Genomic DNA, 57671 nt, shown 5'->3' on the forward strand with positions numbered 1-57671 from the left:
GATGTCCGGTTTGTCTCGGTTGCGCCGCCTGCCGGTTGACTTGGCGGCGGCCATCCGATTTACACGAGCTGATGCGGCGTCTGCCGAGCGGGAAGCCCTTTCCTGCGCGCGGGCGGCAAGAATGACGAGACAGGATTCCATGCTCGACAAGACATATGATGCCGCGGCTATCGAGCCGCGGATTTCGCAAGACTGGGAAGAGGCCGGCGCCTTCCGTGCCGGCGCGGGCGCCCGGGCAGGTGCCAACCCCTATTGCATCGTCATTCCGCCGCCGAACGTAACCGGCTCGCTGCACATGGGCCACGCGCTCAACAACACGCTTCAGGACATTCTGGTCCGTTTCAACCGCATGTGCGGCAACGACGTGTTGTGGCAGCCGGGCATGGACCATGCCGGTATCGCGACGCAGATGGTCGTTGAGCGTCAGATGGCCGAGCAGCAGCAGCCGGGTCGGCGCGACATCGGGCGCGAGGCCTTTGTCGAGAAGGTCTGGGAGTGGAAAGGGGAGTCCGGAGGCCGGATCCTCAACCAGCTGAAGCGGCTGGGTGCATCCTGCGACTGGTCGCGCGAGCGCTTCACCATGGACGAGGGGCTGTCGGAGGCGGTACGCAAGGTCTTCGTCCAGCTCTATCGCGAAGGCCTGATCTATCGCGGAAAGCGACTGGTCAACTGGGATCCGAAGTTCGAGACCGCGATCTCCGACCTTGAGGTGGAGAACACCGAGGTCGACGGCCACATGTGGCACTTCAAGTACCCGCTGGCCGGCGGTGAGACCTACGAATACGTGGAAAAGGACGAGGACGGAAACGTCACCCTTCGCGAGACGCGCGACTATATTTCCATCGCCACGACGCGCCCGGAGACCATGCTCGGTGACGGTGCGGTTGCCGTTCACCCGTCCGATGAGCGCTACGCGCCGATCGTCGGCAAGCTTTGCGAGATCCCGGTCGGCCCCAAGGAGCATCGCCGGCTGATCCCGATCATCACCGACGAGTATCCCGATCCCGATTTCGGATCCGGTGCCGTGAAGATCACCGGCGCGCACGATTTCAACGACTATCAGGTCGCCAAGCGCAACCGGATTCCGCTTTATCGTCTGATGAACGAGCAGGCGGCGATGCGGTCCGATGGTCCGGCTTATGCCGAATGCGCGGCGATGGCGAAAGCGATCGTGCAGTCGGGCGAGCTGCCGAGCGAGGCCGAGGTCGACGCCATCAACCTTGTGCCGGATGAATACCGCGGCCTCGACCGATACGAGGCGCGCGAGAAGATCGTTGCGGCCATCAATGCCGACGGTCTCGCCGTCACGATCAAGGACGAGGAGGGCAACGACGTGCCCCTCGTCGAGAACAAGAAGATCATGCAGCCGTTCGGCGACCGCTCGCACGTGGTCATCGAGCCGATGCTGACCGATCAGTGGTTTGCGGACGCAAAGACGTTGGCGGCCCCCGCGATCGCCAGCGTGCGCGAGGGCCGCACCAAGTTCGTGCCGAAGAACTGGGAGAAGACCTACTTCGAGTGGATGGAGAACATCGAACCCTGGTGCATCTCGCGCCAGCTCTGGTGGGGCCATCAGATTCCGGCCTGGTACGGACCGGACGGCGAAGTCTTCGTCGCCCATGACGAGGCCGAGGCTGCGGGCCTTGCGGAAAAGCATTATGGCAAGGCCGTAGAGCTGATCCGTGAGGAGGACGTTCTCGACACCTGGTTCTCCTCGGCCCTGTGGCCTTTCTCGACGCTTGGCTGGCCGGACGAGACGGCGGAGCTGAAGCGCTACTATCCGACCTCGGTGCTCGTCACCGGCCTCGACATCATCTTCTTCTGGGTCGCCCGGATGATGATGATGGGCCTGCATTTCATGGAGGAAGAGCCCTTCGCCGACGTCTACATTCACGCCCTCGTCCGCGACGAGAAGGGCGCCAAGATGTCGAAGTCGAAGGGCAACGTCATCGATCCGCTCGATCTCATCGACGAGTACGGGGCGGATGCGCTGCGCTTCACGCTGGCGGCCATGGCAGCACAGGGACGTGACATCAAGCTGGCGACCAGCCGTGTGGCGGGTTACCGCAATTTCGCGACCAAGCTGTGGAACGCCACGCGGTTCCTCCAGATGAACGACTGCGTGCGTGCCGAAGGCTTCGATCCCGCCGGCGTGACCGGTACACTCAACCGGTGGATCGTCACGGAAGCGGCCCGGTGCGTGGACGAGGTGACGGAAGCCATCCGGGCCTATCGGTTCAACGATGGCGCCAACGGCATCTATCGCTTTGTGTGGAACACCTTCTGCGACTGGTATATCGAGCTCGCCAAGCCCGTTCTTTCGGGTGAGGACGCCGCCGCGAAGGCGGAGACGCAGGCGACCGCCGCCTGGGCCGTCGACCAGATCCTCAAGCTGCTGCATCCGTTCATGCCGTTTCTCACCGAGGAATTGTGGGCGCGCACGGGAGAGGAGGGGCCTGCCCGCGAAGGTCTTCTGGCGCTTTCGCCATGGCCCGAGATCGCCCGGCACGAAGACGACAGCGCGCAGGAGATCAACTGGCTGATCGATCTCATCTCACAGATACGCTCGGTTCGCGCGGAAATGAACGTGCCTGCCGGCGCGACTCTGCCGTTGATCGTGGTGGGAGCCGGAGAGGCCACGGCCGCGCGGCTTGCAACGCACGAGGCCGCCATCAAGCGGCTTGCGCGGATCGACACGATCGAACAGGCGGAGACTGCGCCGAAGGGCTCCGCCCAGATCGTGCTCGAAAGCCTCACCCTGTGCCTGCCGCTCGCCGGCGTGATCGACCTCGATGCCGAGAAGGCACGTCTTGCCAAGGAGCGTGGCCGCCTTGATGGCGAGATCGCGCGTATCGACAAGAAGCTCGCCAATCCCAAGTTCGTCGAGAAGGCGCCGGAAGAGGTGGTGGAAGGCGAGAAGGAGAAGCGTGCCGAGTTCGTCGAGCTTCGCGCCAAGGTGGAACAGGCCGAGGCGCGCCTGTCGCAGATGGGCTGATTTCAGGAAGGCAAGGCGACCAATCGCCTTGCCTTTTTCGTGGCCGAACCGGGTGTTAAACCAGAGCCGAATCGCGTTGCGTGCGCCGAGAATCGACGGCTTGCGGGAGAAAGAATGACGATTGGCACGACAGGTCGCCTGGCGGCGGCCCTCATCGCAAGCGCGCTGGCGGGTGCTGCGGGCACCGCCCATGCGGAGCGGATCTCGAACCCGGTGGCGGAATTCGCCGGTCTCGACAAGATCACCGGCCGGATCATCTCCTTCGATGTCTACATCGGAGAGAAGGTGCAGTTCGGCGCGCTCCAGGTGACGCCGCGCGTGTGCTATTCGCGCCCGCCGACCGAGCAGCCGCAGACGGACGCCTTTGTCGAAGTCGATGAAATCACGCTGAACAATGAGGTCAAGCGGATCTTTACCGGCTGGATGTTTGCGGCGAGCCCCGGCCTGCATGCGGTCGAGCATCCCGTCTATGACGTCTGGCTGACTGACTGCAAACAGTCCTCGAACGTGCCGCCTCCCGAGAACTATGACGGTCCGCCGGTGGTTCAGAAGGTGGCTCCGAATGATCCGCTCGGCGATGTGCCGCGCGATCCCGATGCCCCTCCGCCCAACATTCCGCGCGAGAAGCCCGAGCAGCAGCCATAATGCCGTCTGATCGGTAGGTGTGTTCGCAGTCCGGTGGCGTCGCGGTCCCTTTTCCGCCGATCGTTATGATGGTCTTGCGAAACGGGACGGGAGAGCTTGCAGCGTATCTTCGGAGATAAGGGGCCTCACGCGCCGGTGATCCCGATCGCCTTCAAGGCGTCTTCGCCATCGATATGGCTCGGCAGCGCGTGAAAGTTCGCGTCATCATCCATGACCGCCCGATCGAGCAGAACGGCATAATCGTGCTTGGAAATCTCCACAGCGCCGAAAGTCGCCAGATGATCGGTGACGAACTGGGTGTCGAGCAACGAGAAGCCGCCCGCCTTCAGACGTGCGATCAGATGCACGAGAGCCACCTTCGAGGCATCGCGCTCGAAGGAGAACATGCTCTCACCGAAAAATGCCCCGCCGAGTTCGATGCCATAGAGACCGCCGACGAGGCGGCCGTTCAGTCGGCACTCCACGGTATGGCAATGGCCGAGACGGAAGAGCTCGGCGCATAGGTGCCGGATGGGTTCATTGATCCAGGTCTTGCGGCGGCCGGGCGCGGGGGCTGCGCAACCGTCAAGGACGCCATCGAAATCCCGGTCGATCACCACCTCGAAATGATCCGAACGCACCGTTCGTTTCAGCCGGCGTGGGATATGAAAGAGATCCAGCGGAATGATGCCGCGCCAGGTTGGCTCGATCCAATGGAGCTCGGAGCTCTCGGCCGACTCCGCCATCGGAAAGATGCCGCACGCATAGGCCTTCAGGAGGACCTGCGGTGTGATCTGAAGATGGCTGGAGTCGTCGTGCAGTGCCATTGCGTGGCTTCATCGGTTTGCAGGATGGAACAGGTCTTTGAAAACCAGATAGGTCGCCGCCCGGCCGGAGACCAGTCGCTCATGCGGACGAGACACTCTTAACTAATAGCGCGGCGGACGGGTCTCGCAGGATCAGGCGGCGGACCGGAAAGAAAGATCCCGGTCCGCGCGGCGTGTCGGTTGCGGTTCACTCACCTTCCGGTGCGGCCGCCAGATGCTTTTCGAGCCAGTGGATGTCGTACATCCCGTTGGCGATGTCCTGATTGTCGACGAGATCGCGGAAGAGCGGGATCGTCGTCTCGATGCCGTCGATCACGAACTCGTCGAGGCAGCGGCGCAGGCGCATCATGCATTCCACCCGGTTGCGACCGTGCACGATCAGCTTGCCGATCAGGCTGTCGTAATGGGGCGGGATGGAATAGCCGGCATAGACGCCGGAATCGACGCGGACGCCGAGGCCGCCGGGCGGATGGTAGTATGTGATCTTGCCGGGGGAGGGAGCGAAAGTGCGCGGGTGCTCGGCGTTGATGCGGCACTCGATTGCGTGACCGGAGAAATGGATGTCCTCCTGGCGCATGGTCAGGGTACCGCCGGAGGCGATCCGGATCTGCTCGTTGACCAGATCGATGCGGGTGATCATCTCCGTGACCGGATGTTCCACCTGCAGGCGCGTGTTCATCTCGATGAAATAGAACTCACCGTTCTCATAGAGAAACTCGATCGTACCGACCCCTGAGTATTTCAACTCCGCCATCGCCTTCGCGCAGACATTGCCGATACGATTGCGCTGCTCGTCGTTGAGAGCGGGCGAGGGGGCCTCCTCCAGAACCTTCTGGTGGCGGCGCTGCAGCGAACAGTCGCGCTCGCCGAGGTGGATCGCGTTGCCTTTACCGTCGCCGAGCACCTGAATCTCGATGTGCCGCGGTTTCTCCAGGTACTTTTCCATGTAGACGGCATCGTCGCCGAAGGCGTTGCGGGCCTCGGTGCGGGCCGTCTGGAAGGCTTCTTCGAGGTCGTCTTCGCAACGCGCCACCTTCATGCCGCGTCCGCCGCCGCCCGCCGCGGCCTTGATCAGAACGGGATAGCCAATCTCCGCCGCGATGCGCTTGGCGTCTCGCGCATCCGTGACGCCACCGTCGGAGCCCGGCACGACCGGAATGCCCAGACGCTTCACGGTCTGTTTGGCCTCGATCTTGTCACCCATGATGCGGATGTGTTCGGAGCTCGGACCGATAAAGCCGATGTGGTGCGCCTCGAGGATCTCGGCGAAGCGGGCGTTTTCCGAAAGGAACCCGTAGCCGGGGTGAACCGCATCGGCCCCGGTGATCTCACAGGCCGCCATCAGGCTGGGGATGTTGAGATAGCTGTCGCGCGCCGGCGGCGGGCCGATACAGACGCTTTCATCCGCAAGGCGCACATGCATCGCGTTGGCATCGGCCGTGGAGTGAACGGCGACCGTGGCGATGCCCAGTTCCTTTGCCGCGCGCAGGATGCGCAGGGCAATTTCGCCACGGTTGGCGATGAGGATCTTGCTGAACATGGGCGGGCGCCTATTCGATGACCAGAAGAGGCTCGCCGAATTCGACAGGCTGGCCGTCTTCCACAAGGATCTCCTTGACCGTGCCGGCCTTGGGCGCGGCGATCTGGTTCATGGTCTTCATGGCTTCCACGATCATGACGGTCTGCCCGGCACGAACGGTGTCGCCGACATCCACGAAGGGGCGGGCCCCCGGTTCCGGCGCGTGGTAGGCGGTGCCGACCATCGGCGAATTGACGACGCCCGGGCGGTTGGCAGGATCGGCCGGCGCGGCGCCCTGCGGGGCGGCCGGAGCTGCCATCGGGGCGGGGGCTGCGGGCGCCTGCTGCATGACCGGAGCCGTAACCGAAAGCTGCCGCGCGACGCGGATACGCAGGTCGTCCTGCTCCACCTCGATTTCGGTGAGGTTCGTCTCGTCGAGCAGGTTCGCGAGCTGACGGATCAGGTCGTGGTCAATGGATTTGTTCTTGGTTGACATGTTGCTTTTCGTTTCACACCGGAAGCCGTTTCAGGCTCGGATCACTTCAGAGAGGGCCTCGATCGCCAATCGATAGCCGGTGGCGCCGAATCCGCAGATCACACCGTAGGCAACAGGCGATACAAAGGAATGATGGCGAAATGCGTCCCGCGTGAAAATGTTTGTCAGGTGCACTTCGATGGTGGGGATGTCGGCCGTTGTAATCGCATCGCGTATGGCAACGGACGTATGTGTATAGGCGGCCGGATTGATGACCAGCCCTTGCGCGAGATCTCCGGCTTCCTGAATCCAGTCGACGAGCATTCCCTCGAAGTTCGTTTGCCGGAATTCGATTTCGAAGCCGATATCCTCCGCAGTATCCCTGCAGAGCCGTTCGATATCGGCAAGCGACGTGCGCCCGTAGATCTCCGGTTCGCGCGTGCCCAGACGGTTCAGGTTGGGTCCGTTCAAGATGAATATCGGTGACGCCATCCGCTCCCCGCCACAATGACCTTGCCGGCGGCTCATCCGCCTGAAGGCCCGTCCTGGGTTTCCTCATACCGCGCACGCCGGGCTCGTCAGCCCCAGACCGCGCAACGCACGTATGAGCGAGCTCCCCGGGAACTCGCCAGATCTCAAGGTCAGCCCCTTATATTGGGTCCGGGGGGACAGGAAAACCCCCTGCGGGCATTGCGACCGGCGGCAACGGCGCTAAGACGGGGAAAAGACGGCCACGTTTGGCGCGTTCCTATGTGCAAGGCGAAAGACGCCGCGAGCGAAGAAGAGCTCGCGGCAGGAATTCAGCAGGAAGTGGACCCGCACGCCCGCATGTCGTCGATCTTGGCCTTCAGCTCGTCGTAGCCAACGGCGCCGAAGACGACCTCGTCTCCGATCACGTAGGACGGGGTGCCGGTCAGGCCGAGCGTTTTGGCGAGCGCGTAGGTTTCGTCAATCGTCGCCGCGACTTCCGGGTTCTTCAGGGTCTTGGCGAGTTCGTCCTGATCGAGGCCGAGTTCCTTGGTCACCTCGATCGCCTTGGCGCCGTTTGCGCGGCCTTTTGCCATCAGCAGCTTTTCGTGGAAGGTGCCGTACTGGTCGGGAGCCATGATATTGACGGCAGCTGCAACCTGCGCCGCTTCGACGGAACCCTGTCCCAGCACGGGGAATTCCTTCAGCACGACGCGAAGGTTCGAATCTCCCTCGATCAGCCGGTCCATGTCGCCGAGCGCCCGCTTGCAGTAGCCGCAATTGTAGTCGAAGAACTCGACCAGCGTGACGTCACCCTGCGGATTGCCGAGAACGGCCTGTCTGGTCGAATCAAACAGCACCGACTTGTTTTCGGTGATCGTGGCGACGCGCTCCTTCTGTTCCGCCTCCGCCTTGCGCCGTTCCAGTTCGTAGAAGGCGTCCCGGATGACTTCCGGATTTTCCATGAGATAGGTGCGGATGAAATCGCCGCCGACCGGCTGGGACGCGGCCACAGCGGTGCCTCCGGCCGGGGCCGGCTGGGAGCGCAGGGCGTGAATGGCGAGCAGCGAAGGGGCGGCTGCGAAGGCAATGCCCGCGACAAAGGCGACGATGCGGCCGGTGGTGGTCATGGTCGTTGTTCTTTCCTGGTAGACGTCTCGTCCTGTTCCGCTTTTGGCCGGGAACGTCGAAGCTTGTCGGAAGCGCATAGGCCATACACGCTGAAGCCCGCAAAGGGCATGAAATTCGGTGCGAGAAGCCTTGCCGCCTTCTTCCCTCCGGGTCAATCGCGCAGGCGGTCACAATCCCGCGTTTGACATAGCGACCGGTTCGTTACCGCCGAAAATCGGGCGGCTTGTAGGAGATGATATCATCGGCCTGCAACCAGTCTGGCGATCCGCGTTTCAGGTTCTTCTGCGCGCGCGCGGCGAACTTGCGCGCTGCCTGGAACTGGCCGGAGAGCATCATGCTCTTGGCTGTCGCCACGTCGGCGAGGGCCGGATTTCCCCGTCGCGCCTGGGCGATTGCGAGCTGGCTGTAAGCGAGCGGGGAATTCGGCTCTTCGCGCAAGCCGACCTTGAGCAGGCTCACTGCCTTGTCCAGATAGGCATCCTTGCCGGTCGCGACGAGGGCGTAACCGAGCCAGATTTTCATCAGGCCTTCTTTGGGCGCATAGGCGACCGCCTTCTCGAAGGGGGCGACGGCTGCGGCAGGGTTGCCGGATTCAATCAGGCTCTGGCCTTTCAGCTCCCAGAAATAGGGGTTTTGAGGCTGCGTCTGCAGGAGGCCGTCGATGGCACGCTGCGCGTCGCGTGGATTGCCGGACTGCATCGTATAGATCGCCCTGGCGTAGCGGGCGGGCAGGCTGTTGCTATTGCCGTAGGCGCGGGCGACCGCGCCCTGGCTGCCGGCGAAGGCGATGAGCTTGGCGCGGGCCAGATCGTGGCGGGCCTGAAGGGCAGGCGGGTCCTTCTTGTTGTAGTACGGGCTCTGTTTCGCCAATGTCTCCAGCATCGACACGCGATCGCGCGCCATCGGATGGCTTTGCGCATAGGGATCGGCATAGCGCGACGCGAAAAGCTGTTGATCGGCCAGTCGCTTGAAAGTGTCCAGCATGCCCTTGGGCGATTGATGCGTGGCGTTCAGATACTTGATGGCGGAACGGTCGGCGGTCGCTTCCTCGGTGCGCTGGTAGGACAGCAGCGAGCGTTGCGCCAGACCCGCGCCAAGTCCCACGATGGCACCGCCGCCCTGGCCGATTCCGCCAGCACCCGACGCCGCGCCGGCGGCAATCGCGCCTGCGCCCAGCAATGTGCCGAGCACGGCCATGATCTGCGCATTCGCGGCAGCCTCGCGCAGCCGAACAAGGTGGTTCCCGGCGATGTGGCCGACCTCGTGGGCGATGACGCCGATCACTTCATTCGGGGTCTTGGCATCGATGATCACGCCGACATTCATGAACATGCGATGGCTGTCGACCACGAACGCGTTGTAGCTGCGATCGTTGACGAGAATGATCTGCAACGAACCGCCGCCGAGGCCCGCCGCCCGCAGGATGGGTTCGGCGTAGTCGCGAAGGAGTGCTTCCACTTCCGCATCGCGGACGATCGGCAAACGGCGGCCGCGCTGTTGTGCTTCGGCGGTCGTCGGCGCGATCGTCTGAAAGGCAAGGAGCATCGCCACCGCGAACGAGAAAACGCGCTTGAGCAGGCGGGCATGAGCGGGCCGGTGCATCGGCTCGATACCGGTGCCGGGCCGCGATCCCTGCTGGAACAGCGAGCGTTTCTGCGTTAGGGGACGTGAAATCACGCGGTGCATCCTCCATGGCGGGCGATCTTGCGAACCTATGTGAGCCGGTTGACAGTGGTCAACCGGCTCAGCCCGACCGGAGCCGAAAACAGCGACCGATTGCGGCAAATCAACGGCGAATCCAGGTGTGACGCAGCGCTTTCGATAACAGGGAGACATCCTCTTGGCCCTCACAGGTTCCCGGCGTTCCGGAATCGAGCCGTTTCTGGCAATGGACGTATTGGACGAGGCCCGCCGGCGCGAGGCTGCGGGTGAGAAGATCATCCATATGGAACTTGGCCAGCCCGGCGCACGAGCACCATCGACAGTGATCAACGCAGCCCAGGAGGCTTTGGCCGGCGGTTACTTCGGGTACACGGAAGCACGCGGTCGGGCGGCGCTGCGCGACCGCATTTCCCGCCACTATCGCGAAGCCTACGGTTTGGAAGTACCGGAAAGCAGGATCATCGTAACGACGGGCTCCTCGGCCGGCTTCAATCTCGCCTTCCTCGGGGCGTTCGATCCGGGTGATCGCATCGCGTTGACGGCGCCAGGCTATCCCGCCTACCGCAACATCCTCGAGGCCCTGGGGCTCGAGCCGGTGGAGATCGCCGTCGGGCCGGAGACGCGATGGGCCCTGGAGCCTGAGCTTCTGGAGCGTGCGCATGCCGAAAAACCGCTCAAAGGCGTGCTGATTGCGAGCCCCGGCAATCCGACGGGAACGATGATGCGGCCGGCCGCGCTCAAGGCGATCTGCGAGGCGTCGCGGGATCTTGGGCTCACGCTGATATCCGACGAAATCTATCACGGCCTCGTCTACGAGGGAGAGACGGCTTCCGCGCTGCACTATTGCGACGAGGCGGTCGTCATCAATTCGTTCTCCAAATACTATTGCATGACAGGATGGCGCGTCGGCTGGATGATCGTGCCGCAGGCGCTGGTCCGCCCGCTCGAGCGTATCGCCCAAAGCCTCTATATCTGCCCGCCCGACATTTCCCAGAGGGCCGGCATCGCCGCGTTCGACGCAACCGAGGAGCTTGAGCAGGTGAAGGCAGGCTATGCCAAAAGCCGCGCTCTGCTCCTCGACCGTCTGCCCAAGCTCGGCTTCGACGAATTGCTCCCGGTCGACGGTGCGTTCTACGTCTATGCTGGCGTGCGCTCCTTTACGAACGACTCCGTGGACTTCGCACGGCGCATGCTTGCGGAAGCCGGTATCGCGACGACGCCGGGCCCCGATTTCGACCGGGCGCGCGGCAACCGATATCTCCGCTTTTCCTTCGCAGGCGATTACCAGGATATGGTCACGGCGACGGACCGGCTCGCGGCCTGGCTGCGGTAGAGCGCATATTTCCCAGTCCGGAGAAGGTCACGGTATCTGTGGACCGGAGGGCGGCTGATCGGCTTCATGCCTCTCTGTCTGCCGAGGCCGTGCGCCGTGATCGCCATGGACTTTTTCGACAAGGCCTTTGACAGGAAGCCCCAACTTCAACCGATGCATAAGAAAAGGCGGCCAAGAGGCCGCCTTCCTTGGGATTGTCATCTGAAAAGCTCGAGAACCTTTCAGAAGAAAGAGCGTCGCTGCCACCAGCCGGAGCGCTTGCGCGGCTTCTCCTTGCTGTCGCTCTCTTTATCCTCTGCGCTCTCGCCAGAGGAAGCCTGCGGCTCGGAAGGCTTCTCGCCGTCCGTCTCCGCAAGGTCCGCGGTCTTCACCGGCTTCTCGCTCTCAACGGGGCTCTCAAGCGGGGCCGGGGCCTCTGCGACCACCGGTGTTGCCTCAGTCTCGGCAACTTCGGCTTCAGTCTCCACCGCCGGCTCGGCTTCTGCCGTCACCTCTTCCGCGGGCTGGGCCGCCCCAGCGGACGTCTCTTCGGTGTGTTCCTCTGTCTGAGGCTCGGAGCGGTCGTCGGCTTCCGAAGCGGCCGACGCCTTGGCCTCCGGGGCCTCCGGGGCCTCCGACTCGGCCTGCTCTTCAGCAGACGCAACTTCCGAAGCGCTATCTGCGCTTTCGGGTCCGGTTGCTTCGTCCTGCGTTACTTCGGCAGCCGGAGCCTCGGCTTCCTCGCCGTCGGCTGTATCGGACTGTGCGACTGCGACTTCGCCTGCGGAAGTATCTTCGCCGGCCGCATCGCCTTCCTGGCTCGATGCCTGATCGTCGCGATTGCGACGGCCGCGTCGACCGCCCCGGCGTCCCCGACGACGCTTGCGACGACGCTCGTCCTCGCCCTCGTCGCCGCTCTGTTCGGCGGAAACCCCGTCCTCATCCTCATCGGATTCGGCTTGGGCCTGAGCCTCTCCGCCCTCGTTCGGCTCGCTCGCCTCGCGGTTTTCCTGTTCGTCACCGGAATTGCGCCGCCGGCGCCGGCGCCGACGCTTGCCGCGACCGGATTCATCCGAGCGTGCGCTTTCGGTTTCTTCTTCGTCGGCGGTGTCGTCTTCGCTGTCGACGTCGGCTTCTTCCGGCTCCGGCTCTTCCTCGTCCAGGAAGATCGTGTCGGGCTGCACGATCGTGGGAGCGGGCGGGGCGTCCGGATCCCGCACGACCGCTTCGCCGCGCTCCAGCACATAGTACTGGGTGCCGATATCCTCATCCGCCGTAATCGAGATGTTGAGGCCGAAGCGGGCCTCGAGTTCCATCAGGTGATGGCGCTTCTGATTGAGGATGTAGAGGGCGACAGGCGCCTGCGTCTTGACGTTGATGTGGTGTCCGGAGTGGCGAAGCAGGTGGTCTTCGAGCGCGCGTAGGACATGCAGCGCGACAGATTCCACCGATCGGATCATGCCGGAGCCGCGGCAATGCGAGCAGACTTCGGTGGAGCTTTCCAGAACGCCCGTGCGAATCCGCTGGCGCGACATCTCCAAAAGACCGAAATGCGAGATCCGGCCAACCTGGATGCGGGCGCGGTCGGACTTCAGGCAGTCCTTCATGCGCTTTTCGACCGCCCGGTTGTTCCGGTTTTCCTCCATGTCGATGAAGTCGATGACGATCAGGCCTGCCAGGTCGCGCAGCCGCAATTGGCGCGCGACTTCCTCGGCCGCCTCAAGGTTCGTCTGGGTCGCCGTATCCTCGATATTGTGCTCGCGGGTCGACTTGCCGGAGTTCACGTCAATGGCAACCAGCGCCTCGGTCTGATTGATGACGATGTAGCCGCCGGACTTCAGCGTCACCTGGGGCGAGAACATGGCGTCGAGCTGCGGCTCGATGCCGTAGCGCGTGAAAATCGGCGTGGTCGAGCGATAAGGCTGAACATTCTTGGCATGGCTCGGCATGAGCATGCGCATGAAGTCCTTGGCCTCGCGATAGCCTTCCTCGCCGGACACCAGGACCTGGTCGATGTCCTTGTTGTAAAGATCGCGGATCGACCGCTTGATCAGGCTGCCTTCCTCGTAGACCAGGCAGGGCGCGATCGACCGCAGGGTCAGATCCCGCACGTTCTCCCAGAGACGCAGCAGGTATTCGAAATCGCGCTTGACCTCGGCCTTGGTGCGGCTGGCGCCCGCTGTCCTGAGGATCACGCCCATGCCTTCCGGCACGTCGAGCTCGCCGGCGATCGCCTTGAGGCGCTTGCGGTCCTGCACCGAGGTGATCTTGCGCGAAATGCCGCCGCCGCGCGCTGTGTTCGGCATCAAAACGGAATAACGGCCGGCCAGCGACAGGTAGGTGGTCAGAGCCGCGCCTTTGTTGCCGCGCTCTTCCTTGACGACCTGAACGAGCAGCACCTGACGGCGCTTGATGACTTCCTGGATCTTGTACTGCCGCCGTGCCGGGCGCGAACGCCGCACGGGAACTTCTTCGAGCGCATCTTCGGCACCGACGGATTCGACCTGATCCTCACCGTCATTATCCGAGCCGGAGGCAGACTGGTCGTCGTTGGCGCTGTCTTCCCCGTCGTCGGAGTCGTCACTCTCACTGGATGCGGTGAGCTCGGTATCGTTTTCCGAGTCCTCCTCGGCTCCGTCTTCCGCTTCCACCTTCTTGCGAACCCGGGATCCGCGACGGGACCGTGCGGGCGCGGCCTCGACGGTTTCCTCCTCGTTTTCCTCTTCTTCCTCTAGCAGCGCCTTTCGGTCCGCCATGGGGATCTGATAGAAATCGGGGTGGATTTCGGAGAAGGCCAGAAAGCCGTGGCGATTGCCGCCATAATCGACGAAAGCCGCCTGAAGCGACGGTTCCACGCGCGTGACTTTCGCCAGATAAATGTTGCCGCGCAACTGCTTGCGGTTCGCGGCCTCGAAATCAAATTCTTCTACGCGATTGCCGCGCACCACGACGACCCGGGTCTCTTCCGGGTGCGCGGCATCGATAAGCATCTTGTTTGCCATTGAAGGGGGTCTCCACGACCGAGGCGTGGAACCGGCGCTGTCCGCTGCCGCATATGTGTTCCGTCCGCATGGTCGCTCTGTCTGTCTCGGTTGTGATTGAAGCTTCTTGCGGGCGTTGCGTGTACCGGAGCGGACGGGAAGGCGGCCTTTGGCGAGGCGCCTGACGTCTCCAATCTGCTCTGCGGTTCAGCGCGATCGCTCATCGCAACGCTCGTTGACTGTCGAATTTCGTTAAGGTCGGCTCGTCGCCGACCGTGCGGTCCGTGCCCGGTCTTGCCGCGCCCGGCACGGTATCAATCTCTGGAATGGAACCGCGCCAATCCCGATGCCGTCCCGGTGTCCCGCGCGGTTCGGCGCGAAGGGAACAGGCAGGCGAGACAAAGATGCGGGCAAATGTCTTCGAAAAACGCGCTCGCGAAGACAGGCCTGCACCGGGTCCCGTCAGGAAGCGGCGCTCCTGACGGCGGGATGAGTCGCACGATGACCAAAATCCAACTTGATCTTTTAAGGATGCAAGGGACCGTTGGCAAGATAAGCCGTCGTGTCAGTTGACGTGAAGTCGCAGGGGACTGCGGTGCCCAGTCGTGATACGGGATCGCCGGCGCATCCGGACACTATGCTACGCAGCGAAGATAACCGGGGCGCCGCGTGCCGGGTGGGCGGCGGATAAGCGAAACACCCGGTTAACCATGGGCCCGTAATGTCCTATGAAAGACCACGATGCGCCGGTGGCCGAAATGTCGTCATGGGTGTGAGGGACGGGTTCGAGTACGGGGCCCGGCGGATGGCCGGGAAAAACTATCCGCAATGAGGTTCAGGGAAACCATCGCTGCGCTGTTCGTCGCGCTTGTCGCCGTGCTTGCGACCGCGGGCGTGAGCGCGCGTGCCGAATCAGAAGATACTTCGACCCCAAAGGCGGAGAATTCGGTCGTTGTCGCCAGTGCGGCGCGGGTCGCCGGCGATGCGCATCGCACACGGTTCATCGTCGACCTCAGCCGGACCGTGAAGTTTGCCGCTTCTGCGCTTGCGGATCCGGACCGCGTCATACTCGACATGCCGGAAGTGCGGTTCGATCTGCCTCCGAAATCGGGGGAGAGCGGGCGGGGTCTCGTCAAGGCATGGCGTTACGGTCTGATCGCGCCGGGCAAGTCGCGTATCGTGCTGGATCTCTCGGGGCCGGCGCGCATCGACAAGTCGTTCGTGCTGCCCTCCGTCGATGGGCAACCGGCGCGCCTTGTGATCGATTTCGTGAAGACCACGCGCGCCGCGTTCCTCGCCGATTATCCGCGCCCGGATGCCGTTGCTGAGGATGCTGCAGCGGAGAAGGGGGATCGCAAGCCCGTAGGCAAGGCGCCTTCCAGCCGTCCGGTCATCGTGCTCGATCCGGGCCATGGCGGCATCGACACCGGAGCGGTCGGCGTCGATGGCATCAACGAGAAGGTTGTCGTCCTCGAATTCGCCAGGTTGCTCAAGGAGAAACTTGAGGCGGAAGGAACCTACGAGGTTCTCATGACGCGGGACGACGACCGGTTCATTCCGCTTGGGAAACGAGTCGAGTTCGCACGCGAGCATGGCGCGAGCCTGTTCATTTCCGTCCATGCGGATTCCGCGCCGCAGAATTATGTGCGCGGAGCCACGGTCTACACGTTGTCCGAACGTGCTTCGGATGCGATCGCGGCCGCCCTTGCCAAGCGGGAAAACAGTTCCGACATACTGGCAGGTGCGGATCTTGAGGACGAACCGGACGATGTGGCCGATATCCTGATCGATCTTGCCAGGCGCGAGACCAAGAGCTTTTCGATCTTTTTCGCCCGCACCCTGGTTTCCGAATTCGAAAGCGCCGTGAAGCTGATCAAGAATCCGTGGCGTTCGGCGGGGTTCAGGGTATTGAAGGCCTATGACATACCGTCCGTGCTCGTGGAGCTCGGATATCTGTCGAACAAGCACGATGAAAGTCTGCTGGTTTCACACGAATGGCGCGAGCGGGCCGCGACTGCGATGGTGGCGAGCATCGACCGTTTTTTTCAGCCGCGGCTTGCACAGGGGCAATAGCGCGGCGCCGGCGAAGGTGCGTCAGGGAAGGCCGTGATCGCTGTTGTGAGACGGCAACACAGACGCCTCAGCATCGCCACAATGGTGACCGATGCAGGCGACGATCAGTTCCGGGTATGCTAGGTGGCGCACGTGCGGTGGACGATAGGCGCGGGGAAGCGGTGACCGGCAATGTGGAACGACGCCTGGTCGGGCCACTGCAGCCAGGGCGCTTGCAAGCCGACCGGACGTTCGGGCTTCTGCCGTCCGGCGCTGGAGTCAAAGCCGCCGGCGACGGTTTTGCGTCGGATTTCATTGGAGAGCCGACGGGCATGAAGGGTATCATCCCGTGCCCATGGCGGTTCTTCACCCAGGAACGAGCCTGATACGGACGAGCCCGTTATATGAAGTTTCTGCTTAAGTTCTTCGGTTATCTCTTCGGGATCGGAGCTGTCTGCTTCCTGGTCGCGGCGGCGGGGGGAGCATGGTACCTGTCGACGATCACGAAGGACCTTCCCGATTACACGGCGCTGAAGAACTACGAACCGCCCGTGATGACCCGCGTGCATGCCGCCGACGGCAGCCTTATCGCGGAATATGCGAAACAGAGACGCATGTTCCTGCCGATCCAGGGCATTCCCGATCTGGTGAAGGACGCGTTCATCTCGGCCGAGGACAAGAATTTCTACCACCATCCCGGCATCGACATCACCGGCGTTGCGCGTGCCATTGTCGTCAACCTTCGCAACAAGCTGTCGGGAAACGACCGCCGTCCGGTGGGCGCATCGACCATTACCCAGCAGGTCGCCAAGAATTTCCTCCTGACCAACGAAGTCTCCTACGAGCGCAAGATCAAGGAAGCGATCCTGGCGCTCAGGATCGAGGACGCCTACTCCAAGGACAAGATCCTGGAGCTCTATCTGAATGAGATCTACCTCGGCATGGGCGCCTACGGCGTGGCCGGGGCCTCGCTTCTCTATTTCGACAAGTCGGTGCACGAGCTCACGATCGCCGAAGCCGCCTATCTGGCGGCATTGCCGAAGGGGCCGAACAACTACAATCCGTTCCGGCACCCCAAGGCTGCGATCGAGCGGCGCAACTGGGTCATCGACCGGATGGTCGAGAACGGATACGTGAAGCCGGAGGACGGTGAGAAGGCCAAGGCGGAGCCGCTGAAGGTGACCCCGCGCGAAACCGGCGCGCAGCTCTTCGCATCCGAATATTTCGCCGAAGAAGTCCGCCGCGAATTGAAGGACATGTACGGCGACGACCGTCTCTACAACGGCGGTCTGTCGGTGCGCTCCACGCTTGATCCGAAGATGCAGGCCGAGGCTCGCAAGTCGCTGATGGACGGGCTCGTCAAGTTCGACCGCGAGCACGGAACGTGGCGCGGTCCGGTGGACCATGTCGATGTCAACGCCGGCGAGTGGGGCGGGCTTGTCGGCAAGGTGGAAAAGCTCAATGACGTGCCGGAATGGCAACTTGCGGTAGTGCTTGATGTCAATGCCGATCAGGCCACCATCGGCATCCAGCCGGAACGGCTCGCCTCGGGCAAGCTGTCGACCGACCGTGAGCGTGGTCACATCGATTTCAGCGAGATCAAGTGGGTGCGCCGGGTCAAGGACGGCACGAGTTCGGTGAAGGGCGCCGATGACGTGCTCAAGGTCGGCGACGTCGTCTATGTCGAGCGTATTCCAGATCCCGCGGGCGGAACGAGCAAGGCCTGGATGCTTCGTCAGGTTCCGGAAGTCTCCGGTGCGATCGTCGCGATGGATCCGTTTACGGGCCGCGTTCTGGCGATGGTCGGCGGCTTCAGCTACGACCAGAGCGAGTTCAACCGCGCCACGCAGGCCTATCGCCAGCCGGGTTCCTCCTTCAAGCCGTTCGTCTATTCGGCGGCCCTCGACAACGGCTATACCCCGTCGAGCGTCGTCATGGACGCGCCGATCTCCGTCGAGCAGGCCGGCGGCGAAGTCTGGCAGCCGCAGAACTATGGCCGCAAGTACTACGGGCCCTCGACGCTTCGCACGGGCATTGAAAAATCGCGGAATGTGATGACGGTGCGCCTCGCGCAGGACATGGGCATGCCGCTGGTGGCGGAATATGCCCGTCGGTTCGGCATCTACGACAAGATGCTGCCCGTGCTATCCATGGCGCTCGGGGCGGGTGAGACGACGGTCCTGCGAATGACAACCGCCTACTCGATGATTGCGAACGGTGGCCGCAAGGTGACTCCGACGCTGATCGACCGCATTCAGGACCGGTACGGCCGCACGATCTACAAGCACGATGCGCGCGAATGCGATGGCTGCGACGCGACCGATTGGCACGGCCAGGACGAACCGAAGCTCGTCGACAATCGCGAGCAGGTGCTCGATCCGATGACCGCCTATCAGATCACGTCGATGATGGAAGGCGTGGTCCAGCGTGGCACCGCGACGAGCGTGCGTGCGGTCGGCCGCCCGATCGCTGGCAAGACCGGCACGACCAACGACGAGCGCGATGCGTGGTTCATGGGCTTTTCGCCGAACCTCACCGTCGGGGTCTTCGTGGGCTACGACACGCCGAGGTCGATGGGGCGCAGCGGTACCGGTGGCCATGTGGCCGCTCCGATCTTCACCGAGTTCATGAAGCAGGCGCTGGCCGACAAGCCGGCCGTGGAGTTCCGCGTGCCGCCGGGTATCAACCTGATTCCGATCAACAGCAGGACCGGCTTGCGTGCTGCCGCCGGCGCGCCGGGCACAATCCTGGAAGCCTTCAAGCCGGGAACGGCGCCTCCGGACAACTATTCGATCATCGGCTATCAGGACGAGATGGGCCAGCCGAGGGAGGTGACCCCGGAAGCCGATCGCGCCATCATGACGGGAACCGGCGGCCTCTATTGAGGTCATCGGCCGGGCCCGGTTTACAGGTGGGCGCGCGCTCAGTATGGTCGCGTCCGAATTTCGAGAGGGGCCGCCGGCTGGCTGGCCCCTTTCCTTTCAAAACCCCGAATTCACGAGGCATATGCGATGCGTCCGGAAACGCAGACGATCGTTGATGAGATCGAGCAGGCACTCAGCCTGCTGAGGAGGCATCTTTGACTGGGATCGTGCGATCTCCCGTCTGGATGAACTGAACGCGGCAGCGGAAAACCCCGACTTCTGGAACGATCCGAACGAAGCGCGCAAGCTGATGCGCGAGCGGCAGTATCTGGAAGAGAATATCGGCGCCGTGCGTCGCATGGAGACGGAGCTCTCCGACAATCTGGAGCTGATCGAGCTCGGCGAGATGGAGGACGATGCCTCCGTCGTCGCGGAAGCCGAAGGGGCGCTCAAGTCTCTGAAGCTGGAAAGCGATCGCCGGCAGGTGGAGACGCTGCTTTCTGGCGAGGCCGACAGCAACGACACCTATCTCGAAATCCATGCGGGCGCAGGCGGCACGGAAAGCCAGGACTGGGCCAACATGCTGCTCCGGATGTACATCCGCTGGGCCGAGAAGCATGGCTACAAGACGGAAGTGCTCGAAGTTCACGAGGGTGAAGAGGCGGGCATCAAGTCGGCGACGGTCCAGGTCAAGGGGCCGAACGCCTACGGCTGGATCAAGACCGAGTCGGGTGTTCATCGTCTCGTGCGGATCTCGCCCTACGACAGCCAGGCGCGGCGGCACACGAGCTTTGCCAGCGTCTGGGTCTATCCGGTGATCGACGATTCGATCGATATTGAGGTCAACGAGAGCGACTGCCGGATCGATACCTATCGCGCATCGGGCGCGGGCGGCCAGCACGTCAACACGACGGATTCGGCCGTGCGCATCACCCACAACCCGACAGGCATCGTCGTGCAGTGCCAGGCGGAACGCTCGCAGCACAAGAACCGGGCCACGGCCTGGTCGATGCTGAAGGCGCGCCTCTATGAGCGGGAACTGCAGATCCGCGAAGAAAAGGCCAATGCCGAAGCCGCCAGCAAGACCGATATCGGCTGGGGGCACCAGATCCGTTCCTACGTCCTGCAGCCCTACCAGATGGTCAAGGATCTCAGGACGGGCGTCGAAAAGACGACCCCGGGCGATGTGCTCGACGGCGATCTCGACGACTTCATGGAAGCCGCACTCGCCCATCGCGTTGGCGGTGAAACGGCGGAAGTCGCGGATATCGACTGACGCGCATCGATTTCGGCTGTTTTTAATGATGGGCCGCGCAGCTTGCCGAAGCTGCGCGGCCCATATTGTTTTCGAGGTCGCCGCCTTCGGCATGCGCGGCCGCCTTTTTTGTAGCCCTGCGCGGCGCGCTGAAAAGGTGCTGCGCAGGCCGGAAGCCATCGAAAGGCTTGCCGATCCTGCTCCGCATGGGTGTGCCTCTTGAGGCTGCGAGATCGGCACGGTTTGCTCGGTGCGTGACGGCGAATGCTTAAGTGAATACCGCTTGAGGTCGAATTATGTCTTTAACATCGAAAACAATGAGAACATTTTAATTTCATTCTCAACGCTCCATTAAGGCTGTTGGGTGACACTGCGACCATTCAGTACCCGCGTAGAGTGTTTGCGTTTCCCATGTACACCCGTCAGCGAAAGAAGTCCTTTCTCCGTCGGCTCATCCTTCCTGGCATTTCGGCTGCTCTCCTTTTGTATTTCGCGTTGCATGCGCTTTCAGGTGACTATGGTCTGATTGCGCGGGCGCGGCTGGAGAGTGATGCCCATGCCCTGGAAGTGAAGCTGGCGGCCCTCAAGCAGCGGCGGGAAACCATGGAGCGTCGCGTCGTTTTGCTGCGGCCGGAAAGCCTCGATCCGGACATGATCGACGAGCGCGCGCGTGACAGTCTGAACCTCGTTCACCCCGACGAGATCGTCATTTTGCGCAATGATCGCCGCGCCGAAAAATAAACCATAATCCGGTTTATCTTAGTGAATAAACCGAAATTCGGTTACTTTCACGATTCGCATGCTTGGCCAATCGGTTGGACCATTTCCAAAACACCGTTTTGTGTTCTTGGATTGACACGCTCTCTCAAGTACCTTCCGCTACACGTTTGAGGGAAACGTCACCGAGACGAGGGCCTATGGCTACCAAACCCAAAACCGCTGCTTCGCGCAGCCAGGGGGGCACGCGCTCGCGTTCCCGCCAGTCGACAAGCCGGAGCGCCACCAAGACGCCGGCAATCGCGGAATTCTCCAAGGAAGAAGAGCTTGCCGCCTATCGCGACATGCTGCTGATCCGTCGCTTCGAGGAAAAGGCCGGCCAGCTCTATGGTATGGGCCTCATCGGCGGTTTCTGCCATCTCTACATCGGCCAGGAAGCCGTCGTGGTCGGCATGCAGATGGCGCTGAAGCCGGGCGATCAGGTGATCACCGGCTATCGCGACCACGGCCACATGCTTGCCACGGGCATGGAAGCCAAAGGCGTCATGGCCGAGCTGACCGGTCGCCGCGGGGGCTACTCCAAGGGCAAGGGCGGCTCGATGCACATGTTCTCCAAGGAGAAGGCCTTCTATGGCGGTCATGGCATCGTCGGCGCCCAGGTTCCGCTCGGCACGGGCCTTGCCTTCGTCAATCGCTACCGCGAGACCGACAACGTAGCGCTCGCCTATTTCGGCGACGGCGCCTCCAACCAGGGGCAGGTCTACGAGAGCTTCAACATGGCGAAGCTTTGGAAGCTGCCGGTCATCTACATCATCGAGAACAACAAGTACGGCATGGGCACGAGCGTCGAGCGCGCGTCCTCCAATGTCGACCTGTCGGAGCGTGGCGCCTCGTTCGACATTCCCGGCGAGCAGGTGGACGGCATGGACGTGCGCGCGGTGAAGGCCGCCGGCGACAAGGCCGTCGCCCACTGCCGGGCCGGCAACGGTCCCTACATCCTTGAAATGCTGACCTATCGCTATCGCGGTCACTCCATGTCGGATCCGGCCAAGTACCGCTCGAAGGAAGAGGTGCAGAAGATGCGCACCGAGCACGACCCGATCGAGCAGGTGCGCAAGCGGCTTCTGGACAAGAAGTGGGCCTCCGAGGACGAGCTCAAGGGCGTCGACAAGGACGTGCGCGCGCTCGTCGGCGAGGCGGCCGAATTCGCCCAGACCGACCCTGAGCCCGATCCGTCGGAGCTCTGGACCGATATTCTGCGCTGAGGCGAGGGGACACACATCATGCCGACCGAAATTCTGATGCCGGCCCTCTCGCCGACCATGGAAGAGGGCAAGCTCTCCAAATGGCTCGTGAAGGAGGGTGACGAGGTCACCGCCGGCGACGTCATTGCCGAGATCGAGACTGACAAGGCGACCATGGAAGTGGAAGCCGTCGATGAGGGTACGGTGGCCAAGATCCTCGTCTCCGAGGGCACCGAGGGCGTGAAGGTCAACACGCCGATCGCGGTGCTGGCGGGCGAGGGCGAGGATGCCTCCGCAGCCGCCGAAAAGGCGGCTGAAGAGACAAGCGAGAAGCCGCAGACCACGCCGCCGCCGGGTGCGGAAAAAGCGCCATCGGAATCCGCCAATGCGCCCGTTGCGGCCGCGCCCAAGGGGCCGGAGCCGGCGGACGATCCGGAGATCCCGGAAGGCACGGAGATGGTCTCCACCACCGTGCGCGAGGCGCTTCGCGATGCCATGGCGGAAGAAATGCGCCGCGACGGCGACGTCTTCGTCATGGGCGAGGAAGTGGCCGAATACCAGGGCGCCTACAAGATCACGCAAGGGCTGCTCGACGAATTCGGCGCCAGGCGCGTGATCGACACGCCGATCACCGAGCACGGTTTTGCCGGCCTCGGCGTCGGAGCGGCGCTCGGCGGCCTGAAGCCGATCGTCGAGTTCATGACCTTCAACTTCGCCATGCAGGCGATTGACCAGATCATCAACTCCGCCGCCAAGACGCTCTACATGTCCGGCGGCCAGATGGGCTGTCCGATCGTGTTCCGCGGTCCGAACGGCGCCGCCGCGCGCGTCGCCGCCCAGCACAGCCAGGATTACTCCTCCTGGTACGCGCATGTGCCTGGCCTGACGGTCGTCCAGCCGTGGTCGGCCGCCGATGCCAAGGGACTGCTGAAGTCGGCTATCCGCTCGCCGAACCCGGTCATCTTCCTTGAAAACGAGATCCTCTACGGCCAGTCCTTCGAGGTTCCCAAGATCGACGACTGGACTGTGCCGCTCGGCAAGGCCAAGGTCGTGAAGGCGGGCTCGGATGTCACCCTCGTCTCCTTCGGCATCGGCATGACCTATGCCATGAAGGCGGCGGAGGAACTGACGGAGATGGGGATCGATGCCGAGGTGATCGACCTCAGGACGGTTCGCCCGCTCGACATCGACACGGTTCTCGCCTCGGTGAAGAAGACCGGGCGCTGCGTGACGGTGGAAGAAGGCTGGCCAATCTGCTCGATTTCCTCCGAAATCGGTTTCCAGCTCATGGAAAAGGCCTTCGACTATCTCGATGCGCCGGTTGCCCGCGTGACGGGCAAGGACGTGCCGATGCCCTATGCGGCAAATCTGGAAAAGCTGGCTCTGCCTTCGGTCGCGGAAGTGATCGACGCGGTCAAGGCCGTGACCTACACGGCGTGAGGAGGGACGCAAATGCCCATCGATATTCTGATGCCGGCGCTCTCTCCCACCATGGAAGAGGGCAAGCTCGCCAAGTGGCTTGTCAAGGAGGGCGATACGGTTTCGGCCGGTGACGTCATCGCCGAAATCGAGACCGACAAGGCGACCATGGAAGTGGAAGCCGTCGACGAAGGGACGGTCGGCAAGATCCTCGTGCCCGACGATACCGAAGGCGTGAAGGTCAACGAACGCATCGCGGTCCTGCTCGAAGAGGGCGAGGACGCGAGCGCGATTTCCGATGCGGGCGGTTCGGGCGGCGGGGCTGCCAAACCGTCACCGCAGCCGGCCGAGGCGCCCAAGGCAGAAAAGGCAGAGGCGGCCCATTCGAATGGTGCCGCCACGGCGGATGCGGCAAAGACGTCGGCTCCGCCCGAAGGGGGTAAGGCCGGTCCAGTGCCGCGTTCCAACGGCGAGCGCGTCTTCGCCTCGCCGCTTGCCCGCCGAATTGCGGCGCTCAACGATCTCGACATCACCGCGCTCAAGGGCTCCGGCCCGAAGGGCCGCATCGTCCAGCGTGACGTCGAGGCGGCGATGAAGTCCGGTGGGGCCAAGACGACCGCCGCGTCCGAGGCACCTGCCGCAAAGGCCGCGCCGCAGGCTGCCGCTCCCGCCATGGCGACGCCGCCGAGTGACGATGCCGTCCTGAAGCTCTTCGAGGATGGGTCTTACGAACTCGTGCCGCATGACGGCATGCGCAAGACCATCGCGCGCCGGCTGACTGAGTCCAAGCAGACCGTTCCGCACTTCTACCTGACGGCGGACTGCAACATCGATGCGCTGCTGGCCCTTCGCGCCCAGCTCAATTCCAGCGCACCGAAGGACCAGGACGGCAACCCGGCCTACAAGCTGTCGGTCAACGACATGATCATCAAGGCGCAGGCGCTCGCGCTGAAGGCGGTGCCGGAGGCCAATGCCTCGTGGACCGAAGCCAACATGGTCATGCACAAGCATGCCGACGTTGGCGTCGCGGTCTCCATTCCGGGCGGTCTGATCACGCCGATCATCCGGCGGGCCGAGGAAAAGACGCTGTCCACCATCTCCAACGAGATGAAGGATCTGGCCAAGCGGGCCAAGGACCGCAAGCTGCAGCCCTCCGAATACCAGGGCGGCTCCACGGCGGTCTCGAACCTCGGCATGTTCGGGGTGCGCGACTTCTACGCCGTCATCAACCCGCCGCATGCCACGATCCTTGCGGTCGGCGCGGGCGAGAAGCGGGCCATCGTCAAGGACGATGCCGTTGCCATCGCCACGATGATGACCGTGACGCTCGCCACCGATCACCGGGCGGTCGACGGCGCGCTCGGCGCCCAGCTCCTCAAGGCTTTCAAGGGCTTCATCGAAAGCCCGATGAGCATGCTGGTGTAATTCGACAATCCGTAGCTGGCCCGGCGCGGCGGGAAACCGCCTCTTCGCCGGGCCGGAACAGTATTGTCTGCGAATTTCTCATGAATACCGGCGCGCCGTTTAACGGTCGTCCGGGAACTTGACGCGACGCCGCGGCCTTGGCTCCGCAGGCCTTCGCGAGACCTAGGAAAGGGTGGGGCATGGCCGATACCTCATACGACGTCATCGTCATCGGGTCGGGGCCCGGCGGATATGTGACCGCGATCCGTGCCGCGCAGCTTGGCTTCAAGACGGCGATCGTGGAGCCGAAGCATCTGGGCGGCATCTGCCTGAACTGGGGCTGCATCCCGACCAAGGCGCTGCTGCGCTCCGCCGAGGTCTACCACTACATGGAGCACGCCAAGGATTTCGGTCTTTCGGCGGACAAGATCGGCTTCGATATCTCCGCCGTGGTCAAGCGCTCGCGCGGCGTCTCCAATCAGCTCACCACCGGCGTCGGCTTCCTGATGAAGAAGAACAAGATCGACGTTATCTGGGGCTTCGCGGAGCTGACCGCGCCCGGCAAGATCAAGGTCAAGGACGCGGAGAATCCGCCCAAGGGCGCGCTGAAGGGCGGCGACTATTCCGCCAAGCACATCATCGTTGCCACCGGCGCGCGGCCGCGCGTGATCCCCGGCATTGAGCCCGACAAGAAGCTGATATGGACCTATTTCGAGGCGATGGTTCCCGAGACGATGCCGAAGTCGCTGATCGTCATGGGCTCGGGCGCCATCGGTATCGAATTCGCCTCTTTCTATCGCTTCATGGGCGCTGACGTCACGGTCGTGGAAATGATGCCGCAGGTCTTGCCGGTGGAGGATGCCGAAATCGCCGCCCATGCCCGCAAGCGCTTCGAGAAGCAGGGCATCAAGATGCTCACCGACGCGAAGGTGTCCAAGGTCGTCAAGGGCAAGGACAGCGTCATCGCCACCGTGGAGACAAAGGACGGCAAGACCCAGGAGATCACTGCGGATCGCATGATTTCGGCCGTCGGCGTCGTCGGCAATATCGAGAACCTCGGGCTTGAGAAGCTCGGCGTGAAGACCGACCGCGGCTGCGTGGTCATTGACGGGTTCGGCCGCACCAACGTGCCGGGCATCTACGCGATCGGCGATGTCGCCGGGCCGCCGATGCTCGCCCACAAGGCGGAGCACGAGGGCGTCATCTGCGTGGAAAAGATCAAGGGGCTCGATGTCCATCCGATGGACAAGAAGAAGATCCCCGGCTGCACCTACTGCCAGCCGCAGATCGCCTCCGTTGGATTGACGGAAGCCAAGGCCAAGGAGGCCGGTCACGAGGTCAAGGTCGGCCGCTTCCCCTTCATCGGCAACGGCAAGGCGATCGCGCTCGGCGAGCCGGAGGGGTTGGTCAAGACGGTGTTCGATGCCAAGACCGGCCAGCTTCTGGGCGCGCACATGGTGGGCGCGGAAGTGACCGAGCTCATCCAGGGCTTCGTCGTCGCCATGAACCTGGAGACGACCGAGGAAGAACTGATGCACACGGTCTTCCCGCATCCCACGCTGTCTGAAATGATGCACGAGAGCGTGCTGGACGCCTACGGCAAGGCGCTCAACTTCTAGGGCGCCGATCCCGTCGGCACGGCGGACAAGGCGAGGGGAGATCATGCACATGTACGGTTTCGGCTGGATCATGACGATCATCATCGGCGCGCTGGCCGGGTGGATCGCCGAGAAGATCATGAAGGCGGATCACGGGCTGATCCTCAACATCGTGCTCGGGATCCTCGGCGCGGTGATCGCCAATGCCCTGCTGTTCCGGCTCATCGGGCACACGATGGCCGGGTTCATCGGGCAGCTTGCGGTCGCGGTGGCCGGCGCGTGTCTGCTGATCTTTCTCTTTCGCGCCATTCGACGTTGAACCACGCCGCCAAAGGCTTAAAAGGCCTCGATAGAAATTCCCAGAAGCTGCCGGCCGCCCTTGACGGCGGGCACTGTCCGCGAGACATGTTTGGTCATGGTCACAGTCCTCGATACCGTTTCTGGCGCTGACGCGCAGCGAGCGCGTCCGCGTCATCCGGAAAAGCAGAAGAACGCCGAGACGCCGATGAAGCGCAAGCCGGCGTGGATCCGCGTGAAGGCGCCGGGCTCTCCGGTCTATCGCGAGACGCAGGAGGTCGTGCGCTCAAACAAGCTGGTGACGGTGTGCGAGGAGGCGGGCTGCCCCAATATCGGCGAATGCTGGTCCAAGAAGCACGCCAGCTTCATGATCCTCGGCGACACTTGCACGCGCGCCTGCGCCTTCTGCAACGTGCGCACCGGCATGCCCGGTCCGATCGATCCCGACGAGCCGAAGGGCATCGGCGAGGCGGTCGCGGCGATGGGGCTTGATCATGTGGTCATCACCTCGGTCGATCGTGACGATCTGGATGACGGCGGCGCCCGGCATTTCGCAGACGTGATCCAGGCGATCCGCTCGCGCTCGCCGGAGACGACCGTCGAGGTGCTGACCCCCGATTTCCTGCGCAAGGAGGGGGCGCTGGAGATCGTCGTGAAGGCGAAGCCCGACGTCTTCAACCACAATCTGGAAACCGTGCCCTCGAACTATCTGAAGGTTCGCCCCGGTGCGCGCTACTTCCATTCGATCCGGCTGCTGCAAAGGGCCAAGGAACTCGATCCGACCATCTTCACCAAGTCCGGCATCATGGTCGGGCTCGGCGAGGAACGGAACGAGGTGCTGCAGTTGATGGATGATCTGCGCTCGGCCGATGTGGACTTCCTGACCATCGGCCAGTACCTGCAGCCGACCCGCAAGCATCATCCGGTTATCGACTACATCACTCCCGAGGCCTTCAAGGCCTATGAGCAGATCGCTTATGCGAAGGGCTTCCTGAAGGTCTCGGCCAGCCCGCTGACGCGGTCCTCGCACCATGCCGGCGACGATTTCCGTGATCTGAAGGCGGCTCGCCTTGCCCGCGACGGGATGGCGGCGCACGCCTGACACCGTCGGCGCCAGGCATTCCAGCGGATCGCTGCGTGTTTTTTCCGGCTTGCGCGGAGTTGGCCGGACGCGGCAGAAAAGGGGAGGGTGCGGAACCGTCGGTTCTTGTCGCCGTTCGCACAATGCAAGGCCGCACCGCAGCCGTCATGAATCGGTCGGCGGCCGAAATCTGGAGCGCTTGACTTGCAGGCGAAATCGCCTGTCCGGCAAAGCACCTCGGATCAACAGTTTGAGCCCACGTTCTTCGATCTGATCGGGCCGATCCGATCGGAGCATGCTCTAGAATCAGGGAGCCGCGAGTACCCCCAGCATGCCGACTTTCCAGACAAGCCGCCGTGTCCAGCATTCGGCTGACGACATGTTCGATCTCGTTGCGGATGTTGAAAAATACCCCCGGTTCGTGCCGCTCTGCCAATCGCTGAAGGTTAGAGGGCGGCGCGAGCTGGAGGATGGCCGTGTCGTTCTGATCTCCGACATGACGGTCGCCTACAAGGTCTTCAGCGAAACGTTTGCCAGCCGGGTCACGCTGGACAGGGCGCAGCGGCAGATCATCGTCGAGTATCTGGAAGGCCCGTTCCGTCACCTGGAAAACCGGTGGGACTTCAAACCGGTGGGCGAGGACCGGTGTGACGTGGGATTCTTCATCACCTACGAGTTCCGTTCGCGTACCCTCGGCTCGCTGATGGGGGCCATGTTCGACAAGGCGTTCCGAAAATTCGCCTCGGCTTTCGAGGCTCGCGCCGACGAGATCTACGGCACCGCCTGACCCGTCGCGAGATGGCTCAGCGCGCCGAACGCTTGTTGAGGAGCTCGATCCAGCCGTATTTCTTGTCGGTCGGGAGGTCAGGAGCGCCCTGGACCTTTGGCCGGGCCTCGTCGCGGACCTGGGCAAGCTGCTGCTCGGGGTTGCGACAGATCAGTCGCCAGGTCTTGCCGTTGGAATATTCCACGCCAAGGCTGTGGCCCTCATAGGCCTGATTGTCCAACCAATCGATCGTATTCCAGTAGACGTAATAGCTGCGCCCGCAATAGTCGACGCGCGTCATTTGCTGTCTGGCCAAATCTTTCTGGAAAATCTGGTGGCTGGACAGGAATGCACCAGCCTCGTCGCGCGAGATGATATGAACCTCGCCCGCAGCCGCGGCCGATGCCGAAAACAAGCCGGCCGCCATGAGAAGATAACTGATGCGCATTCCTCTCATCCCCAGAACGTCTTGTGGTCCATGCTGGCGTCATGCCGGGCACCGTCACCACGTCGTTCCAGAATGATCCTACTCATCGCGGATTGAAATACCCCGAAATGAATCAATCGAATTTGAAATAAGTTGCAATGCATAGCCGGCTGCCGCGGTGCGGATTGAAGAACGCCCTAAATCAGAAAAGCTTCTGACCGAATGCGTCGTTTCCGCGTGTCTTGACGCGATTGCAAAATGCACAAGTCCGACGGGCTTGTCGGCAGAGCCGCCGCCGGGGCCCGCAATTCCGGTTATGGAGACCGCGATGTCGGCATTCGAATGTCTCACCGCGCCTTCGGCCATGGCCTTCGCCACGACGGCGCTGACGGCCCCGTGCTCCGCCAGCATGTCTTGCGCAACGCCGAGCATCTCCATCTTGGCTTCGTTCGAATAGGTGATGTAGCCGCGCTCGAACACGGTCGAGGATCCCTCGATTTCGGTAAGGGCCGCGCTGACCAGTCCCCCCGTACAAGACTCAGCTGTCGCGAGCTTCAGGTTCGCCGCGCGGGCGCCGGCAAGGATTTCGCGGGCAATCGCATGAAACGGCGTCAGGTCGGTCATTGTCTTCGGTCCTCGTCGGAAAGTCCGGTCCTTGACCGGCGAAATCGCGCCTTACGCCATCGGGAGCCGGATCGTGGCCGCGGCGAGAGCCGCGATGCCTTCGCGCCGTCCCGTGAAGCCGAGCCGCTCCGATGTCGTCGCCTTCACCGCCACCCGGTCCACGGCGATACCGCAGATTTCGGCGATACGGGCTCGCATGGAATCGCGATGCGGTCCGATCTTCGGAGCCTCGCAGACGATCGTCAAATCGAGATGTGCGATTGCGCCGCCCCGCGCTGCTACGGCGCTCACCGCCTCGCGCAGGAAGATCTCGGAGGACGCCCCCTTCCATTGCGGATCGCTTGGCGGAAAATGCGAGCCGATATCCCCGTCGCAAAGCGCGCCGAAAATCGCGTCCGTGATCGCGTGAAGGGCGACATCCGCGTCCGAATGGCCGGAAAGGCGCCGATCATGGGGAATGTCGATGCCGCCCAGCGTGACATGATCGCCTTCGGCAAAGGCATGAACGTCATAGCCCTGGCCCATGCGGATGTCCGCAAGCGCGCTCCAGGCGTCACGCGTTGCGCGCGCTTCGGCCTGTTGCAGGTCGTCTGTCGTCGTGATCTTCATGTTTTCTCGCTCGCCCTGGACCACGAATACTTCCCGGCCGTTCCATTCGGCCACGGCGGCATCGTCGGTGAAATCGGCAACGCCTTCTGCGGCAGCCCGCCTGTGGGCCTCAAGCAGGGGGCCGAACCGGAACCCTTGCGGGGTTTGCGCCGCCCATAACCGGTCGCGCGGGACGGTTTCGACGATCCGCCCGGAAGAATCGACGCGTTTCAATGTGTCCACGACCGGCGTTGCGGCCAACACGGCATCATGGCCGGCAAGGAGTGCATCAATGACCGCATCGACGGTATCGGGAGAGACGAAGGGTCGCACCCCGTCGTGAACCAGCACGAAGTCGGGCTCGTATTTGGCCAGTGCTTCGAGCCCCGCATGCACCGACGCCTGGCGCGTGGCGCCGCCTGGAACCGGTGCGGCCAGCCGTTCTCCGATCTGGATGTCGGCGACGGCCGCTTCATAGATGTCACGATCCTCGGCATGAATGACGGCAAGAAGCGGCGAAATCCGCTCGGCGACTGCCAGTGATTGCAGGCTTTTGGCCAGAATCGTCCGCCCGCCGATCGGCATGTACTGCTTCGGGGCAGAGCCGGGAGCGGCTCCCATGCGGGTTCCTCGGCCGGCGGCAACGACTAGGGCGGCGATACGTGGTGGTGTCGGCACGATACTTGCGAATTCCTGCTTGAGCATTCCGGTTCCCGGCGCGGCGCGCGCCGAAGCGGGCTGCCGTTTTTCGGTCAATTAGGCGGGAGTGACAATCTTCTTGTACAAAATGCGTGCAATCTCTTGCCGAAGCACGAACAATGTCTAATATGTGTGCAATGACAGATAATGCTCAGGAATTAAGCATGGAAGCTGGGCGGCATGCGGCGGGCGGCGCTCCGGCGGCTAATGGAGCCGTTTCCGGCAGTTCGCGTGCTTCCGACTCACCGTGCGGCGATCCGAATTCTTGCTTCTGCGCGCCTGAAACGGCAGCGCAATCGGAGAACGATCATCGGCAAGGCATGACGGTTTCCTTGGTAATCGGTGGCGTGCAGTTGCGCAACCGCGCGTTTCTCGCGCCCATGTCAGGCGTGAGCGATTTGCCGTTTCGCAGGATCGCGGCGCGGTTCGGCGCGGGGCTGGTGGTTTCCGAGATGGTCGCGAGCGACGCGCTTGTCGATGGAGACGAGGAAACCGTCCTTCGCTCTGTCGGCGAGGGAATCTTTCCTCACGTGGTGCAGCTTGCCGGTCGCGAGGCGCGCTGGATGGCGGAAGGTGCACGGCGGGCGGAAGCCGCCGGCGCCGATATCATCGACATCAACATGGGGTGTCCCGCCAAGCGGGTCACGACAGGCTATTCCGGCTCCGCGCTGATGCGCGATCTGGATCACGCGATGACGCTGGTGGAGGCGACGGTCGCGGCGGTTTCGGTTCCGGTGACCCTGAAGATGCGGCTCGGCTGGGATGAGGCGTCGATCAACGCTCCGGAGCTTGCGAGGCGTGCGGAGGCGGCCGGCGTTGCGATGGTCACGGTGCACGGGCGCACCCGCTGCCAGTTTTACAAGGGGCGCGCGGACTGGGATGCCATTCGAGCGGTTCGCGAGGCCGTGACGATTCCGCTTGTGGCCAACGGCGACTGCGGATCGGTGGAGGATGCCCGCGAGATGATGGCGCGGGCCGGGGCCGATGCGGTGATGGTGGGGAGGGCGAGTTACGGGCGGCCCTGGCTCGCGGGCCAGATCGGGGCGGCTCTGAACGGTATGGCTCAGCCGGATGCGCCGCGAGGCGCCGCGCTCGCCGATCTGGTTGCCGAGCACTACGAGGCGTTGCTGACCCATTATGGCGTTCATATCGGGCTGCGCGCTGCCCGCAAGCATCTCGGCTGGTATCTGGACGCGGCATTCGTCGAGTGCCCCGGCCAGGAGCGTCGAATTCTCATGACGGCGGAGGATCCCGCCGTCGTTCTGCGCCTCGTGGAAAAGATCTTCCGCGACGGCGATGTTCGGAGTGCCGCATGAGCGATGATCTGATAAAGGGCGCGCGCCCGCTCCCCGTAGAGGGGGAGACGACGGTTCTGGACGCGATTCCGCATCCCGTTCTGCTTGTGGCGCCGGATGGCGAGGTGGAGGCGGCAAACACGGCTGCCGAGGAATTCTTCGGCGCCAGCGGCGCTGTTCTGCGCCGGCACAAGCTCAGCTATTTCATACCCTTCGGCAGCCCTGTTCTCACGCTGATCGAACAGGTGCGCGAGCGCGGTGCGCCCGTCAACGAATACAAGGTCGACATCTCCTCTCCGCGGATCGGTACGGAAAAGATGGTCGACATATACGCCAGTCCCGTTGCCGAACATCCCGGCTACGTGACCCTGATGTTTCAGGAACGCACGATGGCGGAAAAGATCGACCGCCAGCTCACCTCACGCGGCGCCGCGCGCACGGTGACGAGCCTTGCGGCGATGCTGGCGCACGAGATCAAGAACCCGCTTTCCGGGATCCGCGGGGCCGCTCAGCTTCTGGAGCAGTCCGCGGACGACAACGACCGGGCACTTACCCGTCTCATCATGGAAGAGGCGGACAGGATCGTGAAGCTTGTCGACCGGATGGAGGTTTTCTCCGACGAGCGGCCGGTGGACCGCGAGCCGGTAAACATCCACGTCATTCTCGACCACGTGAAGCGGCTCGCGCAGTCGGGGTTTGCACGCAACATCTCCATCGTCGAGGAATACGACCCCTCGTTGCCGCCGGTCTACGCCAACCGCGACCAGCTCATTCAGGTGTTTCTGAACCTGGTGAAGAATGCGACGGAAGCGATTGGCGCGGACGCGGAAGGAGAGATCGTGCTTTCCACCGCGTTCCGCCCCGGGATCCGTCTGTCGGTGCCGGGCGCGGCCGAACGCGTGTCGCTGCCGCTGGAGTTCTGCGTGCGCGATAACGGCCCGGGCGTGCCGGAGGACCTTTTGTCCTATCTGTTCGACCCCTTCGTCACGACCAAGATCAACGGAACGGGACTGGGGCTCGCGCTCGTCGCCAAGATCATCGGCGACCACGGCGGCGTCATCGAATGCGACAGCCAGCCCCGCAAGACAACTTTCCGCATTCTCATGCCGGCTTTCGTCGACGCTTCTGGCGTTGAGGAAGACGCCGGCACCGAAGGCAAGACCGGCGGTGAAACGTCCGACAGCGACAGGAACGACTGACCATGCCCAGCGGCACTATTCTCGTAGCCGACGATGACGCAGCAATCCGGACCGTTTTGAATCAGGCTCTGTCGCGGGCAGGCTATACCGTGCAGTTGACTTCCAACGCCGCGACGCTCTGGCGTTGGGTCTCCTCCGGCGACGGCGACCTCGTGATCACCGATGTGGTCATGCCGGACGAGAACGCGTTCGATCTGCTTCCGCGCATCAAGAAGCTGAGGCCGGATCTGCCGGTCATCGTCATGAGCGCGCAGAACACCTTCATGACGGCGATCCGGGCATCGGAGCGCGGCGCCTACGAATACCTGCCGAAGCCCTTTGATCTGAAGGAGCTGATCTCGATCGTTGGCCGCGCGCTGGCTGAGCCCAAGTCGAAGCGGGTCGCGGGTGCTGAAGACACTGGCGAGAATATCCCGCTGGTCGGACGCTCGCCCGCGATGCAGGAGATCTATCGCGTTCTCGCGCGGTTGATGCAGACAGATCTGACCGTGATGATCACCGGGGAGTCCGGCACCGGCAAGGAACTGGTGGCCCGCGCGCTCCACGACTACGGCAAGCGCCGCAACGGCCCGTTTGTGGCTATCAACATGGCGGCCATCCCGCGCGATCTGATCGAGGCGGAGCTGTTCGGACACGAGAAGGGGGCGTTCACGGGCGCGCAGGCACGGAGCGCCGGCCGGTTCGAGCAGGCCGACGGCGGTACGCTGTTTCTCGACGAGATCGGCGACATGCCCATGGAGGCGCAGACCCGGCTTTTGCGCGTGCTCCAGCAGGGCGAGTACACGGCGGTGGGCGGGCGCACCCCGATCAAGACCGACGTGCGCATTGTCGCGGCCACCAACAAGGACCTGCGACAACTGATCAACCAGGGCCTCTTCCGCGAGGATCTTTACTTCCGGCTCAATGTCGTTCCGCTGAGGCTGCCGCCGCTGCGCGAACGCGGGGAGGATATCCCGGATCTCGTCCGGCACTTCTTCGCGCTCGTCGAGAAGGAAGGCCTGCCAGCCAAGCAGATCGAGCAGGCCGCGCTCGACCAGCTTCGCCGCTACCGCTGGCCGGGCAACGTGCGCGAGCTCGAAAACCTCATCCGCCGGCTGGCGGCGCTTTATCCGCAGGAAGTCATCACCGCCAATCTCGTCGAGCAGGAGCTGTCGCAACAGAGCGCGGCGCCGAGCGAACAGGATGGCGATGCCTCCGAGACCGACCTTTCCGGTTCGGTAGAGCGGTTCCTCAATGCCTATTTCGCCAATTTCGGCGATGCCTTGCCGCCTCCGGGCCTCTATCACCGTGTGCTCCGGGAAGTGGAATATCCGCTTCTGTCATCCGCGCTTGCAGCCACGCGGGGCAACCAGATCAAGGCGGCAGAGCTCCTGGGCGTCAACCGCAATACGCTGCGCAAGAAAATCCGCGATCTCGATATCCAGGTAATCCGCAACTCCCGTTAGTGTCTCAGGGTCTGGCATCTTCTCGAGGTGCCAGACCGGGATCGCAGCGCTTGATTTCGTCTCGCGCAGAATGGCGCGTCAGCGCATTGGATGATTTCCTAGGATATTTTCCGGCGATGATTTCCGGGGATGGTTTGCCGGTGCAGTCGGAGCTGTCCGGCCGCGCACGAGTGCGACGCGGCGGGCGTCACCGTTCTTGCGCGTTCCGGCTGCGGCGGGGCGAGATCACAAGCCCGTTATCCGCCATTTGCGGGCTGCATATTTTCCATGCCTTTGCTATGTCGCATTTTCGCTACAGTGTGTGATATTCGTTACGCGAATTCCTTGGCGCCTCCCGCTCGCGGGATGGCAGGTTTCGGGCATTTCATGACGGCTTCTGACGATTCGGTCTCCGACACACCTCCGCGCCGCCCAGCGCGCGGAAACCGGATGATCCGGTCCTACGGCCTGATCTTCATGATTCTGTCGCTGATCTCGATCGGCGTCACCTTCGCCGTGCTGACGGGACTGACGCCGATCCGGCCGACGGGACAGGTGGTATGGATCGCGCTGGCGACCAACGGCGTGCTGGTGTCCGGCCTCGTCGCCGCGATCGCCTGGGAGATCTACGGCCTCTGGGTTGCGCGCCGCCGGGGACGGGCAGCAGCGCGTCTTCAGGGGCGCATCGTCGGGCTGTTCTCCATCATCGCGATCCTTCCCGCGATCCTTGTCGCCGTGGTGGCGACAATCACGCTCGACCGGGGGCTCGACCGCTGGTTCGAGGAGCGGACCCGCTCGATCATCGACAATGCACTGACGGTCGCGCGCGCCTATCTGCAAGAGCACGCGCGCGTGCTGCGCGCCGATCTCATCGCCATGGCCAACGACATTGACCGGGCAAAGTCGGTATACGACTTCGAGCCGACGCGCTTTGACAGTTTCTTCGAGGCGCAGGCTTCGCTGCGCGGCATACCGGCGGCGTTTCTGCTCAAAAGCGACGGAACGATCGTCACGCGGACGGTGGTGGATCCCAAGGCCGATATCCTGATGCCGCCGCTGAGCTCCTTCAAGCAGGCGGATTCCGGGCAGCCCGTGCTGATCGCTCCCGGTGTATCGAGCCAGGTGGGCGGGGTGATGAAGCTCACCGCCTACAACGACATCTACCTCTATGTGACCCGGTCGATGGACCCGCGTGTGGTCGATTACCTGCGCATGTCGCAGGAGGGGGCGAAGGAGTACAACGCGCTCGACAAGAGCCGTTTCGGCGTCCAGATCGCGTTTGCGCTCGTCTATATCGGCGTGGCCCTTGTGCTGCTGCTGTCCGCCATCTGGATCGGCTTCGGTTTCGCCAACACGATGGTATCGCCGATCCGACGATTGATCGCCGCCGCCGGCCAGGTTTCCGAGGGCAATCTCTACGTTCAGGTGCCGATCGACAGGCGCGAGGGAGACCTCGCCAATCTCGGCGCCACGTTCAACAACATGACCGCCCAGCTGCGCAATCAACGTGAGGCGCTGCTGTCCGCCAACGACCAGATCGATCAGCGTCGCCGGTTCACCGAAGCCGTGCTTGCGGGCGTTACGGCCGGCGTCATCGGCATCGATGACGCGCGGCGGATCTCTCTGGTCAACCGCTCCGCCACGCTGCTGCTGCATGCGGAGGACGAAAACCTGCTTGGCCGAGATCTGACGGAGGCGGTGCCGGAGATCGGCGAGATCATCGAACCGGCGCTGTCCCACGCCTACGGCCGCACGGTGTCCGGCCAGATGATGCTGATGCGCGGCGGCAAGGAGCGGATCGTCAATGTGCGGGTGACGACGGAGCAGTCGCCACGACGAGAGCACGGCTATGTGGTGACGCTGGATGACATCACCGATCTCGTTTCCGCGCAGCGCACCTCGGCGTGGGCTGACGTTGCGCGCCGGATCGCGCACGAGATCAAGAACCCGCTGACCCCGATCCAGCTTTCCGCCGAACGTATTCGCCGACGCTACGGCAAACGCATCGAGACGGATCGCGAGGTCTTCGACCAATGCGTCAACACGATCGTGCGTCAGGTCGGCGAGATCGGGCGGATGGTCGACGAGTTCTCCTCGTTCGCCCGCATGCCCAAGCCGACCAAGGAGCATCAGGATCTGGTTGCCGCGGTGCGCGAGGCGGTGTTCCTGCAATCGGTCGGGCACCCCGATGTGCATATCGAGGCCGCGCTGCCGGACCATCCGGTGGAAGCCTATTTCGATCACCGGCTGATCGGTCAGGCCCTGATCAACGTCATCAAGAACGCCGCGGAGGCGGTGCTTGCCGCTCCCGAGGTCGAAAACGGTGATGAGAAGGGGCGCATCACGGTGACATTGCGCGAGGAGCCGGACCGGCTGGTCGTGGACATAGTGGACAACGGGATCGGGTTGCCGACCGAGAACCGCCAGCGTCTGCTGGAGCCCTATATGACGACGCGGGAGAAGGGGACCGGGCTCGGTCTCGCCATCGTGCGCAAGATCATGGAAGACCATGGCGGCGGCATCGAACTGATGGATGCGCCGCAGGTCGCGGAAGGCGGGCACGGCGCCCTGGTGCGGTTGATGATCGCCAAGGGTCCGACGCCTCACGACGAGATCCGGGAGGCGGCCGGCGAACAGGCCGTATCGGATCCGTCGGACGAACCAGACAATTCGAACAAACAAGACAACGAACCGGTGCACTCAAATGGCGTCTGATATTCTGGTTGTTGACGACGAAGCTGACATTCGCGAACTGATCGCCGGCATTCTCGACGACGAGGGTTATCAGACCCGGACCGCGGGAGACAGCGATGCGGCTCTTGCCGCGATCGCGGAACGACGGCCTTCGCTGGTCATTCTGGACATCTGGCTTCAGGGCAGCCGCCTCGACGGACTGGCGCTGCTGGACCAGATCAAGCAGCAGCACCCCGATCTGGCGGTGGTGATCATCTCCGGCCACGGCAACGTGGAAACGGCCGTCTCCGCCATCAAGCGCGGCGCCTACGACTATATCGAGAAGCCCTTCAAGGCCGACAGGCTGGTGTTGATCACCGAGCGGGCGCTGGAAGCGTCGAAGCTGCGCAGGGAGGTGGAGGAACTGCGCCAGCGCTCGGGCGGCGCCGAGCAGCTCATCGGTTCCTCCTCCGCAATCCATCATCTGCGCCAGACGATCGAGCGGGTGGCTCCGACCAACAGCCGCATCCTGATTTCCGGGCCGTCAGGCTCGGGCAAGGAACTGGCCGCGCGTACGATCCACGCTCTTTCCGGCCGCGCCAACGGTCCGTTTGTCGTCATAAATGCCGCCGCGATCACGCCGGAGCGGATGGAAGAAGAACTCTTCGGCGTGGAGCCGGACGGGGCAGGGCATCCGCGCAAGGTCGGCGCGCTGGAGGAGGCCCATGGCGGCACCCTCTATCTCGATGCCGTGGCCGACATGCCGCGCGAAACGCAGAGCAAGATCCTGCGCGTTCTGGTTGACCAGACGTTCACCCGGGTCAACGGCGCCACGCGCGTCCATGTCGACATTCGCATCGTGTCGTCATCCTCGCGGGATCTGGAGATGGAAATCGCCGAGGGCCGGTTCCGCGAGGATCTCTTCCACCGTCTGGGCGTGGTTCCGCTGCGCGTGCCTGGGCTTGCGGAGCGGCGCGAGGACATTCCGGAACTGGTTTCGTTCTTCATGGACCAGATTTCCGCGAGTTCGGGATTGCCGGTTCGCCAGATCGCGCCCGATGCGATGGCTGTGCTGCAGACGCATGACTGGCCGGGCAACATCCGCCAGCTTCGCAACAACGTAGAACGGCTGATGATCCTGACGCGCGGCGACAGCGATGCGGAGATCACCGCCGATATGCTGCCGGCCGAGGTCGGCTCGACGTTGCCGCCGATGGCCTCCAACAATGGCGGCGAGCATCTGATGGCGATGCCGCTCAGGGAAGCACGTGAGATGTTCGAGCGCGATTATCTGCAGGCGCAGATCAAGCGCTTCGGCGGCAATATCTCGCGCACCGCCGAGTTTGTCGGCATGGAACGCTCCGCTTTGCATCGCAAGCTGAAGTCTCTCGGCGTCTCCTGAGGCAGGGCGCCGGCCGAAACCTAATCCTTGCAATCGGGCACAGTCGTGCTACCGGATCAGGTCTTGCGGTCGTTTCTACGGGCGCGGGCGGAAACTGAGGAGCGCGCGATGAAAGTGGTGATCTGCGGAGCCGGCCAGGTCGGCTATGGCATCGCCGAGAAACTGGCGGCGGAACAGAACGACGTTTCCGTCATCGATTCCTCGCCCAAGCTGGTCAACGCCATTCGCGACACGCTCGACGTGCGCGGTTTCGTCGGCCACGGCTCTCATCCCGACACGCTGGCGCTCGCCGGTGCAGACCAGGCCGACATGCTGATCGGCGTGACCCTGTATGACGAGGTCAACATGGTCGCCTGCCAGGTGGCCCATTCGCTCTTCAACGTGCCGACGAAGGTCGCCCGCATCCGGGCCCAGAGCTACCTGCAGACCCATTGGCAGGATCTTTTCTCGCGCGACAACATGCCGATCGACGTGATCATTTCGCCCGAGATCGAGGTGGGCGAGATGGTGCTGCGGCGCATGGCGCTGCCCGGCGCGGTGGAAACGATCCGCTTCGCCGACGATCAGGTCGTCGTCGTCGGCATCCTGTGCGAGGAGGATTGCCCGGTCGTCGACACGCCGCTCAGGCAGCTGACCGAGCTTTTCTCCGATCTCGGCGCCGTCGTTGTCGGCGTGTTGCGCGGCAACCATCTGTTCGTGCCCAAGAGTGCCGATTCCATGCTCGAAGGCGATCTGGTCTATGTGGTTGCCAAACGCGACCATGTCCGCCGGACCCTGGCCATCTTCGGGCATGAAGAGCCGGAGGCGAACCGGGTGGTGATCGCCGGCGGCGGAAATATCGGGCTCTACGTCGCGCGCAACATGGAACAGCGGCAGTCGCGGGCCAAGATCAAGATCATCGAAAACTCGCGCGACCGTGCCATCCAGATCGCGGACGACCTCAAGCGCACGGTGATCCTTCACGGCTCCGCGCTCGACCAGGAAATCCTGCGCGAGGCCGACATCCAGGAAGCCGACACCATGGTCGCGCTCACCAATGACGACGAGGTCAACATCCTGTCCTGCGTCATGGCAAAGAAGCTCGGCTGCCGGCGCAACCTGAGCCTTCTCAACAACACGAGCTATCCCGCTTTTGCGCACGCGCTCGGCATCGATGCCTTTATCAATCCGCGGGCGGTGACGATCTCCAAGATCCTTCAGCATGTCCGCCGGGGGCGCATTCGCGGCGTCCACTCGCTGCAGAACGGCCAGGCCGAGGTCATCGAGGCGGAAGCATTGGAAACCTCACCGCTGGTCGGCAGGCCGCTTTCCGCGGTGGACCTGCCGGACGGCATCCGCGTGGGTGCGATCTACCGCGACAACACCGTCATCACGCCGAGTGGCCGAACCCAGATCGAAGCCAACGACCGCGTGGTGATCTTCGCCACGGCCGACCGCGTCCGGCAGGTGGAGCAGATGTTCCGCGTCAGTCTCGAATTCTTCTGAGACGGCCGGGCGACCGATATGACGGGCACCCTCTATTTTCTGTCGATCCTGCTGCTGGCCTTCGCAGCGGCGATGACGCTGCCGGCTGCGGTTGCGGCGGCAGGCGGCAACGGGACGGTCGCGCTCGAGTTTCTCATGCTGGCGGCGCTGATATCGTTCGTTGCCGCAGGCACATTCGTTGCCCTGAGGGGCCGGTTGAAGCGGTTCGACCGGGTCCAGAGTTATGTGCTGCTCGTTGCCGTCTGGGCGGTGCTGTCGGCGGTCGGAGCCTTGCCGTTTCTCACAATCGGCGGCATGGCGCCGGGAAATGCGATATTCGAAGCGGTATCCGGCCTGACGACGAGCGGCGGTACGGTTCTGACGAATTTCGATGCCGTACCGTTTGCGCTGATCGTCTGGCGATCGGAGTTGCAGTGGCTCGGCGGCTTGCTGACGCTTCTCGGCCTTACGCTCGTTTCCGCGCCTGCGGGAATCGGCGGCTTGCCCGACCGGCATATCCGGCTGGTGGGTATCGAAGGCTATCGCGACCGGCAACGGGTTGCCGCGGCCGTCCGGGACATTTCCGGTTTCTATCTCATCGTGACGCTGGCCTGCATCGTGCTGCTGCTGATTTCCGGCCTCCCGATGCTTGATGCGGTTTGTCTGGCGTTCGCGACCGTTTCCACCGGCGGTTTCCTGCCGAGAGGCGGCATGATCACATCCTACGCCAATCCGATGGCCGAAGTGGTGCTGATGGTCTTCATGCTGGTCGGCGCGACCAGCCTGTTGTGGCAGCGCATGTTGCTGCTCGGGCGCATACAGATGCTGAAGCAGCATCGGGAAAGCTATTCGGTCATGATCCTCGCCGGCGTTCTCGGGCTCATCTACGCGGCCGTGCTATTTCGCGCGGCGGGCTCGGCGTCGGTTCTTAGCCCGTTCCAGGCGTTGCGCGAAGGCATGTTCACCGCGATATCGCTTGTCACCACGACGGGTTTCGAGGCGCGCGAGGCGGGGTTTGCCGTGCTGCCGCTGACCCTGGTGCTCTTCGTTGCGCTGGTCGGTGGCGGAACCTTTTCCACCGCCGGGGGGCTGAAGCACTATCGCGTCGGCGGCATGGCGGTTCAGGCCTATCGGGAGCTTGGCCGGCTGGTCTATCCGCATGCGATTCGACCCGCCCATTTCGGCTCGCAGGCCTACGACATCCAGCTCATGAAGGCGATCTGGAGCTTTTTCGTCGCGGCCATCCTGATCATCGCGCTCGGTTCGCTGGCGCTCGCCCTGGAGAACATGGACTACGAAGGCGCCCTGATCGCGGCCATAGCGTCCTTCTCCAATATCGGTACGCTCTATTCGAGCGGCTGGCTTCCGATCGATGCGCCGCGATGGCCGGATTATGCCGACTTCAATGCCCATACGAAGCTGATTCTCTGTGCCTTGATGATCCTGGGCCGGATCGAGGTGCTGGCGCTCTTCGGCGCCTTGAACCGCACCTACTGGCTGCGCCGCTGAATGGCAGAAGGCGAAAGCCTCGCGCACGGTTCGTGGCAGACGTTTCGTGCAAGTCGCCATCGCAAAACAACTGTACGCCAGCGTACATATATCGAACGGCCGTGATGTTCTGACGATGATGAGCGGGGGCTTGGCAGTCTCTGTGCGGGCGCACAGGTTGCAGACATCGCGATCTGCACCGATTGCCTTGGAAAGGCCATGCAATATTTGCTAAGGATCCGGCCGTCGATGTGGTGGGAGTTGTCATTGGGCGTTATGCCGGGCCGGACGGTCGCGGGTGGATGAACGTCTTGTCGCTGTTTCCAGTCGAGGCGTTGCAAACGGGATAGGGACAAGCCACGCGAAATTGCCACGGTTGGTGCATTCGCATGCGCAAACAATTCCGGTATGATTGCAGCTGTGTTTGCTTTTTGTCCGTTCAAAGGCGCGCTTATGGCGCAGGTGAACACTTTGAGGTCCGAGCGACGAGACAAGATGCGGGCAGGCATCTGGACAGTCACCGGAACCCCGTTCGCGCCGGGTTCAATCGGTTGAACGGGGCAAGAAAAGAGGGAAGGGCCGAAAGTACGACTTCGCCGGTTTCGGCAAGACGTATACGATCGGTACGAAAACAGGACCGCGTCACGGTTGCAAAGACAGGCCACGCGGGGGGTAAGAGGTGCGGAGAATTTCCGGGGGCATGTGTTCGCGTTGGCTGTCGGCTCATCGCGAACGTGGTCGGGACGGCTCTTCAGGGATTTCACCGACAACGTGCAGAACGGCGGGCGATTCCGGCGCGAGCGAGCCGGCCGGTTTCCCGGTGGTTTTGAACGCCAAGGCACATGTGTCCGGCACACGGCCGGCAATGGCCCGAAAAGCATCCGTGTAACAAGACTAGGACGCCGCGGCCGCGTCCGCGCAGAACAGGAAAAAAACAAATATGGCAGACCGCGCTCAAAATCTTCAGGATACGTTTCTCAATCATGTTCGTAAGGGCAAGACTCCGCTGACGATCTTTCTGGTCAACGGCGTGAAGCTTCAGGGCGTCGTGACGTGGTTCGACAATTTTTGCGTGCTGCTGCGGCGCGACGGTCATTCGCAACTCGTCTACAAGCATGCTATCTCCACCGTGATGCCGAACCAGCCCGTTCAGCTGTTCGACCCCGGTGAAGAAGAGACGGAAAAGGCACAAGGCTAATTGAAACCCGTCGACAGGCGGAAATCCGACAAGACGAGCGTGCCGGAGGCGGCGGGCTCGGATGACGGCGTGACACACGGCACGCCGACCCTTGTCGTGGTCCCGATCCTGCGGGGACGGAAGTCCGCGCAGGACGATGGTACGCGCCGCACACCTGAAGCCCGGCTCGAAGAAGCCGTCGGGCTGGCCGCAGCCATCTCCCTCGATATTCGCCATTCCGGCGTGGTGCAGCTCGGCGAGCTGCGTCCCGCGACGCTTTTCGGCACCGGCAAGGTGGAAGAGCTGGGAGCGATCGTGAAGGCGGAAGAGGTGGACCTCGTGGTCGTCGACCATGTGTTGTCGCCCGTCCAGCAGCGAAATCTGGAAAAAGCCTGGAACGCCAAGGTTCTGGACCGCACCGGCCTGATCCTGGAGATCTTCGGCGAACGCGCCCGGACAAAGGAGGGGCGGCTTCAGGTCGAACTCGCCCATCTCACCTGGCAGAAGTCGCGACTCGTGCGGTCCTGGACCCACTTGGAGCGTCAGCGCGGCTCGCTCGGCTTCATCGGTGGTCCCGGCGAAACCCAGATCGAGGCGGATCGCCGGATTATCCAGGAACGCATCACCAAGCTTGAGAAAGAGCTCGAGCAGGTGCGTCGCACGCGCACCCTGCACCGCTCCCAGCGCCGGAAGGTGCCGCACCCGGTCGTCGCACTCGTGGGATACACCAACGCCGGCAAGTCGACGCTGTTCAACCGGTTGACGCAGGCCGACGTGATGGCGGAAAACCTGCTCTTCGCCACGCTGGACCCGACGCTTCGCCGGATCACGCTGCCGCATGGGCAGGAGGTGATGCTGTCGGATACGGTGGGCTTCATCTCCGAGCTGCCGACACACCTCGTCGCCGCCTTCCGCGCCACGTTGGAAGAGGTGCTTGAGGCAGATCTCATCCTGCACGTGCGGGACATCAGCCACGAGGACAGCGCCGCTCAGGCGGAGGACGTGAAGGTGACGCTGGAGCGTCTCGGCGTCTCGCCGAAGGACGGCGCCCGGATCGTCGAGGTGTGGAACAAGATCGACCGGCTTGCACCCGAGAACCGGGAAGGGCTCCTTTCCCGCACACAGACGGGCGAGGAAGCGGTCGCCGTTTCGGCCCTGACGGGTGAGGGGGTCGACAACCTGCTCGCACGTATCGAAACCCTGCTGACGGCAGAGCGCGAGATCATCGATCTCCATATTCCGTCCGCCGACGGCGAAGGGCTGGCCTGGCTCTACCGGTCCACGGAAGTGCTCTCGCGAGAGGAAAACGACGGCGTCATGGATCTGCGCGTCAGGGTTCCGGAAAAGGCCCTCGACGTGTTCCGTCAGCGTTTCGCAGGGCAGATCGATCCGGTGAAGTAGGCGGGGGCACCCAAAGCGCCATGTGCGGCCGGCTCATTCGGCCGCACGTTCCCGTGCCTTGGCCGCCTGCCACTCGCCCTCCATCTCCTCCAGGCTCATCTCGTCGAGCGTGCGCCCGGCAGCGCGCGCGGCCTCCTCGATGGCGGCAAAGCGGCGCCGGAACTTCCTGTTCGTGCCAGCAAGTGCCTTCTCAGGTTCAAGCGTCAAGTGCCGCGCGAGATTGGCGACGGCGAAGAGCACATCGCCGAGTTCGTCTTCCATCTCCGGCGTGGCATCGCCTCTGCCGGCGGCGATCTCGACTTCGAGCTCGTCCAGTTCCTCGCGGATCTTTGCGATGACCGGGCCCGGTTCGCCCCAGTCAAACCCCACCTTCGCCGCCTGTTTCTGGAGCTTTTCGGCTTCCATCAGGGCGGGCAGGGCACTTGTCACGCCGTCGAGCAGGCCGGGGGTCTTGTCGGGATCGAGGCCGGCGGCGATCCGGCGCTCGCTGCGTTCGCGTTTTTCCTCCGCCTTGATCTGCTCCCACAAGCCCTTGACCATCCCTGCATTGCGCGCCTCCGCATCGCCAAAAACGTGGGGATGCCGGCGGATCATCTTTCTCGTCACGGTTTCCACCACGTCGGGAAAGGCAAAGCTGCCTTCCTCGGAGGCCATCTGCGCGTGATAGACCACCTGCAGCAGCAGATCGCCCAGCTCCTCGCAAAGATCGACAGGATCGCCGCGGTGGATGGCATCGGCCACCTCGTAGGCTTCCTCGATCGTGTAGGGGGCGATGGTCTCGAACGTCTGTTCGACATCCCACGGGCAGCCGGTTTCCGGCTGGCGCAGCGCCGCCATGATCTCTATGAGGCGGGAAATGTCGCGGGAAGGCTGCATGGGAAATGTCCGGTTGCGGGGAGGGGAAGCGAGTCCCCCCAACCTTAGCAAACCGGGAGACAGGCGACGAGGCCGGCGCCTCTCCGGTTCAAGGTCTCGTTTCAGTTTTCCGGTCAGTTTTCCGGCACGCAAATCTCGCGACGCGAGATCGCTCCCAGGGTCTTTGCGACAAGAAGCAGAATCACGCAGACGAGCACGCCGTAGAGACCGAAACCGATCATGCGATGGGGCCCGGAATGGGTCAGGTCCGCGTAGACGAACGTGGCGATCGTGAAGGCGGCGATGGGAAACGAATAGGCCCACCAGGAAAGGGCGTAGGGCAGGCGACGAAGCTTGCCGATCTGAGCCGCGATGATCAAAAAGAACAGGGCGGATGCGTAGTAGAGGATGCGGGCGAACGGATCGAGCCCCCCGGCAAACTGGATGTAGGCGATGAGCCCAACGGCCGGGGGCGCAATCAGGATCACCAGTGTCGGCATCAGTTTTGCCGGCAATGGATTGTGGAAGATCAGACGATTGAAAACGAGCGTCAGCAGCACCAGCCAGAACAGCAAGCCGACCGAGAAGAAGAACCACGACACCTCGACGAACCCGAAGCCGACACCTGCAACAGGCACGAGGATGTTGCCGACCGCAGGAATGAACCAGGCGGGGTTTATGTGTACCGCTTCGAAGGGCCGATGGCCGATCCAGGCGGAGACGACCGCGAGCGTTCCGCAAAGATGGAGGAAAGTCCCGACCGCCCAGATGGTAACGGCCATGGGGCCCGGAGCGGCCTTGGCCATGGCCGTTGCGATCAGGATCAAGCTGATCGATATGGCGGGAAAGAAGCAGATCCGGACCGGATGGTTCCATTCCTCAGCAACGGCATCCGGATAGCGTGCCGCCTTGGTGGCGTACAGTGCGGCGATGACGATGAATGTCAGAATGGTGATGCTGAGCACCGTCAGGGGGATAAGCGGATTTCCGCCGAGAGCGTGTTGCAGGCGCTGTGTGGCAAGCGTCAGCCCCGCAAGCCCCATGACGATCGCGAAGAAGCTGACGGGGAAATTCTTCAGCCGTGGTTGGACGGCTGTCTGGGCATCGGGTATCGAGGCCATCGGCGCTGGGAATCCTCATATCGACGATTTTGAATATGAAAACCGTCGATAGCGTGCCGCGTGATCCCACACATTGAAGTTCGTCAGTCGCGATGCAAAAAAGCGCCGGCGGCCGGAACCGGTTTCGCGGACGCTTTCGTCTCGTGAGAGAACGTGACCAGCGCGGCTGCGGCCAAAGCGCGTCCTTGCAGGCGGAGGGCACCCAAACGCATTGGCGGGCGAGGCGCACTTGTCTGTAGGTCGGTCAACACATAAGTTGGGGGCATGAAAGAGATCGACTTGAGTGCGCGACGGCGCGAGATTATCCGTCAATACTTCCGCTACGTCGATACGGGAGACAGTCGTATCCTCGACCTGTACACGGACGATGTGGAGTTGTTGTTCCCCAAGTTTGGTCGAACACGCGGGAAGGACGCGATGCGCACCTTCGGTGCGCGTATGTCGGCAATACTAGGTAGACTGGAGCATGATATCGAGGGATTGGCCTTTGTAGAGGCCGGTAATACGATTGTCGTCGAGGGCCGGGAGTGGGGCGAAATGGCAGATGGCACGCCGTTTCCTGACGGCGAAATTTCACAGGGCCTATTTTGCAACGTCTTCGAGTTCGAAGGCGAGCTTATTAAGGCGGTTCGGATTTACGTGGACCCTGATTTCAACAGCGCGGATCAATCAAGGATCAGTGCTTTGCGCTGATCCTTGAGTATCGTTCCCATTCCTCTTTTTAGATAAGGTCGCTGCGATGGCTAATCGCCAGCCTATCGCCAACCTGGTCAGCAAGCGGACCGAAAGCTCTGCCACCCATAGCAGACTTCAAAACACAAATGGGCAAAAGTCCGGCTCAAAACATCGCTCCCGAAAAGCCGGGGAAGCCTAGCGCCTTTGTTGCAGTTTGGGAGGATAGAATGTGTCTGCTCTCGTAGCTTATTCGCATAAGATATATTATGGAATTTTATTGGATCACATGATCGGCGGAAAACTGCGGCCTATCGGCCATTGCCGCTCAACGATCATCAGCATTCTTCAGGATCGCGGCTACCGCCGATGACCTCTCGTGCGGTGTCGAAACCGAAGCCGGCGCGACAGAGCGCGGCCATGTCGCGTTCGCGATAGTCGTCACGGCTGCCGCGCGTGCGCCAGGGACCAAGCCGGCGGCGTCTGGCGAAGCGTCGGGCCGCTTCCGTTTCGTCCGTGTCGTCAGCTGCGAGCACGCGATCTATCAACGGTTTGCCGATGCCCTTGGCGGCGAGTTTTGCCTCGATCTGGCGTCTGGAGGTTCCGCGTCGGCGCAGCGAGGATGCTTTGGTCTCCGCATAGGCGGTGTCGTCCACCAGCCCGATGGCGATACACCGCTCCACGGTCGCGGCGACGATATCGGAAAATTCGACCGGCTCCCGGTCGTGCGCTCGCGCGGCCCTGGCGACCTTTCGCTCCATGACGCGACGAAGATTTTCCGAAGACGACGAATACCGTTCCAGATAGGCGACGGCCGACCGCATAAGCCGGTCTTTGTCCGGCAGCTTGTAGACCTTGCGGCGCGTCTTTTCGCGCTTGTTGCCCGTTTCCTCTTCCATTGCGCGGTTGTCCCAGATTCCGGGACCCGATGCAAAGGCCGCAGCGTCCCGGACACTTTCAGTGGCCGCCGCCACCTCCGCCCATCGCCTGGGGCTTCTTGACGAATACAAGCGCCACCAGCAATGCCGCGAAAAGTCCCGTCAGCACCAGGAACAGGTCCGCGAACGACATCACGAAGGCCTCGCGTGTCACCATGTTCGAGATGGTCGCGAGTGCCGCGCTGTCGGCCGCGGTTCCCAGCGACGAATAGGCATGCGCAATGCCCGCGATGGTTTCCGTCACCACGTGACGCGAACCGTTGATGCTTTCGGAAAGCCGCTCGTAATGGAAATCCTGGCGATTGGTCAGCATCGTGTTGATGACGGCAAGCCCCACCGCGCCGCCGAGATTTCGCGTCAGGTTGAAAAGACCCGAGGCGTTCTTGATCATGTGCGGTGGCAGAAGCCCGAGCGCGATGTTGTTGATGGGGACCATGCAGATCATCAGCGACACGCCACGAAGGATCTGCGGAACGAACAACTCCCAGAAATCCCAGTCCTTGGTGATGCCCGTTACCATCCAGGTGCCAAGCGCGAAGCCGGCGAAGCCGAGCCCCATCATTGCGCGCGGATCAAGCACGGACATGAGCCGCCCGGCGAGAGGCGCCGCCAGGAACATCGCCGCACCGGAGACGAACATCGTCTCGCCGATCTGCAGGGCGTTGTAATCTCGGATCCCGGCCAGATAAACGGGATAGAGATAGGTCAGGCCGTAAAGCCCGATGCCCATGGTGAAGCTGAAGATGCTGCCCATGGTGAAATTCGTGTCGGAGAAGGCGCGCAGGTCCACGATCGGTTCATCCGCCGTGAAGGCCCGCCAGAAGAAAACGAAGGCGCCGATCGACGAGGAGATGGTCAGGAACAGGATGGTCTCGCTCTGGAACCAGTCGTCGGAAGCCCCCTCCTCCAGCACGTATTCCAGCGATCCCAGAAAGACCGCGAGCCCGGCGAGCCCCGTCCAGTCGAGCTTTTCGAACAGCGAGAAATCCGGCTCGTCGAAATCGATGAGTATGATTGCTGCAATCGTAACGAAGACCCCGGGCACGACGTTGATAAGAAACAGCCAGTGCCAGGAGAAATACTCTGTCAGATACCCGCCGAGCGTCGGCCCAATCGTCGGAGCAAGGGTCGCAACCAGCCCGATCAGCGGCGAGACGATATTGAACTTCGCCCGCGGGAAAATGAGATAGGCGGACGCGAAAACGGTCGGGATCATGCCCCCGCCTATGAAGCCCTGCAGCGCGCGGTAGACGATCATCTCGTTGATCGAGGTCGCGGTGGAGCAGAGCAGGCTCATCGCGGTAAAGCCGCCTGCGGAGATGGCGAACATCCAGCGGGTGGAAAGCATGCGCGAGAGATAGCCCGACAGCGGGATCATGATGACCTCGGCAATCAGGTAGCTCGTCTGTACCCACGGGATCTCGTCGGATGACGCGCTGAGGCCCGACTGGATTTCGCTCAGCGACGCGGAGACGATCTGGATGTCCAGGATCGCCATGAACATGCCGAACACCATGCACATGAAGGTGAACAGCTTGCGTCCGTCGATGTGGGTGTCTTCCACTGGCGCGGCTCCTGCCGCGGTCGGGTTCTGGCTGCTCATGGCATCCGCTTCATGAAGTCTCGACTGACGCTTTCCTCGTGAGGTGCATTCAACCCCTCACGAGACGGCTCGCTGCGTTATCCGGCTTGTTTGCGCAAATGCTTGTCGATCGGACTGCACCTATCCGACCGCGACGGCCCGCCTCAGCGGATCTGTGCTGCCTGAGCCGTACCGGGGGCGCCTCCCGTGCGGGTATCGATGCTGGCCTCGACGGACATGCCGGCGCGCAGATGCCCGCGTTCGGCCTCCGAGCGTGATACCGCAATCCGCACGGGCACCCGCTGAACGACCTTCGTGAAGTTGCCGGTGGCATTTTCCGGCGGCAGCAGCGAAAACACCGCACCCGTGGCCGGAGAGATGCTCTCCACCGTGCCGTGGATCGGTTCGCCCGGATATGCGTCCACCTCGATGTCGACCTTGGCGCCGGGTTCGATGCCTTCAAGCTGCGTTTCCTTGAAGTTCGCGTCGACATAGACCTTCGAGAGCGGCACCATCGATGCGATGCGGCTGCCGGCCTGAAGGTAGTTCCCGACCTCGGCGGCGCGATTGCCCACGACACCGTCAACAGGCGCGCGGATGACAGTGAACTTCAAATCGCGCTGTGCCTTCGCAAGCGTTGTTTCCGCCGTCCGCACGGCCTGAATCGCTTCTGCCCGCTGCGCCTCCAGAACACCGATATTGGCTTCCGCGAGTGTAACCGCCGCCTTGGCGGAGGCGACATTGGCGCGGCTTTCCTTCAGTTCCGCGTCCGCAGAATCCAGCGTCGACTGGCTGGTGGTCTTGGTCTCAACCAGCCGCTTCTGACGTTCATAGTCGGTCTTGGCCATGACGAAACGGGCATCTGCCGCATCGACGGATGCCTTTGCCTGCTCGACGCTGGCGTGCCCCGCCTCTATCTGCCTGTCGATGCGCACAACGGCGGCCTTTGCCGATGCAACGCCATCCTGCGCCGACTGCACCGCAAGCCTGTAGTCTCCATCATCGAGCCGGACCAGCACGTCCCCTGCCCTGACCGCCTGGTTTTCCCTGACCTCAACGGCGGCGACATGGCCGGAAACCTTGGAAAGAACGGTCGTGATGTCCGCGCTGACATAGGCGTCATCGGTCGTTTCGAAGAAGCGCCCGTGCGTCCACCAGGAATATCCTTCATAGGCCCCGAAGGCGATGCCGCCGGCGAGAAGCACGAGCAACACCCGCCGCGCCTTGCCGCCCCGCTTGGGCTGCTGCGACCGTTCATTTTTCTTTGCGGGCGCTGCGGGTTCGTTCCCAGGTTTTGCCTCTGACGCGCTGCGGCCCGTTTTTGCCTCGCTGCGTCCGTCGTCATTTTCCTGCCTGTCGGTCACCGGCGCATTCTTCGCAGATGCGCTGTCGCTGCCCGGCCGGACGTCGGCAGTCGCTCCATGCGGAGTTGACGGGCGTGCCTCAGCATCTGTCTCGGTGGCGTTGGCGGCTTGGCCGGAAGGCGTGGAACGGTCTGTGCGATAAGCCACTGCGGGAGCCTTTTTGCCTTGGTCGTCATTCGCGGTGCAAGGGTATTGACTGAACGGTTCGGTCAGTGTCTATATGTCCCATTATGCCGCACAAGGCAAGTGGTCGCATGGCGGGAAATGTGCACTGCAAAAAGAACGTTCATGCAGCGTTCGGGCCTGCGGCGGTGCCGGATTTTCGGGGTGACAGGTGCAACCGAGGATCGCTGACCTGTGCGATCCGTGTCCCAAGATCCATTTTCTCGTTTCAATTGAACATATTAGCTGGTGACCGGCATGTGCTCGGCTGATAAATTTGATCTCATTGAGCCCCCGCCCATAGCTTCTGAGAGCTGATACGGATGGATGTATGACTGCTGTTCGACGGTCGAAGAAAAACGCGGATCGAGTTGCGGCGCCGGCGCCTGCGGCGGCGCTTTCCGCCGATGTTGCGCCCGTTGAGGACAACGCCAAACGGCGCCAGATCCTGGAGGGCGCCCGTCTGGTTTTCCGGGCGAAGGGCTTCGACGGTGCCAGCATGGAGATGATTGCCAGGCAGGCGAATGTCTCCAAGGGCACGCTCTATGTCTACTTCGACAGCAAGGAAGCGCTGTTCGAAGCGTTGATCCACGCAGACAGGCACCGGCAGGCCGAAGCGCTCATGGATGTCGAGGCCAACAGGGTCGAAGACATCGTCGCGGATCTTCAGCGCCTCGGGCGCACCTATGTCAGGCTGATGACCTCGCCCGACAAGGTGGCAATGCTGCGAATGGTGATCGGTGCGGCGGAGCGGTTTCCGCAGTTCGGACAGCTGCTTTACGAGGCCGGCCCCGTCTGCGGCGCCGCGCGCCTCAGCCGTTACCTGGAAAGCCGGGTCGCGTCCGGAGACCTCAAGCCCTGCGATACGACGCTCGCTGCCTCGCACTTTTTCGAGCTCTGCGTGGCGCGCCTGATGAAGCGCCTGCTCTTCGGCGTCTCGACCACGCCGAGCGAAGAGGAAATCGCAAAGACGGTGGATCTCGGGGTGGACGTTTTTCTCGCTGCCTATGGCGCCGACAGGCGTTGACGAGGTTTCGTCGCCGGATATGCGAGGCGCCTCGCTAATCGGCAATTGCCTCTATGATCATACCATCGTAGGCGGGCTCCACATGCTCGGGCAGATTTGCGACGAGCGTGCAGTAATCCATGTCCAGATGCATGTTGGTGATGATAGCCCGGCGGGGCTTCATCCGATCGAACCAGCCAAGGGCGTCGTCGAGCGAAAAATGGCTCGGATGCGTCTTCGGCCGCAGTGCATCGAGAATCCAGGTATCGAGGCGTTCCAGCAAGGCCGCGCTCTCGTCCGGTATGGCCTTAACGTCCGGCATGTAGGCGATATCGCCGATGCGGAAGCCGAGGGCATCGATCTCGCCGTGATTGACCTCGATCGGCAGGGCCGTGATCGGTCCGCCCTCACCTTCGATGGTCACGGCCTTGCCCGGCTGCAGGCGGTGCTCGGCCAGGATCGGCGGATAGCCCGAGCCCGGAAGCGTCGAGAAGCAGTAGCCGAATGCCGAGCGTGCCCGCTCCGACGTCATCGCATCCATATAGACAGGAACGCGGCGGCGGTTGTGGATGGCGATCTGGCGCAGATCGTCGATGCCGTGAATGTGGTCGGCATGGGCATGCGTGTAGAGCACCGCATCCAGATTGCCGACATCGGCGTCGATGAGCTGCTGGCGCATGTCGGGGCCGGTATCGATCAGAACCTGCGTGCGACCGCCGTTCTCCGCGATGCGTTCCACCATCAGCGAGCAGCGCCGGCGCCGGTTGCGCGGTTCGGCCGGATCGCATTCGCCCCACACGTTGCCGATGCGCGGCACGCCGCCGGACGAGCCGCAGCCAAGAATGGTGAACCGGTAGTGAGATGTCATCGATGCGCTCCCGCGCCGTTGCGCCGGTCCATCAGCCCGCAGCCCGTGCGCGATCGACCCTGGAAAACAGGCGGTAGAAATTCTCGGTCGTCGTTGCGGCGATCTCCTCGAAGGAGGCGCCCCGCGTCTCGGCCAGGACCTTCGCCGTGTTGACGACGAAGGAGGGTTCGTTGCGCTTGCCGCGCTTCGGCACCGGCGCGAGATAGGGGCTGTCGGTTTCCACCAGCAGCCGGTCGGCGGGGATCTCGCAGGCGATATCGCGGATTTCCTCCGACTTCTTGAAGGTCAGGATGCCGGAAAAGGAGAGGTAGAGCCCGAGTTCGACGCCGCGCAACGCCAGCTCGCGGCCGGACGAGAAGCAATGCAGGATGGCCGGAAAAGCCCCCTTCCCCATTTCTTCGCTCAGGATCGCGATCATGTCGTCATCGGCATCGCGCGAATGGATGACAAGCGGCAGGCCGGTGCGACGCGCGGCATCTATGTGCCGGCGAAAGCCCTCGGCCTGCGCCTCACGTGGTGCCTTGTCATAGAAATAGTCGAGCCCCGCCTCTCCGATCGCCACGATTTTCGGATGAGCCTCGGCCATCTCCACCAGCTGATCGGCGGAAATGTCGAGTTCCTCGTCCGCGTTGTGCGGATGTGTGCCAATGGAGCACCAGACGCAGTCGTAGCTTTCCGCAATCGCGCGGATCCGGTCGAACTGCTTCACCCTCGTGGAGATGGTCACCATCGTTTCCACGCCAGCTTCATTGGCGCGCGCGACGATGGCGTCCCGCTCTTCCTCGAAATCGGGAAAATCGAGATGGCAATGACTGTCGACGAGCATCAGGCCGCGCCCTCTGCCTTCTGCTCCTCGACATAGCGGGGAAAGACCCCCTTGGGCTGCGGCAGGGTGACGCCCGGCTTCAACCGGCCAGCTGCACCGAGGTGCGCAAAGCTGCGCTCATCCGCGCCGAGCGCCAGAAGATCGAGCAGCTTTTCGCACGAGGTCGGCATCACCGGCTGCGCGAGGATCGTGACCTGACGCACGACCTCCGCCGTCACGTAGAGCACCGCGGCCATGCGCGCAGGGTCCGTTTTCTTCAGCGCCCATGGTTCCTGCGCCGCGAAGTACCTGTTCGCCTCGGCAACCACCGACCAGACGGCGGCGAGCGCGTGGTGAATTTCCTGCTTTGCCATTGCCGCGCGGCACGTCTCCAGCAGCGCGTCGGCCTGGGCGAGGATCGCCTTGTCGTCGTCCGTGAATTCACCCGGCTCGGGCAGCGTGCCGCCGAGGTTCTTGGCGATCATCGACAGCGAGCGCTGGGCGAGGTTGCCGAGATCGTTGGCGAGATCGGCGTTGGTTCGGTTGACGATGGCATCGTGGGAATAGTTGCCGTCCTGGCCGAAGGGCACCTCGCGCAGCAGGAAGAAACGCAGCTGGTCGAGGCCGTAGTGCTCGATCAGCGCGAACGGATCGATGACGTTGCCGACCGACTTCGACATCTTCTCGCCGCGGTTGAACAGGAAGCCATGGGCGAAGACGCGGCTTGGCAGCGCGATGCCGGCCGACATCAGGAACGCCGGCCAGTAGACGGCATGGAAGCGCACGATGTCCTTGCCGATCACATGCAGGTTCGCCGGCCAGTATTTCCACTTCGGGTCAGACTCGTCCGGAAAGCCCAGCGCGGTGATGTAGTTGGTCAGCGCATCGACCCAGACATACATGACGTGCTTGGGGTCGCCAGGCACCGGGATGCCCCAGTCGAAGGTGGTGCGCGAAATTGAAAGGTCCTTCAGCCCGCCCTTGACGAAGCTCACCACCTCATTGCGGCGTTCGGCCGGACCGATGAAGTCGGCATTCGCTTCGTAATGGGCGAGCAGCTTGTCCTGATAGGCGGAGAGCTTGAAGAAGTAGCTTTCCTCCTCAACCCATTCCACCGGCGTGCCCTGCGGCCCGTAGCGAACGCCGTCTTCGCGCAGCTCCGTCTCGCCTTCCTGATAGTAGGCCTCGTCGCGCACCGAGTACCAGCCGGAATAGCTGTCCTTGTAGATGTCGCCGTTGGCCTCCATGCGGCGCCAGATCTCTTGGCACGATTTGTAGTGGCGCTCCTCGGTGGTGCGGATGAAATCGTTGTTGGAACAGCCCAGCGCCGCCACCATGTCCTTGAAGCGCGCCGCGTTGCGGTCCGCAAGGTCGCGCACGGGCATGCCTTCGCGCGCCGCCGTCTGGTGCATCTTCTGGCCGTGCTCGTCGGTTCCGGTCAGGAAATACACGTCGCGGCCGTCCAGCCGGTGGAAGCGCGCGATGGTGTCGGTCGCGATCGCCTCGTAGGCGTGACCGATATGCGGCACCCCGTTGGGGTAGGAAATCGCGGTCGTGATGTAGAACGGCGTGGTCTCGGTCATGAGAATCCTGTCATGCGCGGCGGTCGCGGAAACTCGCCCGAAGCGCAAACCGAACGACGCTGCCGGCCCGGCGCCGTTCGGCTTGTGGTCGTGATTGCGAAAAAAGCCGGCTGAATTTCGTCTCAAGCGGCGGGCTTGCCGCGCACTGCCTCGCCCAGCGCCTGGAAGGCCCCCAGAACCACCTGTTTGCGATCGAGGTTGAGCGCATCGGAGAGCGACGCCGCACGGGTCGTCTTTTCCCACACCTCGCTCCACCTGACAAGGCGGGCCGGCGGCACGCCTGCTGCCGCATCCTCCCGCAGCCGGTGATCGAGCCAGTCGCGTAGCAGATCGAGAAAGATGCGGTAGGATTCCTCCGATTTCCGGTCGCTCACCACATCCGCAAAACGATGCACTTGGCGAAGATCCGGATCGGGCAACGCGGCGATGAGCCGGTCGAGCCCGTTCGCCACCTCGATGCCGCCGGCATCGAGCAGCTGGATGGCCCGGCGCAGCGATCCGTCGGCGAGTGTTGCGGCATGTTCCGCCTCTTTGCCGCCCCGGTCGAACATCTCAAGCCCTTGCGAAATCTCTCCCGTGCTCAGGGGCTTCAGGTCAAGCCGCCGGCATCGCGAGCGGATCGTCGGCAGAAGCCGGCCGGGCGAATGGGAGAGGACAAAGAACAGACATTTCTCAGGCGGCTCTTCAAGAACTTTCAGCAAGGCGTTGGCCGCACTTGCATTCATGTCATCAGCAGCATCAACGATACAGACCCGCCACCCGCCGTAGGCTGATGTGGAGCCAAAGAAGGAAACCGTTCGCCGCACCTCCTCCACCGTGAGAACGGTCTTGAAACGTTTGCCTTTCTCGTCCCAGGGGCGGCGCAGATGCAGCAGATCGCCATGACTGCCGGCCATCACCCGACGCACGATCGGATCGGCCGGTTCGACGGACAGGTCGGCGGCGAGAGCCAGCTGCGGGGCGTTGCGGTCGGGATGGCTGAGCACGAAACGCGCCATACGAAAGGCCAGCGTGGCCTTGCCGATCCCCTTCGGGCCGCCGATGAGCCATGCGTGGTGCAGGCGCTGGGAGCGATAGGCCTCGAGCAGCGTCACCTCGGCGTCGCGATGCCCGATCAACCGCATCTGCTCGCGCGGCAGAGGCAGGCCCTCGATCCGGTCGAATTCGGGTGTGGTTTCGATGTCGCCTGCGGCCATGGCCTACTTCCCTGCCCGCCCGTCGGTTCGCACGACGCTGTCGGCAATCGGGCCAAGCCGGCCTTCCACGATCTCGATGATCGCGGCGGCCACCTGTTCGGGCTTGCGCGATCCGTCGACAACGACGCAGCGCTCGGGTTCGCTCCTGGCGATCTCCAGAAAACGCGCCCGCCGATTGGCGTGAACGTCGAGGTTCTCGCGCTCGAAACGGTCCTTCTCGGCCCCGCCCGAGGCGCTGTCGCGCCCCGCAATGCGCTTGAGGCCTAGCCGGGGGGGGATGTCCACGATCACGGTGAGATCGGGCGAAAGCCGCCCGACAGCGACGTCCTCGAGCTTTTCAAGCAGCGCCGGCTCAACGCCGCTCTCGCCCTGATAGACGCGGGTGGAATCAATGAACCGGTCGCACAGAACCCACTTGCCGGCCGCCAGAGCGGGTTCGATGGTTTCCGCGACATGGTCGGCGCGGGCTGCGGAAAAGAGAATGGCCTCGGCTTCCGGGCCGAGCGCTTCGGCCGCGCCCGACAGCAACACGTGCCGTACCGCCTCCGCTCCGGGCGAGCCGCCGGGCTCGCGCGTGGTCACGACATCGACGCCGCAGCTGCGCAGATACTCGGCGAGCCGGGCGATCTGCGTCGATTTCCCGGCCCCCTCGCCGCCTTCGAAAGTGATGAATTGTCCTCGCAAGATCGCTTCCTTGAGGCCTGGCCGACGCAATGACGCGCGATTGACGCTGCCGCGGCAGGGTCCCGCCCGCCCATTCGGCCTTTATACGGTGTCGGCGGTTCCGTTACCACCAGCCGAACAGAAGTTCGCGTGCGCCGTCCACGGCCCTCTGGTCAAGCCGCCCGACGCCGATATCTTTCGCCGTGAAGAGCGGCGCGGTCTGAACGAGCTTCTTGCCCTGATAGAGGTGAAGTTCTCCCACGCGCATGCCCTTCCTCACCGGCGCGGGCACGGGCCCCTGATA

General features: G+C 63.0%; 46 protein-coding genes (1 of these 46 running past the window's edge). 25 read left to right on the forward strand and 21 right to left on the reverse strand.

The genetic code is table 11. From position 1 onward, the window contains the following. Positions 1-139 precede the first annotated feature (139 nt). Positions 140-2995: a valine--tRNA ligase gene (locus V2L18_RS11025; RefSeq protein ID WP_336178299.1), complete on the forward strand. Its 2856-nt coding sequence runs from the start codon at positions 140-142 to the stop codon at positions 2993-2995. Between the two features lie 114 nt (positions 2996-3109). After that, the gene (locus V2L18_RS11030; RefSeq protein WP_336178300.1) at positions 3110-3640 is read left to right on the forward strand and encodes a DUF2155 domain-containing protein; all 531 of its coding nucleotides are present in this window, start codon (positions 3110-3112) and stop codon (positions 3638-3640) included. 125 nt (positions 3641-3765) lie between these two features. Here the strand turns inward: V2L18_RS11030 and aat are convergent, their stop codons facing one another. The 6 genes from aat to V2L18_RS11060 all read right to left on the reverse strand — a co-directional run bounded on the left by aat (position 3766) and on the right by V2L18_RS11060 (position 9980). Further along, a complete protein-coding gene (aat, locus tag V2L18_RS11035; RefSeq protein WP_336178301.1) occupies positions 3766-4446 on the reverse strand; it encodes a leucyl/phenylalanyl-tRNA--protein transferase in 681 nt (226 codons plus the stop codon). Between the two features lie 187 nt (positions 4447-4633). Beyond that, on the reverse strand, positions 4634-5986 hold the full coding sequence (gene accC / locus V2L18_RS11040; protein ID WP_336178302.1) for an acetyl-CoA carboxylase biotin carboxylase subunit: 1353 nt from the start codon (positions 5984-5986) through the stop codon (positions 4634-4636). Positions 5987-5996: 10 nt separating this feature from the next. Next, positions 5997-6461: an acetyl-CoA carboxylase biotin carboxyl carrier protein gene (accB, locus tag V2L18_RS11045; protein ID WP_336178303.1), complete on the reverse strand. Its 465-nt coding sequence runs from the start codon at positions 6459-6461 to the stop codon at positions 5997-5999. Positions 6462-6491: 30 nt separating this feature from the next. Next, positions 6492-6932 (reverse strand): type II 3-dehydroquinate dehydratase, encoded by a 441-nt coding sequence (aroQ, locus tag V2L18_RS11050; RefSeq protein ID WP_336178304.1) that lies wholly within the window; start codon positions 6930-6932, stop codon positions 6492-6494. A gap of 308 nt (positions 6933-7240) precedes the next feature. Then, on the reverse strand, positions 7241-8038 hold the full coding sequence (locus tag V2L18_RS11055; protein WP_336178305.1) for a DsbA family protein: 798 nt from the start codon (positions 8036-8038) through the stop codon (positions 7241-7243). 202 nt (positions 8039-8240) lie between these two features. Then, positions 8241-9980 (reverse strand): M48 family metalloprotease, encoded by a 1740-nt coding sequence (locus V2L18_RS11060; protein WP_336178306.1) that lies wholly within the window; start codon positions 9978-9980, stop codon positions 8241-8243. Here V2L18_RS11060 and V2L18_RS11065 point away from each other — a divergent pair. Then, the gene (locus tag V2L18_RS11065) at positions 9928-11034 is read left to right on the forward strand and encodes an aminotransferase class I/II-fold pyridoxal phosphate-dependent enzyme (RefSeq protein ID WP_336178307.1); all 1107 of its coding nucleotides are present in this window, start codon (positions 9928-9930) and stop codon (positions 11032-11034) included. The two genes, V2L18_RS11060 and V2L18_RS11065, sit on opposite strands and share 53 nt — an antisense overlap. A 221-nt stretch (positions 11035-11255) precedes the next feature. Here V2L18_RS11065 and V2L18_RS11070 read toward each other — a convergent pair whose 3' ends face one another. Next, on the reverse strand, positions 11256-14015 hold the full coding sequence (locus V2L18_RS11070; protein ID WP_336178308.1) for an Rne/Rng family ribonuclease: 2760 nt from the start codon (positions 14013-14015) through the stop codon (positions 11256-11258). Positions 14016-14822: 807 nt separating this feature from the next. Here V2L18_RS11070 and V2L18_RS11075 point away from each other — a divergent pair. From V2L18_RS11075 to V2L18_RS11125, 11 genes are all read left to right on the forward strand, one after another. Further along, positions 14823-16067 (forward strand): N-acetylmuramoyl-L-alanine amidase, encoded by a 1245-nt coding sequence (locus V2L18_RS11075; RefSeq protein ID WP_336178309.1) that lies wholly within the window; start codon positions 14823-14825, stop codon positions 16065-16067. Positions 16068-16450: 383 nt separating this feature from the next. Next, the gene (locus tag V2L18_RS11080; RefSeq protein WP_336178310.1) at positions 16451-18931 is read left to right on the forward strand and encodes a penicillin-binding protein 1A; all 2481 of its coding nucleotides are present in this window, start codon (positions 16451-16453) and stop codon (positions 18929-18931) included. A 126-nt stretch (positions 18932-19057) separates the two neighbouring features. Continuing rightward, positions 19058-20186, forward strand: a protein-coding gene (gene prfB, locus V2L18_RS11085; protein WP_336178311.1) for a peptide chain release factor 2 whose coding sequence is annotated in 2 segments (ribosomal slippage) — positions 19058-19126 and positions 19128-20186 — 1128 coding nt in all. Because the reading frame shifts where the segments join, the coding sequence is not laid out codon by codon here. Between the two features lie 390 nt (positions 20187-20576). Further along, positions 20577-20906, forward strand: a complete 330-nt coding sequence (locus tag V2L18_RS11090; RefSeq protein ID WP_336178312.1) for a septum formation initiator family protein — start codon at positions 20577-20579, stop codon at positions 20904-20906. A 176-nt stretch (positions 20907-21082) separates the two neighbouring features. After that, the gene (gene pdhA / locus V2L18_RS11095) at positions 21083-22147 is read left to right on the forward strand and encodes a pyruvate dehydrogenase (acetyl-transferring) E1 component subunit alpha (RefSeq protein WP_336178313.1); all 1065 of its coding nucleotides are present in this window, start codon (positions 21083-21085) and stop codon (positions 22145-22147) included. Positions 22148-22165: 18 nt separating this feature from the next. Continuing rightward, the gene (locus V2L18_RS11100; RefSeq protein WP_336178314.1) at positions 22166-23566 is read left to right on the forward strand and encodes a pyruvate dehydrogenase complex E1 component subunit beta; all 1401 of its coding nucleotides are present in this window, start codon (positions 22166-22168) and stop codon (positions 23564-23566) included. Positions 23567-23578: 12 nt separating this feature from the next. Then, positions 23579-24970: a pyruvate dehydrogenase complex dihydrolipoamide acetyltransferase gene (locus V2L18_RS11105; protein WP_336178315.1), complete on the forward strand. Its 1392-nt coding sequence runs from the start codon at positions 23579-23581 to the stop codon at positions 24968-24970. A gap of 179 nt (positions 24971-25149) precedes the next feature. Further along, positions 25150-26568 (forward strand): dihydrolipoyl dehydrogenase, encoded by a 1419-nt coding sequence (lpdA, locus tag V2L18_RS11110; protein WP_336178316.1) that lies wholly within the window; start codon positions 25150-25152, stop codon positions 26566-26568. Between the two features lie 43 nt (positions 26569-26611). Continuing rightward, positions 26612-26866 (forward strand): GlsB/YeaQ/YmgE family stress response membrane protein, encoded by a 255-nt coding sequence (locus tag V2L18_RS11115; RefSeq protein WP_336178317.1) that lies wholly within the window; start codon positions 26612-26614, stop codon positions 26864-26866. A 96-nt stretch (positions 26867-26962) separates the two neighbouring features. Further along, positions 26963-27946: a lipoyl synthase gene (gene lipA / locus V2L18_RS11120; RefSeq protein WP_336178318.1), complete on the forward strand. Its 984-nt coding sequence runs from the start codon at positions 26963-26965 to the stop codon at positions 27944-27946. A 310-nt stretch (positions 27947-28256) separates the two neighbouring features. Beyond that, entirely contained in the window at positions 28257-28712 is a 456-nt protein-coding gene (locus V2L18_RS11125; RefSeq protein WP_336178319.1) for a type II toxin-antitoxin system RatA family toxin, read from the forward strand. Positions 28713-28728: 16 nt separating this feature from the next. On the opposite strand, the gene V2L18_RS11130 is transcribed toward V2L18_RS11125, so the two are convergent. From V2L18_RS11130 to V2L18_RS11140, 3 genes are all read right to left on the reverse strand, one after another. Then, the gene (locus V2L18_RS11130; protein WP_336178320.1) at positions 28729-29139 is read right to left on the reverse strand and encodes a hypothetical protein; all 411 of its coding nucleotides are present in this window, start codon (positions 29137-29139) and stop codon (positions 28729-28731) included. A gap of 78 nt (positions 29140-29217) precedes the next feature. After that, the gene (locus V2L18_RS11135) at positions 29218-29742 is read right to left on the reverse strand and encodes a CinA family protein (RefSeq protein WP_336178321.1); all 525 of its coding nucleotides are present in this window, start codon (positions 29740-29742) and stop codon (positions 29218-29220) included. Positions 29743-29793: 51 nt separating this feature from the next. Next, a complete protein-coding gene (locus V2L18_RS11140) occupies positions 29794-31035 on the reverse strand; it encodes a bifunctional 2-C-methyl-D-erythritol 4-phosphate cytidylyltransferase/2-C-methyl-D-erythritol 2,4-cyclodiphosphate synthase (protein WP_336178322.1) in 1242 nt (413 codons plus the stop codon). Positions 31036-31349: 314 nt separating this feature from the next. Between V2L18_RS11140 and dusB the strand changes: the two genes are divergently transcribed. From dusB to hflX, 9 genes are all read left to right on the forward strand, one after another. Then, on the forward strand, positions 31350-32345 hold the full coding sequence (dusB, locus tag V2L18_RS11145) for a tRNA dihydrouridine synthase DusB (RefSeq protein ID WP_336178323.1): 996 nt from the start codon (positions 31350-31352) through the stop codon (positions 32343-32345). Beyond that, positions 32342-33523 (forward strand): nitrogen regulation protein NR(II), encoded by a 1182-nt coding sequence (locus V2L18_RS11150; protein ID WP_336178324.1) that lies wholly within the window; start codon positions 32342-32344, stop codon positions 33521-33523. Before dusB ends, V2L18_RS11150 begins: the two co-directional genes overlap by 4 nt. Before the next feature lie 2 nt (positions 33524-33525). Further along, positions 33526-34968, forward strand: a complete 1443-nt coding sequence (gene ntrC, locus V2L18_RS11155) for a nitrogen regulation protein NR(I) (protein ID WP_336178325.1) — start codon at positions 33526-33528, stop codon at positions 34966-34968. Positions 34969-35397: 429 nt separating this feature from the next. Continuing rightward, entirely contained in the window at positions 35398-37662 is a 2265-nt protein-coding gene (locus V2L18_RS11160) for a PAS domain-containing sensor histidine kinase (protein ID WP_336178326.1), read from the forward strand. Further along, positions 37652-39022 (forward strand): sigma-54 dependent transcriptional regulator, encoded by a 1371-nt coding sequence (locus V2L18_RS11165; RefSeq protein WP_336178327.1) that lies wholly within the window; start codon positions 37652-37654, stop codon positions 39020-39022. Before V2L18_RS11160 ends, V2L18_RS11165 begins: the two co-directional genes overlap by 11 nt. A 108-nt stretch (positions 39023-39130) precedes the next feature. Beyond that, positions 39131-40507 (forward strand): Trk system potassium transporter TrkA, encoded by a 1377-nt coding sequence (gene trkA / locus V2L18_RS11170; RefSeq protein WP_336178328.1) that lies wholly within the window; start codon positions 39131-39133, stop codon positions 40505-40507. 18 nt (positions 40508-40525) lie between these two features. Continuing rightward, positions 40526-41995 (forward strand): potassium transporter TrkG, encoded by a 1470-nt coding sequence (locus V2L18_RS11175; protein WP_336178329.1) that lies wholly within the window; start codon positions 40526-40528, stop codon positions 41993-41995. A 919-nt stretch (positions 41996-42914) separates the two neighbouring features. After that, positions 42915-43172: an RNA chaperone Hfq gene (gene hfq, locus V2L18_RS11180; RefSeq protein ID WP_336178330.1), complete on the forward strand. Its 258-nt coding sequence runs from the start codon at positions 42915-42917 to the stop codon at positions 43170-43172. A 96-nt stretch (positions 43173-43268) separates the two neighbouring features. Then, positions 43269-44552 carry a GTPase HflX gene (gene hflX, locus V2L18_RS11185; RefSeq protein WP_336178724.1) on the forward strand — a complete coding sequence of 428 codons (1284 nt, stop codon included), beginning with the start codon at positions 43269-43271 and terminating at the stop codon, positions 44550-44552. A 33-nt stretch (positions 44553-44585) separates the two neighbouring features. On the opposite strand, the gene mazG is transcribed toward hflX, so the two are convergent. Together mazG and V2L18_RS11195 are read right to left on the reverse strand one after the other, a co-directional pair. Beyond that, entirely contained in the window at positions 44586-45428 is an 843-nt protein-coding gene (gene mazG, locus V2L18_RS11190) for a nucleoside triphosphate pyrophosphohydrolase (RefSeq protein WP_336178331.1), read from the reverse strand. Positions 45429-45541: 113 nt separating this feature from the next. Continuing rightward, complete coding sequence (locus V2L18_RS11195; RefSeq protein ID WP_336178332.1) at positions 45542-46528, reverse strand: SLAC1 anion channel family protein; 987 nt, start codon at positions 46526-46528, stop codon at positions 45542-45544. A 264-nt stretch (positions 46529-46792) separates the two neighbouring features. Between V2L18_RS11195 and V2L18_RS11200 the strand changes: the two genes are divergently transcribed. Beyond that, entirely contained in the window at positions 46793-47221 is a 429-nt protein-coding gene (locus tag V2L18_RS11200; RefSeq protein WP_336178333.1) for a nuclear transport factor 2 family protein, read from the forward strand. Positions 47222-47538: 317 nt separating this feature from the next. Here V2L18_RS11200 and V2L18_RS11205 read toward each other — a convergent pair whose 3' ends face one another. The 3 genes from V2L18_RS11205 to V2L18_RS11215 all read right to left on the reverse strand — a co-directional run bounded on the left by V2L18_RS11205 (position 47539) and on the right by V2L18_RS11215 (position 50934). Next, the gene (locus V2L18_RS11205; RefSeq protein ID WP_336178334.1) at positions 47539-48099 is read right to left on the reverse strand and encodes a RecX family transcriptional regulator; all 561 of its coding nucleotides are present in this window, start codon (positions 48097-48099) and stop codon (positions 47539-47541) included. Positions 48100-48157: 58 nt separating this feature from the next. Then, positions 48158-49741 carry a DHA2 family efflux MFS transporter permease subunit gene (locus tag V2L18_RS11210; RefSeq protein ID WP_336178335.1) on the reverse strand — a complete coding sequence of 528 codons (1584 nt, stop codon included), beginning with the start codon at positions 49739-49741 and terminating at the stop codon, positions 48158-48160. A 143-nt stretch (positions 49742-49884) separates the two neighbouring features. Next, positions 49885-50934 carry an HlyD family secretion protein gene (locus tag V2L18_RS11215; RefSeq protein ID WP_336178337.1) on the reverse strand — a complete coding sequence of 350 codons (1050 nt, stop codon included), beginning with the start codon at positions 50932-50934 and terminating at the stop codon, positions 49885-49887. Positions 50935-51577: 643 nt separating this feature from the next. Here V2L18_RS11215 and V2L18_RS11220 point away from each other — a divergent pair. After that, positions 51578-52273 carry a TetR/AcrR family transcriptional regulator gene (locus tag V2L18_RS11220; protein ID WP_336178338.1) on the forward strand — a complete coding sequence of 232 codons (696 nt, stop codon included), beginning with the start codon at positions 51578-51580 and terminating at the stop codon, positions 52271-52273. A 34-nt stretch (positions 52274-52307) separates the two neighbouring features. On the opposite strand, the gene V2L18_RS11225 is transcribed toward V2L18_RS11220, so the two are convergent. From V2L18_RS11225 to V2L18_RS11250, 6 genes are all read right to left on the reverse strand, one after another. Further along, positions 52308-53120, reverse strand: a complete 813-nt coding sequence (locus V2L18_RS11225; RefSeq protein WP_336178339.1) for an MBL fold metallo-hydrolase — start codon at positions 53118-53120, stop codon at positions 52308-52310. Between the two features lie 31 nt (positions 53121-53151). Continuing rightward, a complete protein-coding gene (locus V2L18_RS11230) occupies positions 53152-53946 on the reverse strand; it encodes a TatD family hydrolase (RefSeq protein WP_336178340.1) in 795 nt (264 codons plus the stop codon). Further along, on the reverse strand, positions 53946-55508 hold the full coding sequence (gene metG / locus V2L18_RS11235; RefSeq protein WP_336178341.1) for a methionine--tRNA ligase: 1563 nt from the start codon (positions 55506-55508) through the stop codon (positions 53946-53948). The genes V2L18_RS11230 and metG overlap by 1 nt, the downstream gene beginning before the upstream one ends. Before the next feature lie 122 nt (positions 55509-55630). Beyond that, positions 55631-56704: a DNA polymerase III subunit delta' gene (locus V2L18_RS11240; protein ID WP_336178342.1), complete on the reverse strand. Its 1074-nt coding sequence runs from the start codon at positions 56702-56704 to the stop codon at positions 55631-55633. A 3-nt stretch (positions 56705-56707) separates the two neighbouring features. After that, positions 56708-57391, reverse strand: a complete 684-nt coding sequence (gene tmk / locus V2L18_RS11245; RefSeq protein WP_336178725.1) for a dTMP kinase — start codon at positions 57389-57391, stop codon at positions 56708-56710. Positions 57392-57491: 100 nt separating this feature from the next. After that, on the reverse strand, positions 57492-57671 hold the end of the coding sequence (locus V2L18_RS11250) for a D-alanyl-D-alanine carboxypeptidase family protein (protein WP_336178343.1). Its footprint extends 1002 nt past the window's final position; only the last 180 of its 1182 coding nucleotides appear in the window; its start codon lies off the right edge, out of view; it ends in the stop codon at positions 57492-57494.

This window comes from Breoghania sp. JC706 (assembly GCF_037026715.1).
Classification (GTDB): Bacteria; Pseudomonadota; Alphaproteobacteria; order Rhizobiales; family Stappiaceae; genus Breoghania.

Coding starts and splice junctions, on each gene's coding strand:
- V2L18_RS11025 (WP_336178299.1), top strand. CDS start 140: ATGCTCGACAAGACATATGATGCCGCGGCTATCGAGCCGCGGATTTCG.
- V2L18_RS11030 (WP_336178300.1), top strand. CDS start 3,110: ATGACGATTGGCACGACAGGTCGCCTGGCGGCGGCCCTCATCGCAAGC.
- aat (WP_336178301.1), bottom strand. CDS start 4,446: ATGGCACTGCACGACGACTCCAGCCATCTTCAGATCACACCGCAGGTC.
- accC (WP_336178302.1), bottom strand. CDS start 5,986: ATGTTCAGCAAGATCCTCATCGCCAACCGTGGCGAAATTGCCCTGCGC.
- accB (WP_336178303.1), bottom strand. CDS start 6,461: ATGTCAACCAAGAACAAATCCATTGACCACGACCTGATCCGTCAGCTC.
- aroQ (WP_336178304.1), bottom strand. CDS start 6,932: ATGGCGTCACCGATATTCATCTTGAACGGACCCAACCTGAACCGTCTG.
- V2L18_RS11055 (WP_336178305.1), bottom strand. CDS start 8,038: ATGACCACCACCGGCCGCATCGTCGCCTTTGTCGCGGGCATTGCCTTC.
- V2L18_RS11065 (WP_336178307.1), top strand. CDS start 9,928: ATGGACGTATTGGACGAGGCCCGCCGGCGCGAGGCTGCGGGTGAGAAG.
- V2L18_RS11060 (WP_336178306.1), bottom strand. CDS start 9,980: ATGATCTTCTCACCCGCAGCCTCGCGCCGGCGGGCCTCGTCCAATACG.
- V2L18_RS11070 (WP_336178308.1), bottom strand. CDS start 14,015: ATGGCAAACAAGATGCTTATCGATGCCGCGCACCCGGAAGAGACCCGG.
- V2L18_RS11075 (WP_336178309.1), top strand. CDS start 14,823: ATGAGGTTCAGGGAAACCATCGCTGCGCTGTTCGTCGCGCTTGTCGCC.
- V2L18_RS11080 (WP_336178310.1), top strand. CDS start 16,451: ATGAAGTTTCTGCTTAAGTTCTTCGGTTATCTCTTCGGGATCGGAGCT.
- V2L18_RS11090 (WP_336178312.1), top strand. CDS start 20,577: ATGTACACCCGTCAGCGAAAGAAGTCCTTTCTCCGTCGGCTCATCCTT.
- pdhA (WP_336178313.1), top strand. CDS start 21,083: ATGGCTACCAAACCCAAAACCGCTGCTTCGCGCAGCCAGGGGGGCACG.
- V2L18_RS11100 (WP_336178314.1), top strand. CDS start 22,166: ATGCCGACCGAAATTCTGATGCCGGCCCTCTCGCCGACCATGGAAGAG.
- V2L18_RS11105 (WP_336178315.1), top strand. CDS start 23,579: ATGCCCATCGATATTCTGATGCCGGCGCTCTCTCCCACCATGGAAGAG.
- lpdA (WP_336178316.1), top strand. CDS start 25,150: ATGGCCGATACCTCATACGACGTCATCGTCATCGGGTCGGGGCCCGGC.
- V2L18_RS11115 (WP_336178317.1), top strand. CDS start 26,612: ATGCACATGTACGGTTTCGGCTGGATCATGACGATCATCATCGGCGCG.
- lipA (WP_336178318.1), top strand. CDS start 26,963: ATGGTCACAGTCCTCGATACCGTTTCTGGCGCTGACGCGCAGCGAGCG.
- V2L18_RS11125 (WP_336178319.1), top strand. CDS start 28,257: ATGCCGACTTTCCAGACAAGCCGCCGTGTCCAGCATTCGGCTGACGAC.
- V2L18_RS11130 (WP_336178320.1), bottom strand. CDS start 29,139: ATGCGCATCAGTTATCTTCTCATGGCGGCCGGCTTGTTTTCGGCATCG.
- V2L18_RS11135 (WP_336178321.1), bottom strand. CDS start 29,742: ATGACCGACCTGACGCCGTTTCATGCGATTGCCCGCGAAATCCTTGCC.
- V2L18_RS11140 (WP_336178322.1), bottom strand. CDS start 31,035: ATGCTCAAGCAGGAATTCGCAAGTATCGTGCCGACACCACCACGTATC.
- dusB (WP_336178323.1), top strand. CDS start 31,350: ATGACGGTTTCCTTGGTAATCGGTGGCGTGCAGTTGCGCAACCGCGCG.
- V2L18_RS11150 (WP_336178324.1), top strand. CDS start 32,342: ATGAGCGATGATCTGATAAAGGGCGCGCGCCCGCTCCCCGTAGAGGGG.
- ntrC (WP_336178325.1), top strand. CDS start 33,526: ATGCCCAGCGGCACTATTCTCGTAGCCGACGATGACGCAGCAATCCGG.
- V2L18_RS11160 (WP_336178326.1), top strand. CDS start 35,398: ATGATCCGGTCCTACGGCCTGATCTTCATGATTCTGTCGCTGATCTCG.
- V2L18_RS11165 (WP_336178327.1), top strand. CDS start 37,652: ATGGCGTCTGATATTCTGGTTGTTGACGACGAAGCTGACATTCGCGAA.
- trkA (WP_336178328.1), top strand. CDS start 39,131: ATGAAAGTGGTGATCTGCGGAGCCGGCCAGGTCGGCTATGGCATCGCC.
- V2L18_RS11175 (WP_336178329.1), top strand. CDS start 40,526: ATGACGGGCACCCTCTATTTTCTGTCGATCCTGCTGCTGGCCTTCGCA.
- hfq (WP_336178330.1), top strand. CDS start 42,915: ATGGCAGACCGCGCTCAAAATCTTCAGGATACGTTTCTCAATCATGTT.
- mazG (WP_336178331.1), bottom strand. CDS start 45,428: ATGCAGCCTTCCCGCGACATTTCCCGCCTCATAGAGATCATGGCGGCG.
- V2L18_RS11195 (WP_336178332.1), bottom strand. CDS start 46,528: ATGGCCTCGATACCCGATGCCCAGACAGCCGTCCAACCACGGCTGAAG.
- V2L18_RS11200 (WP_336178333.1), top strand. CDS start 46,793: ATGAAAGAGATCGACTTGAGTGCGCGACGGCGCGAGATTATCCGTCAA.
- V2L18_RS11205 (WP_336178334.1), bottom strand. CDS start 48,099: ATGGAAGAGGAAACGGGCAACAAGCGCGAAAAGACGCGCCGCAAGGTC.
- V2L18_RS11210 (WP_336178335.1), bottom strand. CDS start 49,741: ATGAGCAGCCAGAACCCGACCGCGGCAGGAGCCGCGCCAGTGGAAGAC.
- V2L18_RS11220 (WP_336178338.1), top strand. CDS start 51,578: ATGACTGCTGTTCGACGGTCGAAGAAAAACGCGGATCGAGTTGCGGCG.
- V2L18_RS11225 (WP_336178339.1), bottom strand. CDS start 53,120: ATGACATCTCACTACCGGTTCACCATTCTTGGCTGCGGCTCGTCCGGC.
- V2L18_RS11230 (WP_336178340.1), bottom strand. CDS start 53,946: ATGCTCGTCGACAGTCATTGCCATCTCGATTTTCCCGATTTCGAGGAA.
- metG (WP_336178341.1), bottom strand. CDS start 55,508: ATGACCGAGACCACGCCGTTCTACATCACGACCGCGATTTCCTACCCC.
- V2L18_RS11240 (WP_336178342.1), bottom strand. CDS start 56,704: ATGGCCGCAGGCGACATCGAAACCACACCCGAATTCGACCGGATCGAG.